This window comes from Klebsiella sp. RHBSTW-00484, from assembly GCF_013705725.1.
Classification (GTDB): Bacteria; Pseudomonadota; Gammaproteobacteria; order Enterobacterales; family Enterobacteriaceae; genus Klebsiella.
Genome location: NZ_CP055481.1, coordinates 2,233,224 through 2,290,894 on the forward strand (window position 1 = coordinate 2,233,224; position 57,671 = coordinate 2,290,894).

A 57,671-nucleotide genomic window follows, 5' to 3' on the forward strand; every position below is an offset into this window, starting at 1 on the left:
GGAAAAATATATTTGGCTGGGCGTTCGGATATTTGCCGCAAATAGTTTCTAACTATCAGGGTACTGAATTTGATACGGAAATACCACTTGTCAGTGTAGCCAACATAAAGAATGTGTTCTTCGTATTCATTTTTTGTTTTTTCCTTCTGGATAAGAATGGGAAACTTAGTACAGAACAAATTGGGTTGTCATATATACTTATTCTTGTATATGCAATTGGTGCTGGTGTACGTATGGTTTTTCACGATTTTTCTATTATAGGTGGGCGCGTAGGGAATCTGTTCCTGCATGTAGAGCCGTTACTTATTTCATTGTTATGTTTTAGGTTGATAAAATATCGATTCTTAATGGTTATATTTATTGTTTCTATAATAATGTATTACTTTTATTACAATACTATTGCAAATCCACAATCTTTGATGGGATACAAGGTATCTGATACATTCAACATTTATTAATATTTGAGGGCACACATGAAGGATAGAATTCCTTTTTTTAGTATTGTTATTCCGGCTTACAATGCATCACAATCAATAGTGTTCACACTGGAATCGATAAAAAATCAGAAGGAAAAGGATTATGAAGTCATCATTATAGATGATTGCTCTGAAGATAAAGATGAATTGGAGAGTGTTGTTGATTCTTTTCAGTTATCAGGTATGAATATTAAGTTATTCCTATCCGAAAAAAAATTAAATGGCTCTGGAGCAAGAAATAAAGGTGTTGAATTAGCCTCCGGTAAATATATAGCCCTGTTGGACGCAGATGATGAATGGTATGATACAAAGCTTAGTGTAATGAGGAGAGAGATAGACAAAAATAAAAACGAGGATCTCATCTATTACTCTAAAGTTGCAATTTTTTCCGAGATAGACCCTGCGTTTAGAAAGATAATGCCATTAAGGGCATATGAAAAAAAAAATGGGTCGATAGCTTCATATCTATTTGGTTGTATTGGTTTTATCCAGACAAGTACTATTGTACTAAAGAAAGAATTGTATTTACAAATAATGTTTGATGAAAAATTCATAAGACATCAAGATTATGAATTTTGTATCAGAGCAGATTATTTGGGGTATAGATTCAAGTTTGTAGATGAAATACTATCTAAGTATAAAATGTCAGTTATGTCACCAGAGAAAAAAGGGGAAACTATACAATACTCTATGAATTGGCTGAATGAATTATCTTTTGTCCTTACTAAAAATGATATATATACGTTCAAAGCATTTAAATTATCAAAAAAATATAATGGAAGAAAATGCTATTTTATTTTTCTTATTAATTTTATTTTTTGCTCACTACAGGTGAAAAAAGAATTTATATACTCGCTGTTATTAAAGTCTAAATTAATATAAATCCTTAAGAGGAGCGGGAATGAAACGACGAGATTTTCTGAAAACTTTTCTTTTACTTTATCCAGCTAGCATAGTATGTGCGACTATAAAAAACATTGGTCTTCATCTGGATAAATTTTATTACTCAGTTTTTTTTGATTATACTCAAAACAACATGTTGTTATTTTCCTACTCGATTGACGGTGAAAACTGGAGCATTCCTGTTACTCTAAATTATAAAGGTAGGCCATTAAATGGGAGAGATCCTTCTCTGGTTTATTATAGAGGAAAATGGTTACTTTTGCTCACCGGGGGCAAAGAAGACCAATATGATGCTTCTTTCTTTGTAAGTGATGATTTAAATTCGTGGCAACTTTTAAGGGTCGTCCTTGGTGGTAATGAAACAATAACTAGTAGTTATCGTCTTTGGGATAATAGCGATGTTCCTTCTAGGTACGTATGGGCACCAGAGTTGATTAAAGATTCGCGTGATAATCTTTATATAGTCGCATCAGTACAAATAGGGATAGACAGTAATAAAAAAAACACAATGAAGTTTTTTGGCTTGTATTTATCTAGATGTGATGATACTAACAAATTTATATTTTCTAAAGCAAAACGAATTAAACTTATTGAATATGATGGCGCTATAAATAAGTATAGCAGGATTGACCCTTTCATCATCTATGACGAACCTCAATCTAGATATATATTAGCAACTAAGAGAGAAAATTTTGGAGTAATTGACTTCTTCGAATCGTCAGTGATCTCCGGCGATTATAAATATATAGGATGTTTAGACTTGCATTCTCTAAACTCTAGTATGGATATAGAAGGCCCATCAATATGTTGGCAAAGAAATAAATGGTATGTATACTTTGATTCATATTATCTGCGTAAGGGCATCATGTATGTGACGACATCTGATTTCAAGTTATTTTCAGAGCCCAAAGGATGTAATATAGACAGGGCGGAATTTATGAGGCATGGTACAATTAGTAAAACATATTAGATAGTATTATATATTATCAGAATAGATTAAAACTGATGTAGGTACAATTAGATGGATAATCTGGATATCAAACCAAAAAAAGTAGACATTATTTGTCCTATTTATAATAAGAAAGATTATATTAGCTCTTTTTTACTTCATACAAGACAGCTTCCTGTAGATAAAGTTAACGTAATTTTTGTCAATGATGGTTCAACCGATGATTCAGTATCTACTATTATAGATGAGATTAATAAATTTTCCCTTACTAATGTATATATATTGAATCAAAAAAACAGAGGTGTATCAGCAGCAAGAAATGCTGGAATAAAATTCTCTGTGTCCAAATATATTTGGTTCTGTGATCCTGATGACGAAATAATTGATGATGTTGCAAGTGGCTTTATTAGAGAGTTTAATCAAGATGTTAACTTACTTGCATTTTCTTTTATAAAAAAGAATATAAAAAAAAATAAAATTGAGGTTTTTAATAAAGGGAATGCTATTGTAAGTAATTATGACTTTTTATTAAAATATAATAACTTTAAAAGTATTCAATACAATGATATAAGCACCGTATGGAATAAGTTATTTAATCGGCTATTTATACTGCAGCATGGTATTTTTTTTGATGAAGAGATGGGGCACTCAGAAGATCGGTGTTTTAATCTAGATGTACTATTACATGTGGACTATATAGTATATAAGGATATTTGTCTTTATCAATATAATGTCTATTCTGAAGGAACATTAAGTTCTTCAAAAAATGAAAAAAGGTTAGAAGATATAATTAAAGCAAATAATAAGACGTTAAACATATTAAAAAAAATAAAGGACACAAGAGAGGAAGTCAAAAAACATATTTTTAATACAACGCGAGAATTCATGTTTTTGAATAAAGAACCCTATATGTATTATATTAATGAACATAAGAATCACCAAATAAAAATATTCCCATTTATCTCTTTTAGGGAATTTCTTCTCTTCCTTATAATTTATATGCGGTGTGGTCGATTGTTTAATTTTATACAAAATTGTTTATGGTGATTTCTGTTTTTCAGCAGTGAATTAAAAATATCTCTTCAGAGAATAACATTGTCAATGTCAAAAAATAAACTAATAGTTAAGAACACTATCTATCTAGCAACTAGAACAGTTGTTTCGATAGCTATCTCTTTATACACGACAAGAGTGGTGCTAAATCAACTTGGCACCAATGATTATGGATTATTTAGTGTTATATATGGTGTTGTCGGGTTTGCCATTTTCTTATCTTCTGCTATGAATGAGTCAGTCCAACGATATATTTCGATTGGGTTAGGACGCGGAGATGAGAAAAATGTCAAGGATACTATGATAAATAGTATCCTTATATATATTATTGCGGCATTACTCTTCCTTATCGTTCTTATTCCGCTTAAAAATTATGTCGTATTATCTTTAATAAATATTCCCGTAACGGCTATTTCAGTTGCTGGTAAGTTGTATTTGGTTGCGGTGCTATCTATTGCCATAACAATTATTCAATCTCCTTTTAATGCTCTAGTGATCGCCAATGAAAAAATGTCATTTTATGCGTATATGTCTATATTTGACGTGTTTTCAAAATTAGTTATTGCTTTTTCTATATCTATTATTGCAAATGATAAGTTATTTATTTATTCATTGTTACTTCTTCTATCTTCTTCTTTAATGCTAATTATCTATGTGATATATTGTATATTTTATTTTAGACGATATTTATTTGGAGGGAAAGTCTCCTTTAGCGTTTTTAAAAATATAGCATCATTTTCTTTTTGGAATATATTTGGTAATTTTGCTTATGTATGTCGTACTCAAGGTGTTAACATAGCAATGAATGTATTTTTTTCGACTGCGATTAACGCCTCTTATGCCATTTCGGCATCTGTTCTGAATGCTATGTCGTCGCTAACACAATCCCTTGCTATAGCTATTCGCCCACAAATTTTTAAATCTTATGTTTCTACGGAAAACAATAATAGATTTTTTCTACTTATTTTATTCGGCTCAAAATATACATTTGCATTGTTATTTTTTCTTGCATGCCCAATAATTATATGTGCCAAAGAAGTCTTGACAATATGGCTTACAAATGTACCTGACAATACAGTTATATTTGTTCGACTTATTTTGGCTGTTGCTTTGGTTGATAGTTTGTCGTCAAGTATAATCGCAGGTATTCAAGCATCAGGAAAGATAAAAACATATCAATTGGTTGTCGGTTTTATGGTTTTTTTATCATTACCATTAACTTATGTTTTTTATAAATTTGGTTACCAACCGTATAGCGCATTTGTTATACTTTTTATTATTTCAATAATCAATCTTAATCTTCGGATTTATTTTTTGAAAAAAAATATAAATTTCTCATTTAAAAAATACTATTTATGCGTTGTATTACCTTGCTTTTTTTCCGCAATATTAATTTTAGCTTCTAACTATATATTGATGAAAGTATTTATTGGTGAGGGATTAGTCTTTTTTATGTTAAAGCTTATCTTTCACTATATACTCACTTTATTATTGCTTGTTTTATTAATAACATCAATGGATGAGAAAAAGTTTGTTTTTAATTATTTAGTAAGGTTCTTCAAATGAGTATTAAAGACATTGTCAAGAATGATTTATGTACAGGCTGTGGAGTCTGCATTTCAGAGGATAAAAGCGGAACATCCTCAATGAAATGGTCAGAAGATGGATTTCTTGTACCTGATGTTGGTTTGACTGCTGATTCAGATGAAATGGTAAAAGTCTGTCCTTTTAACTTATCACCAATATATAATGAAGATGATTTGGCGAGTGAATTTATTTGGGATGCAAATAATGAAGATCCAGAAATTGGATTATATCGTGATTTATTTGTAGGATATTCTAATTCATATCGATTAACTTCTTCTTCAGGTGGTATTGCTACCTATATGTTTAATGTTTTACTTTCTCAAGGGTATGTTGATAACTTATTTATTGTAAAGGAATTTAACGGGCGCTATGCATACCAACTTTTTAATTCTAGCGAGAAAATAAAGGAGATCTCCAAAACTCGATATTATCCAGTAACACTAGAATCTTTATTCTCTGAAATTGATAAGATTGATGGCACAGTTGCAGTATCTGGAGTTGCATGTTTTATCAAAGCAATCAGATTGAAACAAATTAAAGAGCCATTGTATAAGAAGAAAATTACTTTTTTAGTCGGCATTATTTGTGGTGGGCTTAAAAGTAAGTATTATACGGATTTTCTTGCTCAATCGGCTGGATGTGCAAAAGAGAAAGAATATGACTCGGCAGAGTATAGAGTTAAAAACCCTGATAGTTATGCACTTGATTATAAGTTTACATGTAAGGATAAATTTGGGGAAAGGATTCATACTGTAGAAATGAGAAGTTTGGGAGATATGTGGGGTACTGGGCTATTTAAATCTAATGCTTGTGATTTTTGTGATGATGTTACTACGGAGTTAGCTGATATTTCTTTAGGTGACGCTTGGTTCTCTCCATATGATAAAGATGGATTAGGAAATAGCGTTATTATTGCAAGGACAAATATAGCCCTTGAAATTATTCAGTTGGGAATTGTTTCTGGCGAATTGAATGTAAAACAGGCAACATTATCTCAGATAAAATCATCTCAACAGGGTAGCTTTAATCATCGGCATAAAGGTTTATACTACAGGATCTCGCAGGCTAGTTTGGATGGAAGGCTAACTCCTATAAAAAGGCAACGTTTTTTAATAAAACAAAATATCATTTCCAATTTAATACAGAAATCACGGTTACAGACACGCCAACAAAGTTTGGTTATATGGTCTGAAACTCAAAATATCAATAAATTTAATGAACGTTTAGCTCCATTTTTGTTACAGTTGCAAAGAGTAACCTCTTTTTATAAAAAACTTTTAAAATTAAAGAAATTCATACGTCATTTAATGAGTAAATAAAAATGAAAATTGCTATTTTGACTTTACCGCTTCATGTTAATTATGGTGGGAACATCCAAAATTATTCGCTGCAAAGAGCTCTAAAAAATTTAGGACATGAGCCTGTAACAATAAATTGTAAAATCCGTAGTATATCTCCAGTAAGAAAATTTCTCTCCGCAATTAAAAAAACTTTAACCCAATCAAAAGATAAAAGAAATTATTTGTTAACTAAAAATGAATTCAACTCAATTGCATGTAATCACCGGAATTTTATTAATCAATATATTAGTATTACGCAGCCAGTAGAATATTCTTCACTTAGTGCACTATTTGATGCAGAGCATTTTGATGCTATCTTGGTTGGTAGCGATCAAGTGTGGAGACCAAAATACACAGAGAATATTGAACATTATTTTCTTGATTTTTTAGAAAAAAACAAGGAAATAAAAAAAATATCTTATGCAGCTTCATTTGGCTCTGAGTTATGGGAATATTCCCATGAGCAGCAGAGGAGATGCCAAGAATTGCTAAGGCATTTTAATGCCGTGTCTGTACGTGAATCTCTGGCAGTCAATATGTGCCGTGATAATTTTGGCATTAGTGCTTCTCATGTCCTTGACCCAACTATGTTATTGACAAAAGAAGATTACCTCTTCTTAATTAAAGATAGCCCACTTGATTATAATAATGGAAAGATATTTAATTATACATTGGATACAAGTGAAGATAAAAGAGATTTTGTGATAAGCATATCAGAAAAGTTGCAGAGAGATGTGTTTTTTACTTATCCAATTAAAACAAAAAAACAGTCAGTTTTTATCTCAGATATAGATAACTACAAATATCCATCAATAGAGAGTTGGTTGAACTCTTTTCATAATGCTGATTTTGTTGTAACTGACTCTTTTCATGGTACGGTCTTTTCTATTATTTTTAATAAACCTTTTATTGCATTAGCGAACCAGGCAAGAGGAACCGCAAGGTTTTTATCTCTCTTAGAACTATTTGATTTAAAAGAACGATTAGTAACAGACATTCATGGGTTTGATGATAATATTCTTTATAACCATATAGATTATAATAAGGTGAATCAGAAATTAGACCTTTTGAGAAGTGATTCATTAAGATTTCTCATTGATTCTTTAGCATAGATTTTCTTTTTAAAGCTTTTGTGGAGATGTATATTATGTATGATTATCTTATTGTTGGTGCTGGATTCTTTGGTGCTGTATGTGCTCATGAGCTTACAAAAAAAGGAAAACGTGTACTTGTCATCGAAAAAAGAAACCATATCGCGGGTAATGCATTTACTGAAAATTTTAATGGCATCAATGTGCATAAATATGGCGCACATATTTTTCATACTAACGACAAAAAAATTTGGGAATATGTAAATCAATTTTCAGAATTTAACGGTTTCATTAACTCTCCAATTGCTAACCATAAAGGTGAACTATATAATCTACCTTTTAATATGAATACATTTCATCAATTATGGGGGGTGAGAAAACCAAGTGATGCAAAAAATATCATTGATTCACAAAGAACAGAAATGCATGGAAAGGAGCCCAATAATCTTGAAGAAAAAGCTATATCCTTAGTCGGTCGGGATATATATGAAAAACTGATTAAGGGCTATACTGAAAAACAGTGGGGTAGACACTCAACTGAGTTGCCGCCATTTATTATAAATAGGTTACCTGTTCGATTCACCTTTGATAATAACTATTTTAGTGATCGTTATCAGGGAATACCAATTGGTGGATACACTTGTTTGATAGAGAAAATGCTTGATGGGATTGATATTGAATTAAATGTTGATTTTTTTATTCATAAAGATAGATATAAGGCAATTGCAAAGAAAATTATTTATACTGGCCCAATTGATAAGTATTTTAACTATCAATTTGGTTCACTTGAATATAGATCGTTGCGCTTTGAGAGCGAAGTGTTAGAAGAGGATAATTATCAAGGGGTGGCTGTTGTTAACTATACTGAGTATGAAATACCATATACCCGAATAATAGAGCATAAACATTTTGAAACGGTTCGCACTGACCACACTGTTATAACTAAAGAGTATCCAATAGAGTGGGCGTTAGGATCTGAGCCTTATTATCCAATTAATGATGAAGTAAATATGAGCATTTATAAAAAGTATAGAGAGTTGAGCAAAAATGAACCTAATGTTGTATTTGGAGGGCGACTAGCAGAATATAAATATTATGATATGCATCAAGTTATAGCATCCGCACTGAAGACGGTTTCGGAGCTTGATTGATACTTAAATAAGAAGTGGTGAAAAATATTCTATTTGTGTAAGTTTGTAACTAATTTTCAGTGTTGTATATTATTCTGATTCTTAGACGTGAGATAAATTTTAGTGGAGCGACTTCTCATGTCAGCTGATTTTAGTTTTAGGTTTTTTCTTCTAGTTTGAGTTATTATCATAAGAATTATCTAGGCTGCGAACTTGTCGCAGTGACCACACCTGACAGGAGTATGTAATGTCTAAGCAACAGATCGGGGTTGTCGGTATGGCAGTAATGGGGCGTAATCTTGCGCTCAACATCGAGAGCCGTGGTTACACCGTCTCCGTTTTCAACCGCTCCCGTGAAAAGACCGAAGAAGTGATTGCCGAGAACCCCGGCAAGAAACTGGTCCCACATTATACAGTGCAAGAGTTTGTTGAATCGCTCGAAACTCCACGCCGTATCCTGTTAATGGTGAAGGCGGGCGCAGGCACAGATAGTGCCATCGACTCCCTGAAGCCTTTCCTGGACAAGGGTGACATCATCATTGATGGTGGCAATACCTTCTTCCAGGATACCATCCGTCGTAATCGTGAACTTTCAGCGGAAGGCTTTAACTTTATCGGCACCGGTGTGTCCGGCGGGGAAGAGGGGGCGCTTAAAGGTCCTTCTATCATGCCTGGCGGTCAGAAAGAAGCTTATGAGCTGGTTGCGCCAATTCTTAAGCAGATTGCAGCAGTTGCAGAAGATGGTGAGCCGTGCGTAACCTATATCGGTGCGGATGGTGCAGGTCATTATGTCAAAATGGTTCACAACGGTATTGAATATGGCGATATGCAGCTGATTGCTGAAGCCTACGCTTTACTGAAAGGTGGTCTGGCTCTTTCTAACGAAGAGCTGGCTCAGACCTTTACTGAATGGAATGAGGGTGAGCTGAGCAGCTACCTGATCGACATCACCAAAGATATCTTCACCAAAAAAGATGAAGAGGGTAAATACCTGGTTGATGTGATTCTGGATGAAGCAGCCAACAAAGGCACCGGTAAATGGACCAGCCAGAGTTCTCTGGACTTGGGTGAACCATTATCTCTTATTACCGAATCCGTATTTGCTCGCTATATCTCCTCTCTGAAAGAGCAGCGTGTTGCAGCGTCAAAAGTTCTTACTGGACCGCAAGCAAAGACTGCTGGTGATAAAGTAGAGTTTATTGAGAAAGTACGTCGCGCTCTGTATCTGGGTAAGCTAGTTTCTTATGCTCAGGGTTTCTCCCAGCTGCGTGCGGCATCTGATGAATACAACTGGGATCTGAACTACGGTAAGATTGCTAAAATCTTCCGTGCTGGTTGCATCATTCGTGCTCAGTTCCTGCAGAAGATAACTGATGCTTATGAGCAAAATGCTGGCATTGCCAACCTGCTGCTGGCACCTTACTTCAAGCAAATCGCTGATGATTATCAACAAGCGCTTCGTGATGTAGTTGCGTATGCCGTTCAGAACGGTATTCCGGTTCCGACCTTCTCTGCAGCTATCGCTTATTACGATAGTTATCGTTCCGCTGTTCTGCCTGCTAACCTCATTCAGGCGCAGCGTGACTACTTCGGTGCTCATACTTATAAGCGTACCGATAAAGAAGGCGTATTCCATACCGAGTGGCTGGATTAATTTCCATTAGTTAGTTCAGACAAAATCCCGGTTATTTACCCGCTGGGATTTTTATAAATAACCTTCAGACACTGACACTCTCGTAACGGGAGCGAACCTCCTCCTTAAAGCTTTATCTATTACCCTGTCGCGTGTAAGGTCAGTTCTTGACATACCTCCAGCCACGGAGTAAAACCGCCACAAGTGTTGATTACCAGGGTGGCTAACCCGCCGCCGTCCAGTTAACTGATTAAAGTGTGATCGAATGAAAATTACTATTTCCGGTACCGGTTATGTTGGTTTGTCGAATGGCATCCTGATTGCGCAAAACCATGAAGTGGTTGCGTTGGATATCATTCAATCCAAAGTTGATATGATTAACCAAAAGATTTCGCCGATTGTCGATAAGGAGATCCAGGAATATCTGGCGGAAAAACCGTTGAATTTTCGTGCGACAACTGACAAGCATGACGCCTATCGTAATGCTGATTATGTCATTATCGCTACGCCGACTGACTACGATCCGAAAACGAACTACTTCAATACCTCGACCGTTGAAGCTGTTATTCGTGATGTCACGGAAATTACCCCCAATGCGGTAATGATTATTAAGTCAACCATTCCCGTCGGCTTTACTCGTGATATCAAAGAGCGTCTGGGGATTGATAATGTTATTTTCTCTCCTGAGTTTCTGCGTGAAGGCCGTGCACTCTACGACAACCTGCATCCGTCTCGTATCGTCATTGGCGAGCGCTCAGAACGTGCGGAGCGTTTTGCTAACCTCCTTAAAGAAGGGGCGATCAAGCAGGACATTCCGACGCTGTTTACTGATTCTACCGAAGCCGAAGCCATTAAGTTATTTGCCAACACCTACCTTGCGCTGCGCGTAGCTTACTTCAATGAACTGGACAGCTACGCTGAGAGCCAGGGCCTGAACAGCAAGCAGATTATTGAAGGCGTGTGTCTCGATCCACGCATTGGTAATCACTATAACAACCCGTCCTTTGGTTATGGCGGCTACTGCCTACCGAAAGATACCAAACAGCTGCTGGCGAACTATGAATCTGTGCCAAACAACATCATTGGCGCGATTGTTGATGCCAACCGCACACGCAAAGATTTTATCGCCGACTCTATCTTGTCACGCAAACCTAAAGTTGTTGGTGTCTATCGTCTGATAATGAAGAGTGGTTCCGATAACTTCCGCGCCTCTTCTATTCAGGGCATCATGAAGCGCATCAAGGCCAAAGGTATCCCGGTTATTATTTACGAACCGGTCATGCAGGAAGATGAGTTCTTCAATTCCCGCGTGGTTCGCGATTTCGAAGCGTTCAAGCAAGAAGCTGATGTAATTGTCTCAAACCGTATGGCTGAAGAGCTGTCGGACGTTGCAGATAAAGTGTATACCCGCGATTTGTTTGGCAGTGACTAATCTCTCCTCTGACCGGTGGTTTTCGCTGCCGGTCTGAAATTTTCACCTGCTCTTTCTCCCTCCTCAGCTGTTCAGCTATTTGTCTGGCAAATTTTACTGCTTTTCTTCCCAGAGTAAATACCCAAAAAACGTGACCCCGCTTGTATTCTTCAATCGATCATCTTGTCTCAATCATTGAGGTCGGATATGTTAAATCTACCTTGTGAAGAGCTACCGTCACTGAGATGTAGATGCTGGAGATAAGCGCCGGAAGGTAAAACAGAGCCTGCTTGCAGGCTTTTGTTGTTTCTGGCCCCCAGCCCTTTAAGCTCCCTGTCTTGCTATCCTCCTGGCTGATGATTGGAATTTTTACTGATGATAGAATGAAAGGGTGTACTGGAGGATGTGCCGTCAAGTCATAGCAAGCAAAAGATATTAACCATCATAAAAGTATCATATTGTTTTAATTGCCTGAAAAAAATATTGTAGCGTTAAATAGGCAGCATTCAATGCCAGTTGAGAAGACTGTACCGATCCCCACCGCTGGCAGTGTTTTATTCTTATATTATTATTTCCTATGCCTGTATTATAATTATATTAAGTTTTCGTTTCACCATCTGCGTTTGTTAAACGTCAGCTTGGTCTTTTTCTGATCTTTAATATAAGAAATCAGAAAATAAACTGAAACAATCAACAGGATGGCAGCGACTGCTAAGAAAATTATGTTTGCCATAATGCGTACCAGAATGAAAGGAGTGTTATAAATCCATTTGCCTGCGACCTAATAGAGCATATGCAAAGGTATCTTTTGCCTGATTAACATACCCTGAATTTAAGAAAATTCCTATATGGTGTTTATGATTTTTTTCAGGAAAGTGAAAAAATCGTTTCTACTACTCAATGGCAAATCATGCCTCTAAAACGGTTCTTAATGTTAGTTTGATTGACCAGCTTTTGTTGTTTTTATGAGGTAATACCCTTCTTTTATTGTAATGGAAGTGGCTTGAATGATGATTATAAGTGCGTTTGTTTCTATTTTGTTGAGTTAATGCTTTGTTGATGTTTCCAGTTTGAAGACGAGTGATGCATACGTTGGTGCTATCAATAGCGCCTTAAGGGATATGACAGCTGCATAACTTTTTCGGTATAAAAAAGCCGCAATGGAGTCTCACTGCGGCTATAGATAAATCCACTACCTTACGTTGTTACGCCTTGTAATACGCCTTGTACCAGTCAACGAAGTTCTTAACTCCTTGCTTGACCGAGGTTTGCGGCCTGAATCCCACCATATCATACAGCGGCTTAGTATCAGCGCTGGTTTCAAGTACATCGCCTGGCTGAATCGGCATCATATTCTTCTCGGCGACCATTCCCAGAGCATCTTCCAGTGCAGTGATATAATCCATCAGTTCAACTGGTGAGCTATTACCGATGTTGTATACCCGGTAGGGCGCTGAACTATCAGCAGGTGAACCTGTTTCGACGGTCCATTCAGGGTTAGGTTGCGGGATAATATCCTGCATCCGCACAATGGCCTCAACGATATCGTCAATGTAGGTGAAGTCGCGCTTCATCTTCCCGTAGTTGTATACATCAATGCTCTTTCCTTCCAGCATGGCCTTTGTGAACTTGAAGAGCGCCATATCCGGTCGGCCCCATGGACCATAGACGGTAAAGAACCTTAGTCCTGTCGTCGGGATACCGTACAGGTGAGAGTAGGTATGGGCCATCAGTTCATTGGCTTTCTTCGTCGCCGCATAGAGAGAAACCGGATGGTCAACCGAATCGTCGGTTGAGAACGGCATCTTGCGGTTTAAACCATAGACTGAACTGGATGAGGCGTAGAGCAGGTGCTCAACTTTATTATGTCGGCAACCTTCCAGAATGTTCAGATAACCAATCAGGTTCGAATCAGCGTAAGCGAACGGATTTTCCAGGGAATAACGTACACCTGCCTGGGCGGCGAGATGGATCACTCGATTAAACTTCTCACTAGCGAAAAGTTGAGCCATACCTTCACGATCGGCCAGATCAATTTTGTGAAAACTGAACAGGGGAAATTGCAGTAAGTCCAGGCGAGACTGTTTAAGATTGACGTCGTAGTAGTCGTTCATATTGTCGATACCGACAACCTCATGACCCGCCTCCAGAAGGCGCTTACACGCATGAAAACCGATGAATCCTGCGGCTCCAGTCACTAAAAACTTCATATTTATCCTCCGGGTTCACGTTGCCCCGCTACATATAATTGCCGATTTTACACTGGCTTGCTGTGTGGATCACCTGCTTTACCGCTACGGTCGGTAAGTCTTTGAAAGATTGTATAATGTTATACCTACAAAATAAATCTTGAGGACGGCCAGGAATTAGTATAATAGGCGTTTAAGTAACTTCTGGTGTTGACGAAGTCAGGACTAAAACTGAAAGGAGATGTCGGGTGCAGAAAACGGTGAGTAGAGGAATACAGCGCAATGATTTCCTATAGATATTTGTATCTGCCAGGAGGTATTTCTCTGGTTCAGTAAATAGAGTAATGCTTTGTTACGACGAACAGTTTTGTTGTTATATACAATTGTTTGATGGCTTCAATTAAAGTTATACAATTGTCTATGTGTCAACAGGCTATTTTTTCAAGGCTTGCCTATTTTAACTGTTGAAATGATATTGTTAAAAATAAGAACTTATTTTGTTTAAATTATATATGAGTGAGAATTTATTTTTTTAATATTGCTAATTGTTGTTCAATTTTGCTGATGCGTTCATCAAGTGCTAGCAGATCATTAATTTTTTTGCCATTGATGTAAACATCGCCATTAATATAGATTCCGTTATTGTTATCCACAGCTAAAATCTCTTTAGTATTATCATTTGTTACGATACGTGTTCCTCCTTGGCCGTTACGAATGGAAATCCAGTTTTGCTTGTTAGCTGCGTTATCCCAACGTGTACCACCATAAATCTCACCTGACTTACCGCCATTGAGGATAATACCTGGCTTTGTTGAATAAATAAGATTTCTTGCGAACGACCCTGTAGCTGGCTGGATTTTCAGGCAATACGCACGCTTTCTGGCATCCCAGCCTTTGTCATCCTGTTCAACGCACGCACCATGGCCATAGCTTCCGCTACCTGACCATCGTAGTCACGCAGCGTCAGTGAATCTCCCAACAACTGCTTCATTCTGTACATTGCCGTTTCCGCTATCGAGCGACGGTTATATTCCGTTGTCCATTTCCACCGTGCATTGCTTCCGCTCAGCCGCTGATTAGCAACGGCACGGTTGCGGTCTGCGTACTCACCGGGCCAGTAACCTGCTCCTTTTCGGGGAGGAATAAGCGCGCTGATTTTTTTGCGGCGCAGTTCATCGTGACAGAGCCGGGTATCGTAAGCCCCGTCTGCCGCGGCTGCCCTGATTTTTCTGTGAGTCTGCCGGATAAGGCCCGGGAAGGCTTCTGAGTCCGTGACGTTATTCAGCGACAGGTCTGCACAGACAACTTCATGTGTGTTGCTGTCAACAGCAAGATGCAACTTTCGCCAGATACGACGGCGCTCTTTGCCGTGCTTTCTGACTTTCCATTCGCCTTCACCAAAGACCTTCAGCCCGGTGGAATCAATCACCAGGTGTGCGATTTCACCCCGGGTGGACGTTTTGAAACTGACATTAACCGACTTTGCCCGCTTACTGACACTGGTGTAATCCGGGCAGCGCAACGGAACGTTCATCAGGGCAAAAATGGAATCAATAAAACCCTGCGCAGCCCGCAGGGTCAGCCGGAATACGCGTTTAATCACCAGAACGGTGGTGATGGCGAGATCAGAATAGCGCTGGGGCCTTCCTCGTGATGAAGGTGTTGCCGACTCATACCAGGCCTGAATCGCCTCATCATCCAGCCAGAAAGTGAGGGAGCCACGGTTGATGAGAGCTTTGTTGTAGGTGGACCAGTTGGTGATTCTGAACTTTTGCTTTGCCACGGAATGGTCTGTGTTGTCGGGAGGATGCGTGATCTGATCCTTCAACTCAGCAAAAGTTCGATTTATTCAACAAAGCCGTGGTTATTGATAATCATTATCAAATGAATTCATCTTTATTCATAGCTGCAGTAAATGAATTTATCCTTTACATGCTGCGATAATTATATTCTTTTAATCACATATTGCCAGTCTGGTAAAAGCTATGAGATATTTTTTCTGATATGTTACTCAACAGAGTGGTTTAACATTTCCGTTTACAGATTTATGGGATTTATCTTAGGGGGAGATTTGACCACTGCGCGGCTTTCTGGAATCAGACTATCATTTTTGTTATGTATATAATTTTAGTCAATGGCTTTTCAGGCCGTCATGGCCTTCCGCCGTATTGACGTGTGAGGATTATTTGATGTTGTTGATTGTCTAAGAGAATGGTCAACCTGTTGTGATGCATATTTTTTGCAGTGAGGCCCAGCTATCCAGGCCCCAGTTATGTGAAGTCTTTAGTGTCTTGATTTCAAATTATCAATCACATCCGTCAAATTCAGCCCCTGATCCTTCAGCAGCACCAGCAGGTGATACATCAAATCCGACGCCTCATTCTTCAGCTCGAACTTATCATGCACCGTCGCGGCCAGCGCGGTCTCCACGCCTTCTTCTCCCACTTTCTGCGCAATACGCTTGGTGCCGCTGGCGTACAGCTTCGCGGTGTAAGAGCTCTCAGGGTCCGCGTGCTTGCGTTCCGCCAGCAACTGCTCCAGCTGATACAAGAACAGCCACTGGTGGCCGGTATCGCCGAAACAGCTTGAAGTGCCTTTATGGCAGGTTGGGCCAATCGGATTGACCAGCACCAGCAGGGTGTCGTTATCACAGTCCGGGGTGATGCTCACCACGTTGAGGAAATTGCCCGACGTCTCGCCCTTGGTCCACAGACGCTGTTTAGTCCGTGAATAAAAGGTCACTTTGCCGGTTTCTTCGGTTTTCGCCAGCGCGTCCTGGTTCATATAGCCCAGCATCAGCACTTCCCCGGAAACGGCGTGCTGCACGATGACCGGCATCAGACCGTCGGTTTTTTGCCAATCCAGCTGTTCAGTTAACATACCCTAATCTCCACGCCCTGTGCTGCCAGGTACGTTTTCAGTTCACCAATATTGATAATTTGCTTATGGAACACCGAGGCGGCCAGCGCACCGTCGACGTTGGCGTCGCGGAAGGCTTCCAGGAAGTGCTCCATGGCGCCTGCGCCGCCGGAAGCGATCAGCGGAACATGGCATACGGCGCGCACCTTGCTTAACTGTTCCAGATCGTAGCCGTTACGCACGCCGTCCTGGTTCATCATATTAAGGACAATCTCGCCAGCCCCGCGCTTTTGTACTTCCTGCACCCAGTCCAGCGTTTCCCACTGCGTCACCCGCGTGCGGCTCTCATCGCCAGTATACTGGTTGACGTGATACTTGCCGCTCTCGGCGTCAAACCAGGTATCGATTCCTACCACAATACACTGCACGCCGAAACGGTCGGCGAGGCGAGTAATCAGCGTTGGGTCCGCCAGGGCGGGGGAGTTGATGGAGATTTTATCCGCACCGAAGGAGAGGATCTGCGCAGCATCGTCCAGCGACTTAATACCGCCAGCGACGCAGAACGGAATGTCGATCACTTCCGCGACACGCGACACCCAGCTTTTGTCCACCACGCGGCCATCGCTGGAGGCGGTAATATCGTAGAACACCAGCTCATCGGCGCCTTCGTCGGCATAGCGTTTTGCCAGCGGGACGATATCACCGATGATTTCGTGATTACGGAACTGCACGCCTTTCACTACCTGGCCATCGCGAACGTCGAGACAGGGGATTATCCGTTTTGCCAGCATTGAATGGCCTCCGTTACGTTAAATTTACCTTCCAGCAGCGCGCGACCGACAATCACCCCGCGCACTCCGGTACCGCGCAGCGCGGCGATATCATTGAGATCGCCAATGCCGCCGGAGGACTGAAACGCTACCTGCGGATAGCGAGCGCAAACTTCCTCATACAGCGAGACGTTTGACCCGGCCAGGGTGCCGTCGCGGGAAATATCGGTACACAGGACGTGCTGCAGGCCGACGGATTGATAGCTTTCCACCAGCTCTTCCAGCGTGACGCCGGAATTTTCCTGCCAGCCGCTAACCGCCACCTGCTTATTACCTTCTGCGTCGATGCGCACGTCCAGCGCCAGCACCAGGTGCTGTGGGCCAAAACGTTTAAACCAGCCTTTCACCACTTCCGGCGACTTCACCGCTGTCGAACCCACCACCACGCGCGCCACGCCCGCTTCAAGCAGGGCTGCCACGTCTTCTTCCGTGCGCACGCCGCCGCCAACCTGCACCGGTACATTGACTCCGGCAACTAACGTTTTTAGTAAGGGGATCTGGCGCTTCGCCGGGTCTTTTGCGCCGGTCAGGTCGACCAGGTGCAGCACTTCGGCCCCTTGCGCCGCATAGGATTGCAGGCGCGGCAGCGGATCGTTGCCGTAATCGCGCTGCTGGCCGTAATCGCCCTGATGGAGACGGACAACCGTGCCGTCAATTAAATCTAAAGCAGGAATGATCATCACATCTCCAGGAAGTTTTTCAGCAGCTGCGCCCCGGCGCTGCCGGAGCGTTCGGGGTGGAACTGGACGCCAAAAAAGTTATCTTTCTGCACCGCCGCGGTGAAGGCTTCGCCGTAGTTGCACTGGGCAATGGTATTGGCGTTAACCGGCATTGCATAGCTATGGACGAAATAGAAATACGCCCCGTCTTCAATGCCACGGAACAGACGGTCGCCTGCTTTGGCGTACACCCGGTTCCAACCCATATGCGGCAGCGGCAGGCCGTGGTCGGTCATTTTCGGCACATCCTGTTCGATAATGCCCAGCAGGTCGACGCCGCTATTCTCTTCGCTGCGTTTTCCCAGTAGCTGCATGCCGAGGCAGATGCCCAGCACCGGCTGCGTACAGGCTTTGATCAGCTCGATCAAATCGCGCTCGCGCAGTTGGTCCATTGCCGCCTGAGCGGTACCGACGCCCGGGAGAAACAGCTTGTCGGCGCGCAGCACCACGTCCGGGTCGCGGCTGACCACCGGCTCATAGCCGTGGCGGCTTACCGCAGATTTCACCGAATTGAGGTTAGCGCAGCCGGTATCAAGGATCACCACGTTCATCACAGTACCCCTTTTGAAGACGGCAGCGTGTCGCCCTGGACGCGAATTGCCTGGCGCAGCGTGCGGCCAAAGGCTTTAAACAGGCTCTCTACGCGGTGGTGGTCGTTTTTGCCCTTGGTTTTCAGGTGCAAAGTCACCGCCATGGTGTAGGAGAGCGAGCGGAAGAAGTGCTCAACCATCTCGGTGCTCAGGTCGCCAACGCGCTGATAGGTAAAGTCGGCGCGATATTCCAGGTGCGGGCGGCCGGAGATATCCAGCGCGCAGCGGGCCAGACATTCATCCATCGGCAGCACAAAGCCGAAACGGCCGATGCCGCGCTTGTCGCCGAGCGCCAGCTTCAGCGCTTCGCCCAGCGCCAGACCGGTATCTTCCACGGTGTGGTGATCGTCGATATAGAGGTCGCCGCCGACGTTGATTTCCAGACGGAAGCCGCCGTGGGTGGCGATTTGGTCAAGCATATGATCGAAGAAGCCGACCCCGGTGGAGATTTTGCTGCCGCCTTCGCGGTCCAGCCACACTTTGACATCAACCTGCGTCTCTTTGGTGATGCGCTCAACGTGGGCGTAGCGGTCTCGGCGGGTCAGCTGTTCGCAGATCGTCGGCCAGTCGAGCTTTTCGCGGTCATAGCGCAGGCCGATAATGCCCATGTTATCCGCCAACTGAATGTCGGTGGCGCGGTCGCCGATCACGTAGCTGTGGGCGGTATCCATCACGCCTTCTGCCAGCCACGGCAGCACCAGCTTAGTCTTCGGCTTGCGGCAATCGCAGTTCTCGGCCGGAAGATGCGGGCAAATCAGCACTTCCTCAAAGTTAACGCCCTGCGAGGTGAAAATCTGCATCATCAGGTTGTGCGGACCGTCGAACTCGTCCTGCGGCAGGCTGGCGGTCCCCAGACCGTCCTGATTGGTGATCATCACCAGCTTGTAGCCTTCCTGCTGCAGCTTCAGCAGGGCCGGGATCACCTGCGGCTCAAAGGCCAGCTTATCAAAGCGGTCTACCTGAAAATCAACCGGTGGCTCGGAAATCAGCGTACCGTCACGGTCAATAAAGAGAAACTTCTGGGTCATACATTCTCCGCAGTCAAAGCGTCAATGACGCGCTGGCTCTCTGCACGGGTACCGATAGTGATACGCAAACAGCCGCTTAATGAAGGTTGTTTATTCTGGTCACGTAAGATAATGCCCTGATCCCACAAAGATTTAAACACCGCGCTGGAAGCGGTAATCCGCGCCAGAACGTAGTTAGTCTCGGAGTCGAACACTTCTTCAACGCAGGCGATGTTGCGCAACTGGCTGACCAGATAATCGCGCTCGTCGAGGATCTGCGCCACGCGTGCCCGCATTGCGGCAATCCCTTCCGCGCTGAGCGCCTGGGCGGCGATATCGGCAACCGGGGTAGAAAGCGGGTAAGGGGCGATAACCTTCAGCAGCACGTTAATCACTTCGGCGTTGGCGAGGGTAAAGCCGCAGCGCAGCCCGGCCAGCGCGAACGCTTTGGACAGGGTTCGCAGGACCACCAGGTGCGGATACTCACTCAGCCAGGTTGCCAGCGTCGCCTGCGGGCAGAACTCAATATAGGCTTCATCCGCCACCACGATAGCTTTACCGCGCGCCATCTCCAGCAGGGTGCGAAAATCTTTCGGGTTGATAATCTGCCCGGTCGGGTTATTTGGGCTACATACGAAAATGACTTTAACGCCATCGAGATTCGCCGCGATGCCCGGCAGATCCAGCTGCCAATCGGCAAGCGTTGGTACCGTGCGGCAGCTCACGCCGATGGTTTCTGCGCTGACGCTGTACATGCCGTAGGTTGGCGGGCAGTAGAGCACCGCGTCCTGACCCGGTTCGCAGAAGGCGCGTATCAGCAGTTCGATACCTTCATCAGCGCCGCGGCTGACCAGAACCTGCTCTGGCTTGACGCCAGCATACTGCGCGTAGCGTTCAATCACTGCTTTCGGCTGCGGCTCCGGGTAACGGTTCAGCGTCTGCTCGGTTAGCTGAAATTCTACCGCCGTGGGGAATTCGTTGGCGTTCAGCCAGACATCGCCTTTTCCGCCCAGACGGCGAGCAGATTGATACGGCGTCAGCGCGCGAACGTTGGCGCGGGCTAAATCTTCGATGCTCATGCTTGCTCCTTAAGGGCTGCGACGCGCAGCGTAACGGCGTTTTTGTGGGCATCCAGGCGCTCGGCGGCGGCCAGAATCTCAATGGTGGAGGCGAGGGCGGCAAACCCTTCGCGCGACAGCTCCTGCACGGTCATGCGTTTCTGGAAATCCGCAAGGCCAAGGCTGGAGCAGGTCGCGGTGTAGCCGTAGGTCGGCAGCACGTGGTTGGTTCCTGAGGCGTAATCGCCTGCGGATTCCGGCGACCAGTCACCAAGGAACACGGAACCGGCGCTGGTGATGCCGTCGACCAGCTCGCGAGCGTTGCGGGTCTGAATGATCAGGTGCTCCGGACCGTACTGGTTGGAAATCTCAACGCACTGGGCGATATCGCGGGCCACGATAATCCGGCTGGCGGAGAGCGCTTCACGGGCAGTTTCCGCACGCGGTAGCGCAGCCAGCTGGCGCTCGACGGCTTGCGCAACACGGGTGCCCATATCGGCGTCCGGCGTCAGAAGAATCACCTGCGAATCCGGGCCGTGCTCCGCCTGGGAAAGCAGGTCAGAGGCGACAAAATCCGGGGTGGCGCCGCTGTCGGCGATCACCAGCACTTCCGATGGCCCGGCGGGCATATCGATCGCCGCGCCGTCGAGACGCTGGCTCACCTGGCGTTTGGCTTCGGTCACAAAGGCGTTGCCCGGGCCAAAGATTTTATCCACCTTCGCTACCGATTCAGTGCCGAAGGCCAGGGCGGCAATCGCCTGCGCGCCGCCGACGTTAAAGATATTGCGCACGCCGCACAGCTGGGCGGCATAGAGGATTTCATCGGCAATCGGCGGCGGCGAGCACAGTACCACCTGCTGGCAACCGGCGATGCGCGCAGGCGTCGCCAGCATCAGTACCGTTGAAAACAGCGGTGCCGAGCCACCGGGAATATACAAGCCGACGGAGGCGATAGGGCGGGTCACCTGCTGGCAGCGTACGCCTGGCAGAGTTTCCACATCAACGGCCTGTAGTTTCTGCGCGTTGTGAAAGGTTTCGATGTTTTTAACCGCGACGGCCATTGCCTCTTTAAGCTCATCGTTCAGGCGTGCGCTGGCAGCAGCAATCTCTTCTTCACTGACCTTCAGCGCCTTGACGTCGGTTTTATCGAACTTTGCGCTGTACTCGCGCAGGGCCGCATCGCCGTTGTCTTTCACATTATTAAGGATCTCCGACACCGTTTTGCTGATGCTTTCGGAGGCGGAAATTGCCGGGCGCATTAAGAGTTGTTGCTGTTGTTCTGCGCTACAGCCGTTCCAGTCGATGATTGTGTTGAAGCTCATGATTTGTTTCCCCTGTTTATCCCGTTACCGACCCGCCGGATTACTCCATCATTTTCTCAATCGGCAGGACCAGAATGGAGCTGGCGCCCAGCGCTTTCAGTTTTTCCATGGTTTCCCAGAACAGGGTTTCGCTACTGACCATGTGCATCGCCACGCGCTGCTTGTCGCCTGCCAGCGGCAGAATGGTCGGACGCTCGGCACCCGGCAGCAGGGCCACCACTTCTTCCAGACGCTCGGTCGGCGCGTGCATCATGATGTATTTTGATTCGCGGGCCTGAATCACGCCCTGGATACGGGTCAGCAGGCGGTCAATCAACTGCTGTTTAGCGTCGGCCATCTCGCCATCGCGCTGAATCAGGCAGGCTTTGGAGCGGAACATGACTTCTACTTCGCGCAGGCCGTTCGCTTCGAGGGTCGCGCCGGTAGAGACCAGGTCGCAAATCGCATCGGCCAGACCGGCGCGCGGGGCGACTTCAACCGAACCGTTCAGCAGGCAGGATTTAAAGCTGATGCCTTTCTGATCGAGATAACGCTTCAGCAGGTGCGGGTAGGAGGTGGCGATGCGTTTGCCGTCCAGCGCTGCCGGGCCATCCCAGTTTTCATCCGCCGGCGTTGCCAGCGACAGGCGGCAGCCGCCGAAATCGAGACGGCGCAGGGTGAAGTAGCGTGGATCTTCGCCCTGAGCGCGGCGGCTCAGCAGTTCTTCTTCCAGCACGTTTTCGCCGATAATCCCCAAATCGACCACGCCATCCATGATAAGGCCCGGGATATCGTCATCACGCACGCGCAGAATGTCGATCGGCATATTTTCCGCCATCGCGATCAGGCGCTGGGTGTGCAGATTCACTTTGATGCCGCAGCGGCTGAGTAATTCGCGTGAATCTTCACTTAAACGCCCTGATTTCTGAATAGCTATGCGTAAACGGCTGTTGTCTAACATTCTTGTTTTCCTCTGTATACCTGTCTGAATCTGTCCGAATTCGGTCCAAAAAAAAGCCCCCGGAAGTGAATCTTCCGGGGGCTCTCTTTGCGTTCATGCACCACTGGAAGATCCAAACGTCTTCCAGCACACATCGCCTGAAAGACTAGTCAGGATGATGGTGATGATGGTGGTTTTTAAATTGAACGCTGTTCATAAAATTCTCTGTGAATGACTATGCATTTGATGCCTTTTAACCTAAACCACTTCACTCGCATAAAGCAAGGGCTTTTTTCTATCATTTGACCCGTCCTGAATAGCGTTGACACGTTCCTGACTTAAATCCGGAGAACGTGATGATGACTGAGTTCAAACGCACCCAACGTGATTATCCTCTATCCTTTAAAATAGCCGTTGTTGAACAGGTTGAAAAAGGCGAGATGACCTATAAACAGGCTCAGCAGCGGTATGGCATTCAGGGGCGCTCCACCGTTCTTGTCTGGCTGCGTAAATATGGCCGGCTTGACTGGAGCCCCGGACTTCCTGACCTGGTGAAGAGGAAACTGCCTGTGGCTCAGACGACTGTCCCGCTTACACCCGAGCAAAGAATCAGGGAACTTGAAGAACAGCTTGAGCTGGCAAACCAGAAAGCTGAGTTTTTTGAGTCGGTTATCAATGTTCTGAAAAATGATTATGGGGTGAGCATCGTAAAAAAGCGGCCCGGCAAGTCCTCGCGCAAAGTCCGATCCCGAAAATAACCGTTACGCGTGCATGCCAGTTCCTGGGGCACAGCAGACAGGCATGGTACCAGGACAACACAAGGCGCAGAAAACGGCAGGAACATCATGCTCAGGTTCTGGAATTTGTTGCCCGCATCCGGTGTCGTCAGCCGAGAATCGGTACGCGTAAACTGCACTATCTGCTGAATACTCAGGCCGATAAAACGCTGAATATCGGGCGGGACCAGCTGTTTAACTTGCTGGATGAATACCGGCTCCTGGTGCCGGTGAAACGGGCATATCACAAAACCACCAACAGCCATCATCGCTTTCACTGGCATCCTAACCTGCTGAAACCCGGCCCTGAACAGGTTATCGCCCTTGAGCCGGAGCAGGTCTGGGTTGCCGATATTACTTACCTTCCGCTACGTAGCGGCACGGCCTATCTGAGTCTGGTCACCGATGCCTGCTCCAGAAAAATCGTGGGTTACCATGTCGGGGAAAACCTGCAGACAGAAAACGTGGTAAAAGCGTTCAGACAGGCGCTGAGGCGGAGAAAAACGACAGGTCCGCTGGTACATCATTCTGACAGAGGGCTGCAATACTGTTCAGCGCTCTATCAGTCAGTCCATGAAAGAAACGGGATAACCTGTTCAATGACCGATGGTTACGACTGCTACCAGAATGCACTGGCAGAGCGAATAAACGGTATCCTGAAAAATGAGTTTTTACTCTCGCGTCCAGCCGATCTGGCACAAGCCAGAATGATGGTAAAAGAGTCGGTGGGAATTTATAACCATGAGCGGCCACATCTGGCCCTGAAGTACAAAACGCCCGATGATGTTCATCAGGCGTTTTATCGACAGAAAACTGTCAACCTATATCAGGACTAGTCAATTAATTCATTTCATATTGACCGAAGAAATTGTCAGTTGCCCCCGCCTGGCGTAGCCTTAAGTCAGCACAGCGAAAAGTCAGGAGCAAGGGGATGAAAAAGGTCGCAATTGTAGGTTTAGGATGGCTAGGTATGCCGCTTGCGCTGTCGTTGATGTCGCGTGGATGGCAGGTGACCGGCAGTAAGACCACGCAGGATGGCGTGGAAGCGGCGCGGATGTGCGGTATCGACAGCTATCCGCTTCGCCTGGAGCCGCAGCTGGTGTGTGACACCGAAGACCTGGATGCACTAATGAACGTTGATGCGCTGGTGATCACCTTACCGGCGCGCCGCACCGGGCCGGGGGAGGATTTTTACCTGCAGGCGGTACAGGAAATCGTTGATACCGCGCTGGCGCATCACGTGCCGCGGATCATATTTACCAGCTCAACGTCCGTTTACGGTAACGCCAGCGGCACGCTGAGAGAGAACTCACCGCGCGACCCGCAAACCGCCAGCGGGCGCGTGCTGAAAGAGCTGGAGGACTGGCTGCATAACCTTCCTGGTACGTCGGTGGACATTTTGCGCCTTGCCGGGCTGGTAGGACCATCGCGCCATCCGGGGCGTTTCTTTGCCGGGAAGTCCGCGCCGGACGGCCAGCACGGCGTCAATCTGGTGCATCTCCAGGATGTGATTGCCGCCATTGAGCTGTTATTACAGGCCCCGAAAGGCGGGCGCATCTATAATATATGTGCGCCTAAGCATCCTGCGCGCGGCGTGTTTTACCCGCAGATGGCTCGCGAACTTGGGCTTCCTGTGCCGGTATTCAGTGATAATCCGGAGAATGGTACGGGCAAGATCGTTGATGGCAACCGTATTTGCAACGAACTGGGGTTTGAATATCAATACCCCGACCCGCTGGTGATGCCGATGGAGTAATCCGCCAGCGGCGAATCGCCTACCGTAAGGGGATAGCGATGAAACCACTGCTGGATGTGCTGGTGATCCTTGATGCCCTCGACAAAGAGGGCAGTTTTGCCGCCGCCTCGGCGAAGCTCTATAAAACGCCTTCGGCGCTGAGCTATACCATTCATAAGCTGGAAAACAATCTCAATATCCAACTTCTTGACCGCAGCGGCCACCGGGCGCGTTTTACCCGTACCGGACAGATGCTGCTGGAAAAAGGGCGCGATGTGCTGCATACCGTCCGCGAGCTGGAAAAGCAGGCGGTAAAGCTGCATCAGGGCTGGGAAAATACGCTGGTGCTGGCCGTCGATAACACTTTTCCTTTCTCTTTATTAGCTCCGTTGTTGATGGCGTTTTATCAGCAGCACCCCGCTATTCGCCTTGAATTCCGTCGTGACAACACCTCTGCAGGCTGGCAGCCACTCACGGAAGGGCGGGCGGATCTCTTGCTCGGGGCGTTGAGCGACCCTCCGGCATTGAGCGGCTACGGCTTTGCCTCTCTGGGCGCGCTGGCTCAGGCGTTTGTTGTTTCCCCAAAGCACCCGCTTGCTCAGTCTACCAAAACCTTGGGCTGGCAAGCGCTGCGGCGCCATCGTGCAATTATTACCCACCCCCTATGGTCGCAAGGTGAAAGTCAGGATAGCCTGACGGTATTTGATCTCCCCAGCCAACTGATGTTGCTTTGCGCCGGGCTGGGATGGGGCTATTTGCCGTTATTTCAGGTTCAGCCTTTATTAGCGAACGGCGACTTACAAATAATCAAGACGACGGTGCCTGAACCGCTAAATTGCGCGTGGATTGGCTGGAATGAAGATATCTGCGGGCTTACGGGCGAGTGGTGGCGAAATGAGATATTAGCAAATAGTGCTATTCGTCAGGTCTATAATACTAAAATTGTATGAATATTAATCTGTTAGAGAATTGCTGTGATTATTAGGCCTTGCAACATCTTGTCATCGTGCCAGTAGTTGTTGCAAAATACGCGTCCTGAAAATCAGAAACTGGCCGACGCTTTTTTAAAGTGTCGGTTATTTTTTTGGTTGAAAGACACATCATTCAATACCAAGAGGCCGGGCTTCGTACCGGATAGATATTTACTAAAAACCGACAGTGGTTGTCGCTGAGGAATACAAAGAAATGGGGCAATTTTTTGCTTACGCGCTGGCGTTCACCGTAAAAGGGGATAACTATGTCGCATAACGCTACTCCAAAAACCTCTCGCGTGGAATTACGTAAAACGCTTACGTTGATTCCGGTTGTCATGATGGGCCTGGCCTATATGCAGCCAATGACGCTGTTTGATACGTTTGGTATCGTCTCTGGATTGACTGATGGTCACGTCGCGACGGCTTACGCTTTCGCCCTGATCGCCATTCTCTTCACGGCACTGAGCTACGGTAAACTGGTTCGCCGTTTCCCGTCGGCGGGTTCCGCTTATACCTACGCGCAGAAATCCATTAGCCCGGCTGTCGGCTTTATGGTTGGCTGGTCATCGCTGCTGGACTACCTGTTCATGCCGATGATTAACATTCTGTTGGCGAAAATTTACTTTGAAGCGCTGGTGCCTTCCATTCCGTCGTGGATCTTCGTTGTCGCGCTGGTGGCCTTTATGACCATCTCTAACCTGCGCAGCATCAAAACCGTGGCGAACTTCAACACCCTGATCGTTATCCTGCAGATGGGTATCGTGGCGGTGATTGTTGGCCTGATTATCTACGGTGTTGCGCACGGTGAAGGCGCGGGCACGTTGACCAGCACCCGTCCGTTCTGGTCTGAGGGTGCGCACGTGGTGCCGATGATTACCGGCGCGACTATTCTGTGCTTCTCGTTCCTCGGCTTTGACGGTATCTCTTCTCTGTCTGAAGAGACCAAAGACGCAGAGCGCGTGATTCCGAAGGCTATCTTCCTGACCGCGCTGATTGGCGGCCTGATCTTTATCGGCGCTTCCTACTTCCTGCAGCTGTACTTCCCGGATATCTCGCGCTTTAAAGATCCGGACGCGTCGCAGCCTGAAATTATGCTGTACGTTGCGGGCAAAACCTTCCAGTGGGGCGTGCTGATTTTCTCCAGCGTCACCGTTCTGGCATCCGGTATGGCCGCGCATGCTGGCGTTTCCCGTTTGATGTACGTAATGGGCCGCGACGGCGTGTTCCCGACGCGTTTCTTCGGCTACGTGCATCCGAAGTGGCGTACTCCGGCATGGAACGTGCTGCTGGTTGGCGCGATTGCTCTGCTGGCGATTAAATTTGACCTCGTGACGGCGACGGCGCTGATTAACTTCGGCGCGCTGGTGGCATTCACCTTCGTTAACCTGTCGGTGATCTCCCAGTTCTGGATCCGTGAAAAACGCAATAAGACGCTGAAAGACCACTTCAACTATCTGGTTCTGCCGGTGTGCGGCGCGTTGACCGTTGGCGCGCTGTGGATCAACCTGGAAGAGAGCTCCATGGTTCTCGGCCTGATCTGGGGCGGTATTGGTCTGGTTTATCTGGCCTGCGTGACCAAAAGCTTCCGCAACCCGGTACCGCAGTACGAAGACGTTGCTTAATCACGCGTTGTGATAAGAAAAGCCGAGGGGAAACCTTCGGCTTTTTTGTGTCCGGCATTCGCTGATTCCCCGGTGGCGGCTGTCGCCTTACCGGGGCTACGGGTTTCTACGATCTGGTAGCCCGGACAGATGCGCAGCATCGCCTCCGGGAGATACGGCAGAAATGGGGACGGTCTACTTCTCTTGCTGCATCACCTTAAGCAGCGTATCCAGCAATCCAGGAAAGCGCGCGTCTAAATCTTCCCGGCGCAGCGAAATCAAATTCTCCCGCCCCTGTGGCCGCTGCCAAATCACACCGCTGTCGCGCAGGACGCGCCAGTGGTGGGTCATGGTCGACTTGGCCACATCTTCATGGCGCAGAGCATTACAGCTCTGCTCGCTGCCGTCGGCAAGGATGCGGATAATCTCAAGTCGTAGCGGGTTACCGAGGGCAAAAAGGACATTTTCCAGGCGGATTTGTTCACGTTCGGGGTGATTGGCGATCATAATATTCCTGTGTCGGCGGTTGTGCTGCTCCGCGAGCAGCAGCCCGTATCGGCGGCTGGCCGGTAATATACCCAAACTGCTTTTTTAAAGCCACGCGCGTCGTCGCAGCTTCACCAATAGTAACGATAGCAAAAATAGTTCGAATATACTCGTACAGTTGTACTATGATAGATGGCGTTAAATGAATCGCGGCTCATTCCGGCCGCTTACTGACAGTCAAAATGACTAAGGACGCATCATGCCCCGACCCATCCCCCTCGAACGTTATCGCAACATCGGTATCTCCGCGCATATCGATGCCGGCAAAACCACCACCACCGAGCGCATCCTGTTTTATACCGGGATGAGCCACAAGCTGGGGGAAGTACACGATGGTGCGGCAACTACCGACTGGATGGCTCAGGAGCAGGAGCGCGGGATTACCATCACTTCCGCTGCGGTGAGCTGCTTCTGGCCCGGTATGGACCGCAGCTTTGAGCCGCATCGAATCAACATTATCGACACCCCCGGGCACGTGGATTTCACCATTGAAGTAGAACGCTCAATGCGCGTACTTGATGGCGCAGTGATGGTTTACGACTCCGTCGGCGGCGTACAGCCGCAGTCGGAAACCGTCTGGCGGCAGGCGAATAAATACCATGTCCCACGGCTGGCCTTCGTCAACAAGATGGACCGCCCCGGGGCGGATTTCTTCCGCGTGGTGCAGATGATGACCGACCGCCTGAAGGCGAACCCGGTGCCTGTCGTCATTCCTGTTGGCGCGGAAGAGCACTTCACCGGCGTGGTGGATCTTATCAAGATGCGCGCCATTCTGTGGGATGACGCCACCCAGGGCATGACCTTCAGCTATGCGCCGGTGCCTGACGACCTCCTGGAAACCGCCCGCGTGTGGCGGGAGAAAATGGTCTCGGCGGCGGCGGAAGCCAGCGATGAACTGATGGACAAATATCTGGAAACCGGCGATTTGAGCGAGGATGAAATCGTCGCCGGGCTGCGTCAGCGCACCGTGAAAGGCGAAATTCAGGCGGTATTGTGCGGTAGCGCGTTCAAAAACAAAGGCGTCCAGCGGATGCTTGATGCGGTAGTCGAGCTGATGCCGTCGCCGCTGGATATTCCGGCGATTCAGGGCGTTGATGAGAAGGGAGAGCCCGCTGAGCGTCACCCGAGCGACGACGAGCCGTTCTCAGCGCTGGCCTTCAAGCTGATGACCGATCCCTACGTCGGACAGCTGACCTTTATCCGCGTCTATTCCGGGACGTTGAGAAAAGGCGATGCGGTGTGGAACCCGGTAAAAGGTAAAAAAGAGCGCATCGGGCGTATTGTGCTGATGCAGGCCAACGATCGCCATGAGGTGGACGAGCTGCACGCCGGGGATATTGCCGCCTGCGTCGGCCTGAAGGATGTCACTACCGGCGACACGCTGTGCGACCCGAACGCGGTGATTACTCTGGAACGAATGGAGTTTCCGGAGCCCGTGATTTCGCTGGCGATTGAACCGAAAACCAAAGCCGATCAGGAGAAAATGGGCATCGCCCTGCAGCGGCTGGCGGCGGAGGATCCGTCGTTCCGTCTGCATACTGACGAAGAGTCCGGGCAGACAATCATTTCCGGGATGGGCGAACTGCATCTGGAGATCATCGTCGACCGCATGAAACGTGAGTTTGGCGTTGAGGCGAATATCGGTCGTCCACAGGTAACGTATCGCGAAACGATCCGCAAAACGGTGAAAGAGGTGGAGGGTAAGTTCGTCCGCCAGTCCGGTGGTAAAGGGCAGTACGGTCATGTGGTACTAACCCTTGAACCGCTGGAGCCGGGTAGCGGTTTCGTGTTTGAAGATGCCACCAAAGGCGGCGTGGTGCCGCGTGAGTACATTCCTTCAGTGGAAAAAGGGCTGCGCGAAGCGCTGGGCTCCGGCGTGCTGGCGGGCTATCCGGTGGTGGATATCAAAGCGACCCTGACCTTTGGTTCGTATCACGATGTCGACTCTTCGGAAATGGCCTTCCGCATGGCGGCGATTTTCGGCTTCAAGGAAGGGGCGCGCAGAGCGGATCCGGTGATTCTCGAACCGGTGATGCATGTGGAAGTGGAAACGCCGGAAGATTACGCCGGTAACATTATGGGCGATCTCTCTTCCCGTCGCGGGATGGTGCAGGGGATGGAAGAGCGGTTCGGCAGCCAGATTATCCGCGCCGACGTGCCGCTGGCCGAAATGTTTGGCTATTCCACCACGCTGCGTTCGATGTCTCAGGGCCGGGCGACTTACAGCATGGAGTTCCACCACTACGCACAAGCCCCGCACAACGTAGCAGAGGCGATTATCGCTAGCCGCGCTAAAGGCTAAGTAACCTTCCCGGAGGCGATGCTGCGCATCTGTCCGGGCTACAAAATCCGCAAAACCTGCGGGCTCGTAGCCCGGACAGGCGCGTCAAGCGCCGCCTCCGGGAATTTCGCCCAATCAAACAATCTCCTGCGCGTACTGCCACAGCGCCTTCAGCTGCGCCAGCTTCTCTTTATCATCCGCATGCTGTTGATACAGCATCTGCAGCTCATCGGCATAGGCCTGTAAAAACTCTGGCGTAAACACCTCACGACGATGCTCCAGCCAGCGCTGCTGCTCGGTTTCATCCAGCGTGCCGGGGAAATTGCGCGCACGATAGTTGAATAACAGACGCTCAATACGTTTATCAGCGAAGGTAATATCCAGCGCCGGCAGGTTATGCGGCTCGGTCTCAAGCACGATTTTCATTGCCGCGCGATCGGCATCGCTGAAAAAGCCGTTATATAGCTGGGCATCGACGTTATCGGACGGCACAAAAGGCTCCGCTTCGGCAAAAATCGCCACCACTTTTTCGCGTACCTGCGGATTAGCCCGTAGCTGCTGGGCGTTATCCAGACAGCGCTGGATATTGATCCCCAACCGGTCGGCATCCTGCGGGCGCAAAGTGTTTTGCTGCGCCAGCACCGGGCACTTATTGAGATGCACCAGCTTAATCGGTACTGCGGCCAGGTCGCCCAGCTCGCTTTTCGGCGTATACAGCCGCTCGCGCAGGGTATCGGCATCCAGCTCCAGCAGCGGAGAGATATCCCCGGCCAGGTCGACCATAATTACTGCATTACGATTATCCGGATGCCAAGCCAGCGGAGCCACCAGGCTGGTATTGCCCCGCGCCGCGCCAAACATGCCGGAAACATGCACCAGCGGTTTGATCTGCGGAACGTCAATCAACGTCGCCAGCTTGCGTTTGTTGCGATAGGTATATAGATAGTCAAACAGGCGCGGCTGCTGGGTTTTCACCAGTTTTGCCATCGCAATGGTGGCGTAAACGTCGGCCATCGCGTCGTGGGCGTTGCTGTGCTCGATTCCGTTGGCGACGGTCAGATGCTCCAGACGAAAGCTTGGCAGGCCATCTTCATTTTCCGGCCAGTTGATCCCTTCAGGGCGCAGTGCATAGCAGGCGCGCATCACGTCCAGCAGATCCCAACGAGAGTTGTCATGCTGCCAGCTCCAGGCGTAAGGATCGTAAAAATTGCGATAAAAGATATTGCGCGTCACTTCGTCATCGAAGCGCACGTTGTTGTAGCCGACGATACAGGTTTTCGGCACCGTGAACAGATCGTGAATGCGGCGGGCAAAGGCGGCTTCGTTGTCGCCTTTGGCGATAGCTTCCTGCGGCGTTATTCCGGTTATCATTACCGCTTGCGGCTGAGGCAGATAGTCATCGGCGAGCTTGCAGTAGAAGACCTCTGGTTCACCGACAACGTTCAGATCTTCATCGGTGCGAATGGCGGCAAACTGCGACGGTCGGTCGAGCGAAGGGCTGGTGCCGAAAGTCTCGTAATCGTGAAACAAAAATCCGGGCTGGTTGGCGCTATCTTGCATAATCTGTTCATTATCCCTGGTGGCGAGCAGCCATCATGGTAAACGATTTACCGGGCCATCAGAAGGGCATCGACTTTGCCCATCGTCTGAGATGTCATATTTTCTTGCAATTAAACCCTGATATGAAACGAGAAGTTCCGTAAAAAGGACGGCGAATCTGTCAATTTAGAGGATATGCCGTTGAAAGGCCGTTTGTTTATTGCTGTAACTTTGCTCGCTGCGAGCGTTTCCTGCGCATTTTCCGCTAATGATTTTCCCGTCAACGTGACGCCGCCTTCCATTCAGGCCGGTTCCTGGGTGCTGATGGATTACACCACCGGTCAGATCCTGACTGCGGGTAACGAGCATCAGCAGCGCAATCCCGCAAGTTTGACCAAACTTATGACCGGCTATGTGGTTGACCGCGCCATCGACAGCCACCGTATCACCTTTGACGATATCGTCACCGTTGGCAAAGATGCCTGGGCCAAGGGTAATCCGGTATTCGACGGTTCTTCCCTGATGTTCCTCAAGCCTGGCGACCGCCTTAGCGTGCGTGATTTGAGCCGCGGGCTAATTGTTGACTCTGGTAACGACGCCTGTGTGGCGTTGGCGGACTACGTTGCGGGCGGTCAGCCGCAGTTTGTCGCGCTGATGAATAGCTATGTGGAAAAACTGCACTTAAAGGATACCCACTTCGAAACCGTTCACGGCCTGGACGCACCGGGGCAACACAGTTCGGCCTACGATTTGGCCGTGCTCTCGCGGGCGATAATTCATGGCTCGCCGGACGTGTATCATATGTACAGTCAGAAAAGCCTGACCTGGAACGGCATTACCCAGCAGAACCGTAATGGCCTGCTATGGGATAAAACCATGAACGTCGATGGCCTGAAAACCGGCCATACTTCCGGGGCGGGATTTAACCTGATTGCTTCGGCGGTGGATGGTCAGCGCCGTCTGATTGCGGTGGTGATGGGGGCTGAAAGCCCGAAAGGGCGCGAACAACAGGCGGCGAAGCTACTGCACTGGGGTCAGCAAAATTTCGACACCGTACAGGTTTTGCAGGACGGCAAACAGGTCGGGGTTGAGCGTATTTGGTATGGTGATAAAGAGCAGATTACGCTGGGCACCGATCAGGACTTCTGGCTGGCATTGCCGAAGTCGGAAGTGTCACGCATTAAAGCCAAATATGTGTTGGATAAAAAAGTACTGGAAGCGCCGATTGCCGCCCATCAGCGGGTCGGTGAAATTTCGCTTTATGACGGCGATAAAGTGGTGGCCCACTGGCCGTTGGTGACGCTGGAAAGCGTCGGCAAGGGCGGTGTTTTCTCGCGCTTTAGCGATTATTTGCATCAGAAGCTGTAACTCTCCGGCCGCTCCGTTCTGGAGCGGCACCTCGTAGCTGTTTGATTATTATGCCACTTTGGTTGGCGCTTCGTTTAGTTTCTGTCAACTACCCCTTGCATTTTTGCCGTTGACCTCTCTTGACCTTGGGATCAGTATCGGTCTCGAACTGCCGTTCAGCTTCTAATCGCATGGCGGCTTTTTTTTAGGCTTTTTCACACGCGATTTTTGTGAATTACCGCACATACTATGGGTGATAGTACTGTTAGATATACATGTATATTCATGGGTCTTCCCTTGTTGTGGTGGCTGAAGGCATGATAATGGCGTATTAAATCGCCAGAGGTCACCACCATGGACGAAAAGTCCCTCTATGCACATATCCTCAACTTGTCAGCTCCGTGGCAGGTAAAGTCTCTTTCTCTCGATGAAAATGCCGCTTCTGTTACCGTTACAGTCGGAATCGCTGAAAATACTCAGTTAACCTGTCCAGCCTGCGGGAAATCCTGCCCCGTTCACGATCACCGGCATCGTAAATGGCGCCACCTCGATACCTGCCAGTTCGCCACAATAGTTGAAGCCAGTGTGCCCCGAGTTATGTGTCCGAAGCATGGATGCCAGACTTTGCCTGTTCCGTGGGCGGGGCCCGGCAGCCGGTATACGCTGCTGTTCGAATCATTCGTGCTTTCATGGCTGAAAATCAGCACTGTTGATGCAGTCAGGAAACAACTCAAACTGAGCTGGAATGCCGTTGACGGCATTATGACCCGCGCGGTTAAACGAGGTCTTGCACGGATAAAAAAGCCGTTAGCAGCCCGGCATATGAATGTGGACGAGGTCGCTTTTAAAAAAGGACATCGTTATATAACGGTGATCTCCGATCGTGACGGGCGGGCGCTGGCTTTAACGGATGATCGAGGTAAGGAAAGTCTTGCCGGTTATCTCAGAACCCTGACTGACGGACAGCTACAGGCCATTAAGACGCTCTCAATGGACATGAATGCGGGCTATATAAGAGCCGCGCGCATCCACTTACCGTGTGCAGTTGATAAAATCGCCTTTGACCGCTTCCACGTAGCGAAACAGCTGGGTGAGGTGGTGGATAAAACCCGCCAGAATGAACATCCCCGTCTTCCGGTTGAAAGCCGCCGTCAGGCCAAAGGTACCCGCTTCCTGTGGCAGTACAGCGACAAATGGATGACTGAGTCCCGGCAGGAAAAGCTGATGTGGCTGCGGGAACAGATGCAGCAGACAAGCCAGTGCTGGACACTGAAAGAGCTGGCCAAAAATATCTGGGATCGCCCATGGAGCACAGAACGCAGGTATGACTGGTTGCAGTGGATATCGCTGGCGTCTGAATGTGATGTGCCGATGATGAAAAACGCAGCGAAAACCATCAAAAAACGGTTATACGGAATACTGAATGCGATGCGTCATCGGGTCTCGAATGGTAATGCAGAGGCGCTGAACAGCAAGATCAGACTGCTGAGGATAAAGGCCAGGGGATACCGAAACCGGGAGCGCTTTAAGCTGGGAGTGATGTTCCACTATGGAAAACTGAATATGGCGTTCTGAGTCTTCCCACCATGATCGGGGAAGACCCATATTCATACAGTATTTTATCAACAATGGAGGTAGCATGGACTATAACGTTAAATCCGTGGGCAAAAGAAAAATCGCTGGTTTTCATCTGGTCGGTCCCTGGGAGCAGACGGTAAAACAGGGCTTTGAACAGCTGATGATGTGGGTTGATAACAGCCAGGTTCCGGCACAGGAGTGGGTTGCTGTCTATTACGACAACCCTGATGAAGTCCCGGCGGAAAAACTGCGCTGCGATACTGCCGTCACGGTAGCGGAAGACTACGAGCTCCCCGCTAACAGCGAAGGTGCGATGATGACCGAAATCGCCGCCGGAGATTATGCTGTCGCCCGCGCCAGAGTCGAAAATTTTGATTTCAAAACGCCGTGGTGTCAGTTCTTCGACAGCCTGATGCAAAGCAAAGAGTATCAGATGACGATGGATCCCTGCTTTGAAGTCTATCTTAACGACGGTGATAAGGATGGCTACTGGGATATCGAGATGTACATTGCGGTCGAGCCCTCGGTGAAATAAGGCTTTGTCCCCTCAGTGGACAAGGTTTCTTACATTCGCGTGATGCTTGCGGCGAAAAAGCAGTTACAATTGGCGTTTTCGTTGTGTCGGAGTCGGTTGTGCGCGCGGATAAATCACTTAAGCCATTTGAAATTCGGCTGTATCGCCATTACCGCATAGTTCATGGTGTGCGAATAGCATTGGCCTTTGTGCTCACCTTTCTGCTGGTGCGCTTGCTTAAGGTTCCGGAAGGGACCTGGCCACTCATCACCCTTGTGGTGGTGATGGGGCCCATCTCCTTTTGGGGAAACGTGGTGCCGCGTGCGTTTCAGCGCATCGGCGGCACCATTCTTGGTTCGGCCCTCGGGCTGGTGGCGCTCAAGCTGGAGCTTATCTCGCTGCCCATTATGCTGCTGTGGTGCGCGGCGGCAATGTTCCTCTGTGGCTGGTTGGCATTGGGTAAAAAGCCCTATCAGGCGCTGCTGATTGGCATTACGCTGGCGGTGGTTGTCGGTGCGCCGCCGGGAGACATGAATACTGCGTTGTGGCGAAGCGGCGACGTTATCTTTGGTTCCCTGCTGGCGATGCTGTTTACCGGTATCTGGCCGCAGCGGGCGTTTCTGCACTGGCGTATCCAGATGGCCAGCTACGTCACCACTTTTAACCGGCTGTATCAGGCGGGCTTTTCGCCGAATCTCGTTGAACGTCCGCGTCTGGAAAAACATCTGCAAAAAGTGCTCAACGACGTGGTGAAAATGCGTGGTTTGATCACCCCGGCCAGCAAAGAGACGCACATCCAGAAATCCATCTTCGAGGCGATCCAGACCGTCAGCCGCAATCTGGTCTGTATGCTGGAGCTGCAAATCAATGCTTACTGGGCCTCAAGGCCCGGTCACTTCGTGATGCTTAATGCCCATACGCTGCGTGAAACCCAGCAAATGACTCAGCAAACGCTGCTGACCATCGCTCATGCACTCTACGAAGGTAACCCGCAGCCAATTCTCGCCAATAATGAAAAGCTGAATGAAATCGTTGCCGAGCTGCGTCTGCTTATTAAAGAGCAGCAGGATGAGAATTTCTCCGAAACGCCGATCCATGGTTATGTCTGGTTAACCATAGAGCTGGCGCGCCAGCTTGAACTGCTGTCGCATTTAATCTGCCGGGCGTTGCGTAAATAAAGACCAGATACGCGCGGTTTGCCCATCGCTTGCTTCGATTCAGCAGCGTTTAGGGTTATGATTAGGGCAAAGGAAAAAACATTGTCATCAGCGGCTGCTAACAGTTATGTTAGCCCTATGTAGCAGTCGCTTTAGCGAATCCGAATCTCAAATATTAGGGGTGTAAAAATGGAAACAATTAAGCCTTCTTTCCAGGACGTACTGGAGTTTGTTCGCCTGTACCGTCGTAAGAACAAGCTGCAGCGTGAAATTCAGGACGTTGAGAAAAAGATCCGTGATAACCAGAAGCGCGTACTGCTGCTGGACAACCTCAGCGACTACATCAAGCCGGGCATGAGCGTTGAAGCTATTCAGGGCATCATTGCCAGCATGAAAAGCGATTACGAAGATCGCGTTGACGATTACATCATCAAAAATGCTGAGATCTCCAAAGAACGTCGCGATATCTCTAAAAAGCTGAAAGTGATGGGCGAAGCGAAAGTCGAAGACAAATCTGCCGAGTAATCCATGTTTTAGTGCCCCGGTGGCGGTTCTCGCCGCCGGGGTTATCCCTCTTTAAATCTGCGTTATCTCTCAAATCCTCAGCAAAACAGCCCGCATAACGCTGACCCAATCCCCTGTAATTTGGTATACTCCCGCCGTAAACATATTGATATCGGAAGGGTTTATCTCATGCTGTCCCTGCAACAGGTGCCGCCGCGATGATACTGATTGCCGGTGGCGCGCATAGCGACCAATGCCGTGATGCCGAATCTATACTCAACACCTTCGTTTCGGCTGCCTACATCGTCACCTCCTGGATTTCCGACAATCAAGTAACCGCTCGCATCCAACACCACCGTGATACCCGGTTGGCTCACTGGCGTCTGGAAGATGGATGCCAGGGATTTTTTGCAAAATTGCTACGCGGATAAATCGGGTAGCGGTCGGCGATAAATCACCGCTGACCGTGGGTTTTATCGACAGGAGTCTCACTTCAATGATTAAGTCTTTTTTTGCCGCATTATCGTTTATCAGCCGCCTGCCGGTCCCGGCGCGTTTGTCCCAGGGACTGGAGATAGAACAATATCAACGCAGTATCGTCACTTTTCCATTCGTCGGGCTTTTGCTGGGGGCTATCGGCGGCGCGGTGGTGATGCTGCTCCAGCCGTGGTGCGGTGGCCCGCTTGCCGCGCTGCTCGGCGTGCTGGCGCTGGCGCTGTTGACTGGCGGTTTTCATCTTGATGGTCTGGCGGATACCTGCGATGGCATCTTCTCCGCCCGTCGCCGTGAGCGGATGCTGGAAATCATGCGTGACAGTCGGCTAGGAACCCATGGGGGTTTGGCGCTGATCTTCGTGCTGGTCGCTAAGGTGCTGGTGGTGAGCGAAGTCGCGCTACGTGGGACGTCGGCAATTGCTGCGCTGGCGGCCGCCTGCGCCGTGGGTCGCGGGATGGCGGTGCTGCTGATGTATCGCCAGCGCTACGCCCGGGAGGAGGGGTTGGGTAATCTGTTTATCGGCAAGATTACGCTGCGTCAGACGCTGATTACCATGGGGATAGCTCTGGTGCTGGCGACGCTGCTGCTCGGAGTCAACGGTTTGCGAGCGGCACTCATCACGGTGGTGCTGGTCTGGGCGTTGGGTCAGGCGCTGAAGCGTACCCTGGGTGGGCAAACAGGCGATACATTAGGCGCAGCGATTGAGCTGGGGGAAGTGATATTTCTGCTGGCGCTGCTGTAGGAATTGCTTTCTTCCCGGTGGCGCTGCGGTATGAACCGGAAACATGGGTAACACTTTAGACCGGATACATGGGTAACAGTTATAACTGGCATAGAAGAGGAGACTCACTATGCCCTGGACTGAGACCCGACCTATGCAACGTCTTGATTTTATCCGTGCCTGCCATGCAGGTACGGGCTCCTTCTCTGCTCTTTGCCGTCTTTTCGGCATCAGCCGAAAAACTGGCTATAAATGGCTTGAACGTTTTGACCCTTCTGACCTCTCATCTCTCTCTGACCGCTCACGCGCTCCCCACTCCCACTCCCGGACTGTTCCTGATGATATCGTCGGGCATCTGACTGCCCTGCGTCAAAAACACCCTGACTGGGGGCCTAAAAAACTGCGGATGTGGTTGCTCAATCACCATGTCGATTTTACCGTACCTGCTGCCAGCACTATCGGCGATATCCTCAAGCGTGAAGGCCTGGTCCCGGATAAAAAGAGAAAACGCAGAACACCGGGTAATCGCCAGCCCCTGACCCTCATCACTGAGAACAATCAGGTCTGGAGCGCTGATTTTAAAGGCAAGTTCAGGTTGCTGAGCAGAGAGTACTGCCATCCCTTCACTCTGACCGACAATCACAGCCGATATCTGCTGAGCTGCCGTGGAACATTCCGGGAGAGTGAATCCTTTGTCAGAGAGTGCCTGACTGATGCGTTCCTGGAATATGGCCTGCCGGAAGTCCTCAGAACTGATAACGGTCAACCCTTTGCGGGAACAGGTATAGCCGGATTAAGCCGTCTTGCCGTCTGGCTAATCAAGCTGGGCATCAGACCGGAACGTATCAGAAAGGGTCATCCGGAAGAAAATGGCCGCCATGAGCGAATGCATCGCTCCCTGAAAAGTGCGGTGAAATATGGCAACACCTTCATGACGATGGCAGAACAACAGCGGTGGTTCAGTGACTACCGGGAAGAGTTTAACCACGAGAGGCCGCATGAAGCCCTGGCAGGCGCAACGCCCGGAACGGTGTGGCAACCGTCGGGCCGACAATGGGATGGCAGTGTTCCGGAATATGTGTATCCGGCAGGAGGCACGGTCTACAGGGTGAAATCGAGGGGAACACTTTATATGGGTAAAAAGGGGGCGGTGTTCCTGAGTGAAGCGCTGACTGACGAGTACATTATGCTGAAAGAACAAGATGATGGCCTGGAAGCCATCATCTTTAATGGAATAACGCTTGCGTACTATGACCAAAAAAACCAGAGTGTGCTCCGGATAGACTAAAAAGTGTTACCTATCTTCCCGGTCTGATCTGTCACCTATGTATCCGGTCATACACTGCGCTGACCGGGCTACGGGTTGGCACTGTCTACAAGCTGGGTAGCCCGGACAGGCGCATCGCGCCGCCTCCGGGAAATTATTCAGCGCCTACGCCTACAGCGCTTTTTGCCACACGCTCTGCGGCAGCAGATAAACGTCCGCTGGCGCGTTCATTCCGTCGGTCACGATATGCTGAATGCCGCTGGTCATCACCGCCAGGGTGACGTCGAAGGCGTTCAGGCTATCGCCAAAACCGGCGGTCAGGTTGAGCATTGAGCCATTAGCCATCAGATACACGGTTTTATCGCCCATCCGATAGGCGTTGATATACGGCATCACCTCTTCATGGCTGAACTGGCGCAGGTACTCGCAGTCAATTTCTTCCGCCACGTGGCCGACGTTAAGGATAAACACGCCATCTTTGGCCTTATCCAGCGCCTGTCTATTGACCACTTTTTTACCACCGGTCGCCGTGGCAACGACGTCTGCTGAGGCAATCGCTTCCTGTAATTCAACCACGTGCCAGCCGTCGTAGGCCGCCTGGAGTCGACGGGCCGGATCGATTTCCGCCACCATCACCTGGCCGCCGAAGGCTTTTGCTGCCGCCGCTACGCCCTGACCAACCAGACCATAACCGATCACCAGTACTTTTTTCTCATGCAGGGTGAGATGGGTGGTCTGGAAGAAGGTGTGCCAGGCGGTCAAACCGACCATATGGCGGTTGTGCAGCCCCTCTTTAACCGGTAAATCATCCCAGTTAAAAATCGGATAGCCGGGACGGATATCGCCCAGGCGACTGACGCCGGAACCCGTCGCTTCAAGCCCAGCCACGATGTTGCCGAACTCGCCGCGCTGATGCAGCAGCGTGGTAATATCCGCGCCCATTTCACACAGATGCGTCGGCTGCCAGGCTATCGCTTTTTCCCAGGATTGCTGCCAGTCGGCATCGCTCATATCGCGCCATGCACAGGCTTCTGCGCCGCGTTCCACCAGCCAGGCGACAACCTCGTCCTGTACCGTCGTTGGATTACAGGTGGTGAGGAAAACTTTCGCGCCTTTCTCGAGGATCCCCTGTACCAGCGGGATCATTTTCATATCAAGATGCATGCAGCAGGCCAGGCGGACCTGGCTGAGGTCGGGCAGGGCGGCAACCTGGCGCAGGGTGCGCGGCATATTCTGACTGGCCCATGCCACTTCTTTCTCTAAATTTGTTTTGTTATTCAATGTGGTTGACCTTCAATCCATAGAGTGGGTATACCCGTCATACTTTAAGTTGCATGTGCGTTGGCTTCCTCGCTCACCCCAGTCACTTACTAGAGTAAGCTCTTGGGGACTCACTGCGTTGCCGCCTTCCTGCAACTTGAATTATTTAGGGTATATATCCCGACGGGGAGAGTGATTTTAACGTAGCGTGTAAATTTTTTATATTCACAAAATGAATACTGTAAAGCCACGATAAAGACATGGTTGTTAAATTATGGTTAAAAAAAGAAAATGAAACATAAGTTCTTATTATGACGTAAGCGAGTTGTACGATGTTAAGCGTTTTACCCGGATCGTTCTTTTCACGGATCCGTATCTTCCTTGGCCGTTTGAAACCACATGCTTTGCCGGTCGCCAGAAAGCACATTGTTTTGGCGTCGATCGGTGCCGGGACGGGGCTGGCGGTAACCAGCATGTTCAGCCACTGGTTGCTGGGCGAAGTCAATCTCTGGTTTATCGCGCCAATGGGCGCATCGGCGGTGTTGCTGTTTGGCGTGCCGAGCAGTCCGCTAGCCCAACCGTGGTCGATTGTCGGCGGCAACGTATTATCGGCGCTCATCGGAGTGACGGTGGGGATACTGGTCCCCGATCTCGCGCTGGCCTGCGGCGTGGCGGCAGGGCTGGCGATCGCCGGAATGTATTTCCTGCGTTGCCTGCATCCGCCGGGCGGGGCGGTGGCGTTAACCGCGATCCTCGGCGGCGCTGGCGTGCAGAGTGAAGGCTATCACTTTGTTTTAACTCCGGTATTACTCAACTCCTTAATGCTGGCGCTGCTGGCCATTGTCTTTAATAATCTGGTTGGACGCCGCTATCCGCACCCGCTGGCGGCGGAAGAAGTGAAGGCGAAATCGGTGCCGCTGGGCATCGCAGTGACGCGCGACGATATCCACGCGGCGCTGCTCGACGGTCAGTTTCTCGATATTGATGAAGATGACGTGCAGGAACTGCTGGAAAATATCGAGCAGAAAGCCAGGCTGCGGATCGCCGGCACGCAACGATCCTGATTTTCTTTCCTACCACCGGGGGAACGTGAATTTACTTCGCGTTCCCTTTTTTATTGTACTTCCTCCCGACCAATAGCCGAGTCCGGCAATTCTTCACGCCCCGTACGCACAAAACTCTGCGGATCGTGATTGCGATCGAGAAAATCGTCCATTTGATGAGCAAAAAGTTGACGCCCTTAACGAAATGAAAATTCCAAAATAAATTGATATGGATTTTTTAATTCGTAAGCGTATAACAAGTTGTTAAATTATGCACCCGGGTGCAAAAAGGTGTGCAACTGATTTCCGATGCCAGAACTCGCTGTCTCTGCATTGGAAATGTGATCTTTTTATTCATAAAAACAAAACGATAGAACGCTCATCCCTGACAGGACAACAAAATGACCGATCATGTGATAACTGAAAGTCGTAAAACAGATAATGATAAGAAAATCAGATTAATAACCCTCGTCTCCACCATCGGCGGTTTGTGCTTTGGCTATGACACCGGGGTCATTTCCGGCGCACTGATTTTTATGAAAAACGACCTTGGCCTCAGCCCGTTGCAGGAAGGGCTGGTGACATCGTTCTTATTATTCGGCGCTGCAATCGGCTCCGTTGGTGGCGGCTGGCTGTCGGACCGGCAGGGCAGGCGGAAAAATATCCTTTGGGTGGCGATTATCTTTATCTTCGGCGCGCTCGGTACCGCCGTAGCGTGGGATATGTCGTCGATGATTATCGCCCGCTTTATCCTTGGCCTGGCGGTGGGCTGCGCGTCGGTGACGGTACCGATTTATATCTCCGAACTGGCGAGGCCCTCGCAGCGCGAACGGCTGGTCACGGTCAACGAGCTGATGATCGTCACCGGGCAGTTTCTCGCCTATTCGGTCAACGCCGCCATCGTCAATTTCTATCCCGATATGTCACACAACTGGCGCTTGATGCTGGCAATCCCGGCGCTGCCCGGCGCGCTGCTGTGGATCGGCATGCTGGTGATGCCGGAGTCTCCACGTTTCTTTGTGCGTAAGGGGCAAATCGACAAAGCGGTTGCGGTGTTGAAAACGATTCGCCGCCCGGAAGAAGTGGAGCAGGAGATCCGCGATATTCAGCAGGTGAGCCACGCTGGCGCTATCCATGGTCGGTTTATCGACGAGCTGAAAAAGAAATGGGTGCTACAGCTGATTTTAATTGGCCTGATGATTGTGCTGGCGACGCGGGTCACCGGGGTTAATACCATTATGTACTACGCCCCGACGGTGCTGAAATCCACCGGTCTCGGCGATGCGGCGGCGGTGACCGGCGCGGTGGCCAACGGCGTGGTTTCTATCCTCGCGACTCTATTAGGGATGCTGCTGATTGGCAGACACTCGCGGCGGAAAATGTTCTTCACCGGGCAGATAGGCGTCACGTTAAGCCTGGTGCTGATCGGCCTCTCTTTCAAACTCTTCTTCCATATGGAAACCGTTGATGGTGTAAGCGGCCTGCAGGCCAACTTTGCCGGCGCCAGCTACATCATTCTTGCCCTGATGCTGGTGTTCCTGACCTTTATGCAGGGGTGGATTGCCCCGGTGTTCTGGCTAATGCTCGCGGAAATTTACCCGCTGCGGATGCGCGGCCTGGGAATGGGCTTTGCGGTATTCGGGCTATGGATTTTTGACTTCATCATCCAGTCCGTGTTCCCGATTTTACTTAACAACTATGGCGGTGGAATGACCTTCGGTTTCTTCGCCGGTACCAACGTCATTATGTTGATTCTGCTGGTGAAATATCTTCCGGAAACCCGCGGATTAACCCTTGAGCAAATTGAACAAAAATTCAGATTCTGATTCAGAAATGTGGAGGAACATATGACAGTCAATATCGGTTTAATTGGTTTGGGCATGATTGGGCGCGACCATTTACAGCGTTTCCAGTCAGTTATTCAGAACGCCAGAGTCAGCGCTGTTTGCGATATTAATCACAACGTGACCGACTCCATTGCTCGTGAATATGGCGCGCAGGCTTATTACGATGCGGTGGAGATGATTCAATCAGACGACGTAGATGCCGTCTTTATTTGCTCAATCGGCCCGGTTCACAAAGAGCAAATATTGGCAGCGATTAAAGCGGGCAAGCCGGTATTTTGCGAAAAACCGCTGACCCCAACCGCTGATGAAGCGAGGGCGATTATTGATGCTGAAGTAGCGTGCGGCAAACGCATGTTGCAATTGGGGTTTATGCGTCGCTTCGACCCCGGGTACAACCAGCTTAAAGCCACTTTGGACGGTGGCGAACTAGGCGAAATTTTGTTGATTCATTGCGCCCACCGCAACGCCTCGGTCCCGGAAAACTACACCCTGGAAATGGCGATTAACGATTCCGCGACCCACGAAATAGACATTATTCGCTATCTGCTCGACGAAAATATCGTGTCGGTGCGCGTCGACAAACCCCGTAAGAAGACCCGCAGAGCCTGTGCGCACCTGCAGGATCCGCTGATCGTGATTTTTGAAACCGAATCCGGCGTGCGCATCGATGATGAACTGTTTGTGAACTGTGATTACGGCTACGACATCCGTTGTGAAGTGATCGGTGAAAACGCCATCAGCGCGCTGACCGAGCAGGCGCTCACCACCACTCGTTCAACGAAAGGCTACAGCCGGGCGATCCCGCAGACCTGCATGGAACGTTTCGCCACCGCCTACGATCGTGAAGTGCAGAACTTTGTTGATCGCGTTAATGAAGGCAGTGAAATGACCGGGCCATCTTCGTGGGATGGGTTTGTCGTGGCGATGGTGTGCGATGCCGGGCTGGCTTCGCTGAAGGATGGCGAGAAGCATGCTGTCTCTCTGCCGGAATGCCCGGCGCTGTATCGCTAACCCTTTAACGCACGGGAGAGGCGCATGTTAACCCTCAAACAAGAAGATATTTTTATTGGCTGCCGGGCGAATTCAAAGAAGAAGGCGCTGCACATTGCTGCGGATTCCCTGCAGGCTAGCGGCTACGTCAGCGACGGTTTTTTTGAATCGATGGTAGATCGCGAAAAGGCGCTCTCGACCTGGCTCGGGGCGGGCGTGGCGATGCCTCATTGCAGCAAAGAGGGCATTGATTTGGTGCGGCAAACTGGCTTCCAGCTGTTTCAGTTTCCGGATGGCGTGGGCTGGGGGGAAGGCAGAGTGGCTTTCCTGGTGGTCGCCGTGGCGGCAAAAAATAATGAACACATTGATGTTATCGCGGATCTGGCAGACCTGCTTGATGACGAAGTGAAAACGACGCTGCTCGCCAGCGCCGACAGCAAAGACGCGTTTATGCAGATCCTCGAAGGTCACTCATTTAAGAAGGATAGAATATGAAACTGGCACTCTGTACTGATGTTCTCGCCGACCTGGCTTTCCCTGAAATGCTCGACCGCGTGAAGCAGTATGGCATTAACGGCGTGGAGATGACCGCAGGCGGCTGGTCGCCTTGCCCGCATGTGAAAACCGAAGAGCTGCTGGCTTCCCCAGCGAAGCTCGCTGCGTTTTGCGGGGAACTGGAAAAACGCGGCATGGAAATCGTTGCCCTGAACTGTTCGGGTAATCCGCTGGCACCCGGCGCGCTGGGCGAAAAGCATACCGCCAGCAGCTACCGCACAGTTGAGCTGGCGGCGAAGCTCGGCGTGAAAAAAATCGTCATGATGAGCGGTCTGCCCGGCGGCGGCCCGGACGACAAAATCCCTAACTGGATAACCTCAACGGTTTCCTGGCCCGACTATATGCCAGGGGTGATTGATTACCAGTGGAACGAGGTGGCGATACCGTGGTGGCAGGCTTTTGCCCGCCATGCGGCTGAACACGGGATCGAACAGATTGCCCTCGAAGAGTTCCCCAGCCAGCTGGTGTACAACCCGAGCACGTTGCTGCGCCTGCGCGATGCGGTGGGTGACATCATCGGCATGAACCTCGACCCGTCGCACCTGATTGCCATGGGGGCTGAGCCCATTGCCGCTGCCCGGAAGCTGGAAGGAGTGATTTATCACGTTCACGGTAAAGATGCGCGTATTGAGCGCGGGCTGGCGGACGTTGACGGTCTACTGGAGTATCAACCGGTGACTGAAACCAAAACCCGGACCTGGAACTACGTGGCGGTTGGCTGCGGACAGGATTTGAAGTGGTGGAAAGAGTTCTTCTCAGTGCTGCGCATGACCGGTTACAACGGTTATGTATCACTGGAGATGGAGGACCTGACGATGAGCGTTGAAGCGGGGCTACGGACGTCGATTGATGCTCTTAACGCAACCTTAAGTCAGTGATAACGGGCCGCGTTCTTCCACCGGGGGGCGGGAGAACGCGGTACGTTTTTTGTTGAGCGGATTCTATCTTGCTGTATTTTACGTTCTATTGGATGTTAATCATCAGGAACGTTAAAACCGAGAATGAGCGCCTCTAAACGACAAAAAGCGACCGCCAGCGATGTTGCGTTACTGGCGGGCGTCTCAAAGTGGACCGTTTCCCGGGCGTTTACCCCCGGGGCATCTATCCAGGCGAAAACACGAGAAGATGTCATGAAGGCCGCCAATACCCTGGGGTATCGGCCTAATTTGCTGGCGCGCAGCCTGACGCAAAAGCAAACCCACATCATCGGCGTGGCGGTAGACGAACTGCGCAATCCCAATATGGTGCTGTTGCTCAATGAAGTGACTCGCCAGCTACAAAATCGCGGCTATATGGCATTGGTAATTAACGTCGCCGATCAGGAAAGCAACCGCACGGCGATGGCGCTGGCTTACCAGCTCCAGGTCGACGGCATTCTGTTTATGGCAACGGTACTGACGCCGGAGCTTATTGCGATCGCCACTGAAATTCACCGGGTACCGCTGGTGCAGATTGGTCGTAATACCGAGAATCCGGAAATCCAGGTGGTGAATATCGACGGCTGGCTTGCTGGCAAGCAGATCGCTGAACTGCTGCTGGGGCAGGGGTATCGTACATTTGGTTATATGAAAGGGCCTGACACCCCGTCGCATCATTTACTGCGAATGGAAGGGTATCAGGTGGCGCTGGAGAAGGGCGGTTGTCAGCTTGATACGTTGCTGGTTGCCGGGCAGTATCTGCGCACCCGGGGATATGCTGCGATGAGCGACTATCTTGACGCTACGCCTGAAGCCGAGCGAGTCGATGCTCTGTTCTGCGAAAACGATATTCTGGCCATTGGCGCGCTGCAGGCGCTGCGCGAGCGCGATTTAACCATGAGTATTGTCGGTTTCGATAATATCGACGAAGCGGCAGCGCCGGAGTGGCAGCTGACCACTTACGATCAACGGCGCGAGCGGCTGGTTGAAGAGGCACTGAATCGACTGATCGACGCAACTGAAGGCTTGCCAGCGGCGTGGCGCACCGGGGAACTGATCGTGCGCCAGTCTCATCGCCACCAGGGCTAAAGCTCGCCGGTCATATACTGTGCGACGCCGCGGCCAAAACTCCAGTCGCCTTTGTGGTTGCTTATCACCGAGATCATCAGGTCATCGCCGCTCAGCCCGCAGTGCTCCTGCAATTGAGCTTGCAGAGTGGCATAGAAAAGCTGCTTCTGCTGTTCGCTGCGCGGGCTGGTATAAACTCTCACCACGACCACCTCTTTGCTGCGCGTTAGTTCCAGTCCGGTATCTTCAATCACCATATGGTGAGCTTTGTTTTCGTGAACAATCTGGTAACGGTCGCGCTCAGGCACGTTGAATGCCTGCACCACGGCGCGGTGAGCCGCATCCAGCAGGGTTTTGATCTCGCTTTCACTACGGCCTTCAATAATATCAAACGTCAGTAACGGCATGGCAGGTGGTCCTTATTGTTGGATTAACGAGCGATGAATGTGATGCTAACCCATGCTGATGCGGGCAAAAACCGCTATATTTGAACTCATTGTTTTCCTACATGAACAATCGGCATGAACGAGATCCGCCCGGAAATTTACTGGACTCACCTGTACTGGCTAACGGTACTGGAGGAGCAAAAAAGCTACACCCGCGCGGCTGAAAAGCTGGCGGTGAGTAAGTCTGCCATCAGCCAGAAGATCAGCGAACTGGAGCGGGTGACCGGCAAGGCGCTGGTGCACCGAACCACTCGCAGCGTCACGTTAAGCGAAGATGGGTTGCGGCTGGTGGCGGAGCTTAACGAGCCTTTTGGGCAGATCCGCGAGATCTTCACCGGCACCTGCGATGATGAAGGCGGGCCACTGCGCGGAACGCTGCGGCTAACCGCACCGGTGGCCTTTTCGCGCCAGCAGCTGGTCCCGGCTATCACGCCCTTTTTGCACCAGCATCCACAGCTTCATCTTCAACTGGAAGTCACCGACCGGCTGGTGTCGCTGGCTAGCGAAGGATTCGATCTTGCCATTCGCCACTGCCGTCGCGAACTGTTGCCACAGACCCATGTGGCCTGGCCACTCTGTCGGACGGCAACCCTGGTTGTTGCCTCGGCGGATTATATTCGCCGCTTTGGTCGCCCCGACTCGCCAGACGCGCTGCGTCAGCATCACTGCCTGACCTATCCGCGTGGGCCGCAAAGTCCGCACTGGACCTTCGAATGCGGCAATGAACGAGTCAGCGTGAAAGTGCAGGGGCCGTTTTCGACCAACAACAGTGAATCCCTACGCGATGCGGTGCTGGCTGGGCTGGGAATTGCATTACTGCCGGATTTTAGCGCCAGAGAGGCGATTGGCCGTGGGTTGGTACAGGAACTGTTGCCGGGCTGGCAGCCGGTGGATGTGTTTGCGGAAAATCTTTACGTCATTCGCCCCTACACGCCGCGGGTATCGCGGGCGGTAGAGACCTTTAGCCGCTATCTGAAGACCACTTTTAGCTGATGTTTTGCAGCACTTGCACCAGCGCCTCGCGAAAGCGGGGGAGTAAATCAGCTTCTTCAGGGATAAGCTCCGCCAGGGCCACGGTTTTATCGGTGCGGTAGATTCGACCGCTGCCCAGATGCGCTTCAAAGGCATTCGCCGCCTGATGCGCTGCATGGAGATCGGCGTCCAGCAATATCACCGCGTGGGCGAGGACCACATGGCCTTTGCCCCCAGCCATTGGTCGCCAATACTGAGCCGTACCGGCGATTTTACGCACCTGCTCGCCTTCACCGCAGGCCAGATTGTAGCGACCATCGCAAAACGAACCGCTCACCGCCTGGAAATGGCTGGCGATGTTAAAAGTTGCCAGCGTGCGCTGAAGCAGGCCGCAGAGGAATAGATAAATCGGCTCTGCCGCGTCGCCCAGCGGTTGGTAAACCGGCCAGGCGAGGCTGAGATTGATAATCCCCGGCCCCTGCGGCACCAGCCCGCCGCCGGAGCGGCGTAGCCAGACTGGCCAACCCTGGCGGGCAAACTGCTCACTTACCGCCGCCAGTTCCGTGAACTTTCGGTAGCTTCCGGGGACCACAAACCCCTGCGGAGCCTGCCATAGCTGGGCGACGGCTTCACCGTTAATAGCCCGATCAAACAGCGGCTGCTCCGCCAGCGTCGGGTCGGAGCAATATTGAATCGGCAGAAACTGGTGATTAAAACGCGTCGGCCAGCATGCCTCGCCGCGAGAGTCTTGAGTCATTTTGTCTCCTTAAAGACTATTCTGCGTGGCGACTGGGCTTCATCAACATCGCCGTCAGGGCGGAGAGCAGGCAGCCTGCGGTCAAATAGATAGCGACGCTGTGCCATGAACCACCTGAGAAGGTAACCAGCGCGGCGGCGATAAACGGTGTAAAGCCGCCGCCAACCACGCTGGCGACCTGATATCCCACCCCGGCCCCGCTATAGCGGTAGCTGGCGCCAAACATCTCGGTAAACATCGGCTGCTGGACGCAAACCACCATATCGTGGGCGATGTTCGCCAGCATCAGCGCGAAGAACAGGACCCAGAAATAGGACTGGCTTTCGAGCGCCATAAAAAATGGGAAACCGCTAAGCGTACCGATCAGCGCCCCGGTGATGTACACCCGACGTCGCCCGAAGCGATCCGCCAGCCATGCGAAGCAGGGAATGGTCAGGCAGCTGATGGCACCGACTAACAGGCCGATATTAAGGAACAGTTCGCGAGGCAGGCCGAGATTCTGCGTGGAGTAGTTCAGTGCGAAGGCGGTGACGATGTACATCGTCAGCAGTTCGCACAGGCGCAGACCGATGATCATTAAAAAAGCGCCCGGATGGCGGAGCAGAGCTTCTACCACCGGCAGACGCTTTTTCTTCGGTTGGCTCTGCTGATCACGCTGCTGCTGTTCGAATTCAGCCGATTCTGCCATGCCGTTACGGATCCACAGTGCCGCCAGCACCAGCACCACGCTAAACAAGAACGGCAGACGCCAGCCCCAGCTCAGGAACTGTTCATCAGTAGTGCAAGAGCTTATCAGCGAGACCAGGCCGGTAGAGAGCAGCAGGCCGACGCCGTAGCCCACCTGCACGCCGCTGCTGTAGAACGCTTTTTTATTTTTTGGCGCACTTTCTACCGCCAGCAGCGCCGCGCCGCCCCATTCACCGCCTACCGCAAAACCCTGCACGGCACGCAGTAGAACCAGCAGAGCTGGTGCCCACCAGCCAATCTGATTGAACGAAGGCAGCAGGCCGATGCAGGCGGTCGCGATCCCCATCATCCAGACGGTCATCATCAGCATACGCTTGCGCCCAAGGCGATCGCCGAAGTGGCCGAAGATAATTCCGCCGAGCGGGCGGAAGAGGAAGCCTACGCCGAAAGTGGCGAAGGCGGCCAGGGTGCCCATCGCCGGGCTTACCTGCGGAAAGAACTCCCGGTTAAAAACCAGCGCGGCGGTAATGCCATAGAGGAGAAAATCGTACCAGTCGACCACGGCCCCGGCGAAGCTGCCCCAGGCCGCCCTGCGGGCGCGATTGAGTGAGGTTGCCTCCTTGCCGGGGCGATTAGAAATGAGCGTTGAGTCCATACCTGTCCTGTCTGTTGCTGAATTTATAATTTTTGGAATGAGACGCTTTCCTGATTAGCGTTCTATTGAGACTACCGCGCTGATGGAAAAGAGAAAAGATTTTTACCTGGGCTTTGTCCTGAAAGGCATATAGCGTCTGGACAGAGGAAAGGACAACGGTCTTCCTGGCCGCTCAGAATGTGAGCTTCAGAGTTGGCTTATTGTCTTTAATTTATTTTTTAGTCTCGATGGGGACATCTTTTAAGAATTCACGCAAATGGTTTACAATTAACATGTCTCCAATTTCGGAATGGTGAGTTAAATGCGTTTATTTTTTGCAGCTTTATTTTGTGTCATGGTTTTGCCTTCCGCTTTTGCAGAAAAACTGCCGATGCCTGTGGGGAAACCCGTTTTAACTATTTCCGGACTGATTGGGAATACGAATGAAGGCGATACGGCCGTTTTTGATGTCGCAGCATTAGAAAAACTGGGCATGGAAACGACAGTGACCACGACACCATGGTATTCCGGGAAAGTCCGCTTTGACGGGGTTTCCCTTAGTAAACTCATGGATTTAGTCGGTGCTAAAGGAAAGTCCGCCAGGGTGCTGGCGCTAAATGATTATACCACCATCGTTCCGCTTGATGATTTTCAAAAATTCCCTGTTATTTTGGCTTTAAAAATGAATGGCGAATATATGCGCATTCGCGATAAAGGGCCTTTATTTATTGTTTACCCCTATGACAGCAGCCCGGAATTGCAGAATCAAATCTATTATTCCCGTTCAGCATGGCAGGTTTCGAAGATTATAATTGAGTAAGGGTTTGATCTTGAATCGAATACTCACTGCCATTATTTTGTCGCTTTTCATTGTTACCGGATACATTACCTATCTGGTACATGAGCGACAAAGTGAGCTGCAAAAATTAACGCGTTACACCGATTCGTGGTCAGTCTCACAAATAGTCTCCGAGTACATGCGCCTTGAAGCGCGGCTGAGTGCTATGGGGATGGGCGTTGAGGGGAGCGATCACGATGAGGTGCGCCTGCGTCTGGAAATTATGATGAGCCAGATTGCGCTGCTACAGCAGGGCGATCTGGGAAAGTTTATTGGTAAAGATGCGCAGCGTAAGGCGACGGTTGCCCGCCTGGTACGTATCCTGAATCAGTTGGATAAGCAACTGGATACCATGACGACTGCGCAGTTAAAACCGCTACTGCGCGAAATGAGCACGCTGGACGGACCTATGACTTCAATAGCGTCAACCTCGCTTGCTCAGGACATCAATATTGTTAATCTGACCCACGATAAAATACAGAACCTGTATTATATCTATTCGGCCATTTCTATCCTGTTGATTACCCTCTGTATCACGTTGGGTCTGCTGATGCTGCGGCAAAATAATACGCTGCGCCGTGCTCATGTGCGGATGAAATTACTGGCCAACGATCTGCAGACATCAAAAGAGAAACTGCAGGTGCAGAACCGTCGGCTGCAGTACGACGCCTATCATGATTCGCTGACCGGTATGCCCAACCGACTCTCTTTCTGGCAACGGCTGCAGGAGATAGTTAACCAGGTCCGCCCCTATAACGGCTCGGCGGTGGTGATGCTGTTCGATCTCGACAATTTTAAGGATGTGAATGATACCCAGGGCCACGATGCCGGGGATAAGCTACTGCAGGATTTAGCCAGCCGTCTCTCCTTTTTTCGCAAAACGTCAGAGACGCTGTATCGGTTGGGGGGCGATGAGTTTGCGCTTGTTTCGCACGATTTAAGCGAGGAGATGGCGCTGGAGCGGGCGAATGTCATTCGCGAAAAAATCAGTCAGCCGTATCAGATTTATGATTCGTTGATCCATATCGGCGCTTGCATCGGGATTGTTATTTCTGATGGCGAGAGCCGTACCGATTATTTATACAAGTGTGCCGATCTGGCGCTGTACGAAGCGAAAAAAGAGGGGGCCGGCAAAGTACAGATATTCCGTCCCGATATGCTTGAGCGTTTGCAGGAGAATAAATCCTTTGAAGACGATCTGCTGCAGGCGCTGGATAAAGGTGAGTTCAGGGTTTACTACCAGCCTATTGCCGATACTATTAACGGTGAAATCTACGGTTATGAAGCGCTGGTCCGTTGGTTTCATCCGCTGCGCGGTAGCGTACCTCCGAGCGAATTTATCCCGGTTGCCGAGAAAATCGGCCTGATTAACCCGCTGGGCGAGTGGGTCCTCAGAACCGCCTGCCGGGAGGCCGCCAGCTGGTCATCGCCGCTCAAGGTGTCGGTTAACGTTTCGCCCATTCAGCTTATTAACAGTCCGCTGACCGATACCGTCATTTCGATACTGAAAAGTACCGGGCTCGATCCGCACCGCCTCGATCTGGAGATTACCGAGTCGGATGTATTTAACGAAAACACCCGTTCCTTAGAGATCCTCAGCCAACTGCGCGAACTGGGCGTTCAAATTTCTATTGATGATTTTGGTACCGGGTATTCATCGCTATCGCGCTTGAGTTATTTCCCTTTTGATAAGATAAAAATCGATCGTTCATTTGTGATTAATATTCCGGGTCAGAAAGATGATCTCGATATCGTCCGCTTGATCATCAGCATGGGTAAAAGCTTGCATATGCGCATCGTTGCCGAAGGTGTTGAAACAGAAGAGCAGCTGAAGTCGTTGCAGAAATTAGGATGCGATCTGGTGCAGGGGTATTTGATCGGTAAGCCTGGGCCGCTTAATCTCGCAGATAATAAATAACACGTTTTCTTTTATACGGACGATTTTAGTCTATCTGAAATCTTCCGTATTTATATTTTGGTTTACGTAATCCCTAATGGGTATAAATAGAGGTAGGAAAAACTATCGGCAAAAAATAATACCCTCAGTGATTAAAAGGGGTATATGATATGCAACATATTTTCCCATTTCCGACCGTATTTATGGTGCGTAAAGAGAGGCAGAATCATGCAGCGAATCATTATCCCGACCCACTATGTCCAGACCCGCAGTACGCCGCTGTGGACCAAAGAGACAGCTCCGGCATCAATCTGGAAACGACATCTTGATGCCGGGACCCGGCAGGGCGTCTATCCGCGTCTGTCGGTCATGAGAGGGGCGATACGCTATCTGGGATTTGCTGATGAGACCAGCCCTGATCCTGTTGAAACGTTAACTATTGCCGAAGGTGAATTTGGCGTTTTTCCTCCGGAGAAATGGCACTGCATTGAAGCATTAACTGAAGATACCGTTTTTAATGTCGATTTTTATGTCGATCCTAAAATTCTGATTGAGGGCTAAGGAAGATGATGAACAGTGAAAATCTGGGTTACTCGTTAGCGGTGATTAACGGCAACAATAAAGATAAAAAAGAGAAAGTCTATCTTAAGCCGATGGCCCTTTATGTCCCTGATATCGCCGTACAGGCCGTATCTGAGCTTATTTCTACTCTGTCCGCGGATAATGCCGGAGGAAAAGGGTTTATATTGACGGTCACCAACAATAATAATGGTGTATCGGTAGACAATGAATTCGCTACCCTGTCTGAGTTGCAGGATCCGACCATCGCCGCAGATGCGGTTAAAGACCTGATCAACATCGTGCGCGGCTACGAGTCTGATGAAGAGACCAACGTCTGCGGCTGGTAGTGGGTTTGTTAAAGCAGAACCGTCAGCTGCCGTCGATGGTCAGCTGACGATGAACTGCCTGTGGCGTACGACGGCGAATCCAACTGATGATCAGGCAAGTCCAAAGTTTTTTCTGACAGCACCACTGCTATTGGAAAGATAACTAGTCCGCCAGTATAAACTGGATTTCGATTTGATTATCTTTGGCTGAAGGTCCATTCCAGAAGTGATAAACCTCCCGACTTTCATTGGTCAGCATAATTTTTCCCGCAACAATATCTTTCAGCAGCGGCGCATATCCTTGGGTGAACAGCGAACGTAAAGGGCCAGTGTAACAAGAGGAGACACAAGAAACTTTATTCAGTTTTTTAACCGACACCGCGCCGGCAGCCTGAGCTCGCTCATCAACGATTAAGCAAAAATCAATTTTATATTTTGTTTTACCATTTTTAGGCAAGTTGTAAGAGATGAAAATCCATTTATTATCTACTTTAATATTCTGTTTTTTTAATTCTGATTCTATTGTTTTTTGTGCATCGATAGAACATTTGGCGATTTCGGGAATACACAACATATTGCTGACGTAAGCAACATACAGTTCATCTTGAACCTTAATTTGCATTTTTAACTCCTGAAAAAGATATGAGTGCTTTCTCATGGTTCTGGCTTCAGGAGTACTTTATCAAAAGCGAAGGGTAGTTCAATTAAATTTTTAAAATATATTTTAATTAACTGAAGTTGTATTTTTATTGGAAATGCTAAGAATGAATAGCATGCTTTACCTGAACGTTAGGTGCATCGTCGAACCGACCTTCCATACCATGCGAAAGCTGCAAAATCAGCTCAGCCACGTTATCTTTTTCCACCGGCGGCGAGAGGTAATATCCCTGAAAGCGATCGATTCCCAGCGCTTGCAATCGGTTGAATTTTTCCTGGCTGTCTACGCCTTCGGCAATGCAGCGGCTACCGGTGAGCTGGCAATAATAGACCAGGCTTTGAATCAGGGCGAGGGCGTGCAGGTCGCACTGCATATCGTTCACAATACTCATATCCAGCTTATATGCGTCGAATATGACCGTGCGCACCGGAAACATCACGCTGGTTTGTGAAAAGCAGTCATCTAGTACGATGCGAAAACCGCGTTTGCGCAGCCGGGCGATATTTTCAGCTATTTTTCCATGATGATTCGGATCTATGGTTTCGGCAAATTCCAGCACCAGTCGGTCAGACATTCGGGGATGACGTAGCTGCTGGCGCGCCGTTTCCATCATTCGGATCAGGTTTTCATTGTTGGCGATAGCGGCGGGAATATTCACCGAGAAATAACACTCGCCAGGATGCTGATTAATATTCTGTACCGCCTCCTGGAGCACAAATGCGGTCAGTACCAGCCAGGCGTACTCAGAATGTACCTGCGGCAAAAAATCGCCAGCCAGCAGTACGTCGCCATTTCGACGCCAGCGGGAAAGGATCTCTATTCCCCGAACCTGCAGATGCTCATCGGTGATGGGCTGGAAAACCGGGAAAATTTGCCGACTGTAAATAGCATGCACAAACTCGCGCTCAAAAGTGGACAGCGCGTTGAGGGCCTTATTTGTCGTTCCTTTGAGCTGACCGCCGGGAAAACAAGCGGCCAGCTGAGGGTGGTGTTCCACCATCTTTTTCAGTCCTGCAGTTCTTTGGTTGTAGAGGGTTTTGTGGCTGATGCCGCGGCGTTTTGCCTGGACGATAGCGCTATATCCGCTGAATAAACCGAGAATGGCGTTGAGCTCCGGCCTGGTTAGCCCGCCGGGGCGTTTTCCGCGAACTTGTGCCTCTTCGTCTGATAATTGCTCAAGTAAAGGATAGCTTTCCAGAACGTGATCCTGAAGCAGTGCTGACAGGCAGGAAACGGGGAGATCGGAGGCGGCGGCGCGCACTTCAGAAAGCAGACGCCGGTCTGCAACCTGATGCAACAGCGTGTGCCACAGCCAGTTCGCCGGGCTGCGGCTGAGAAGCAGCATCGGCAGCGGCACGTTGGAGTGCTCCAGCAGGTCTGCGGCTTGTCGTAGTGTGCTAAGGAGCTTGCCTGGCGCGTCGGGCAAAAATACTACGATACGGTGAACGTGGGTGTTGACGGGTATCACCGGGGTATCCGAGGGCAGCACCACGGGCGACATCCCGCCTTCAATCATCATAGCGACTAGCCCCGCGGCGGCCAGCGAGCAGGGAGACAAGATATAATCCACCCCCGACTCGCTGCTCGGTATGCGCGAATTATTCGTAAACAAAAGTCACCCCGATAATTGACTGCACGTTGCCCGCCGTCACTTGTCCGCTGGTGCGCGCGTAGTTAGCGGTTAAGCCCAGGCTCACCGCCGAAGCACTCACGTTGCCTAAGGACACCGTACTGTTGGCAGGAACTGCGCTACCGTTACGCGTTAGCTGAACGCCAATCCCGAGGGCCGGAGAGGCCGATGCGGTATTCGTGAATATTGAGTTGCCAGCATCTTCCGTGGTCCCGGAGAGGTAATAGCCCAGATTCTGGCTTTGCGCGCAGTAAACCGTCAGCGGTATTGCCGCTGAAGCTGGATATTCCGGCAGCGTCACCGTCACGTCGCGAGCAGAAACGTCGCAGCCGCCAGTTGGAACCACCACATCGTTGTTAGCGTAAATGTTCCATACGAACTGAAAGTCATCGCTGTCCTTGTTGTTGGTCTGGCGCAGGATCAGCACGGCGATTAATGACCCGGCGGAAATCGCTACCCCGCCAGCAGTGCTGATGGGCGTCAG

General features: G+C 49.7%; 57 protein-coding genes and 1 other annotated feature (2 of these 58 cut by a window edge). Of the genes, 35 read left to right on the plus strand and 22 right to left on the minus strand.

The features are described 5' to 3' along the window. The 10 genes from HV213_RS10580 to ugd all read left to right on the plus strand — a co-directional run. Nucleotides 1-458: the final stretch of an EpsG family protein gene (locus HV213_RS10580; protein WP_181485668.1), read on the plus strand. 682 nt of this gene lie to the left of the window's left edge; only the last 458 of its 1,140 coding nucleotides appear in the window; its start codon lies off the left edge, out of view; its stop codon occupies nt 456-458. A 15-nt stretch (nt 459-473) separates the two neighbouring features. Then, nucleotides 474-1,358, plus strand: a complete 885-nt coding sequence (locus HV213_RS10585; protein ID WP_181485669.1) for a glycosyltransferase family 2 protein — start codon at nt 474-476, stop codon at nt 1,356-1,358. Nucleotides 1,359-1,377: 19 nt separating this feature from the next. Beyond that, nucleotides 1,378-2,349, plus strand: coding sequence for a glycoside hydrolase family protein (locus tag HV213_RS10590; protein ID WP_181485670.1), 972 nt, complete (start codon nt 1,378-1,380; stop codon nt 2,347-2,349). Nucleotides 2,350-2,400: 51 nt separating this feature from the next. Continuing rightward, entirely contained in the window at nt 2,401-3,375 is a 975-nt protein-coding gene (locus tag HV213_RS10595) for a glycosyltransferase family 2 protein (protein ID WP_181485671.1), read from the plus strand. A gap of 54 nt (nt 3,376-3,429) precedes the next feature. Beyond that, entirely contained in the window at nt 3,430-4,947 is a 1,518-nt protein-coding gene (locus tag HV213_RS10600; RefSeq protein WP_181485672.1) for an oligosaccharide flippase family protein, read from the plus strand. After that, entirely contained in the window at nt 4,944-6,287 is a 1,344-nt protein-coding gene (locus HV213_RS10605; RefSeq protein ID WP_181485673.1) for a Coenzyme F420 hydrogenase/dehydrogenase, beta subunit C-terminal domain, read from the plus strand. Before HV213_RS10600 ends, HV213_RS10605 begins: the two co-directional genes overlap by 4 nt. 2 nt (nt 6,288-6,289) lie before the next feature. Beyond that, nucleotides 6,290-7,420, plus strand: a complete 1,131-nt coding sequence (locus HV213_RS10610) for a polysaccharide pyruvyl transferase family protein (protein WP_181485674.1) — start codon at nt 6,290-6,292, stop codon at nt 7,418-7,420. Between the two features lie 35 nt (nt 7,421-7,455). Further along, nucleotides 7,456-8,550, plus strand: a complete 1,095-nt coding sequence (gene glf / locus HV213_RS10615; RefSeq protein WP_181485675.1) for a UDP-galactopyranose mutase — start codon at nt 7,456-7,458, stop codon at nt 8,548-8,550. Nucleotides 8,551-8,776: 226 nt separating this feature from the next. After that, the gene (gene gndA, locus HV213_RS10620) at nt 8,777-10,183 is read left to right on the plus strand and encodes an NADP-dependent phosphogluconate dehydrogenase (protein WP_181485676.1); all 1,407 of its coding nucleotides are present in this window, start codon (nt 8,777-8,779) and stop codon (nt 10,181-10,183) included. A gap of 244 nt (nt 10,184-10,427) precedes the next feature. Next, on the plus strand, nt 10,428-11,594 hold the full coding sequence (gene ugd / locus HV213_RS10625) for a UDP-glucose 6-dehydrogenase (RefSeq protein WP_181485677.1): 1,167 nt from the start codon (nt 10,428-10,430) through the stop codon (nt 11,592-11,594). A gap of 589 nt (nt 11,595-12,183) precedes the next feature. Here ugd and HV213_RS10630 read toward each other — a convergent pair. The 13 genes from HV213_RS10630 to hisL form a co-directional block, all read right to left on the minus strand. Further along, nucleotides 12,184-12,306, minus strand: a complete 123-nt coding sequence (locus tag HV213_RS10630; protein WP_065809845.1) for a small membrane protein — start codon at nt 12,304-12,306, stop codon at nt 12,184-12,186. 472 nt (nt 12,307-12,778) lie between these two features. Continuing rightward, a complete protein-coding gene (locus HV213_RS10635; protein WP_181485678.1) occupies nt 12,779-13,783 on the minus strand; it encodes an NAD-dependent epimerase in 1,005 nt (334 codons plus the stop codon). A gap of 503 nt (nt 13,784-14,286) precedes the next feature. Further along, nucleotides 14,287-14,415, minus strand: a complete 129-nt coding sequence (locus HV213_RS33560) for a hypothetical protein (protein WP_327021792.1) — start codon at nt 14,413-14,415, stop codon at nt 14,287-14,289. A 206-nt stretch (nt 14,416-14,621) separates the two neighbouring features. Then, the gene (locus HV213_RS10640) at nt 14,622-15,590 is read right to left on the minus strand and encodes an IS5 family transposase (protein ID WP_000654811.1); all 969 of its coding nucleotides are present in this window, start codon (nt 15,588-15,590) and stop codon (nt 14,622-14,624) included. A gap of 455 nt (nt 15,591-16,045) precedes the next feature. Then, nucleotides 16,046-16,642 carry a bifunctional phosphoribosyl-AMP cyclohydrolase/phosphoribosyl-ATP diphosphatase HisIE gene (hisIE, locus tag HV213_RS10645; protein WP_181485679.1) on the minus strand — a complete coding sequence of 199 codons (597 nt, stop codon included), beginning with the start codon at nt 16,640-16,642 and terminating at the stop codon, nt 16,046-16,048. Then, entirely contained in the window at nt 16,636-17,412 is a 777-nt protein-coding gene (gene hisF, locus HV213_RS10650; protein WP_181485680.1) for an imidazole glycerol phosphate synthase subunit HisF, read from the minus strand. Before hisF ends, hisIE begins: the two co-directional genes overlap by 7 nt. After that, nucleotides 17,394-18,131, minus strand: coding sequence for a 1-(5-phosphoribosyl)-5-[(5-phosphoribosylamino)methylideneamino]imidazole-4-carboxamide isomerase (gene hisA, locus HV213_RS10655; protein ID WP_112216607.1), 738 nt, complete (start codon nt 18,129-18,131; stop codon nt 17,394-17,396). Before hisA ends, hisF begins: the two co-directional genes overlap by 19 nt. Continuing rightward, nucleotides 18,131-18,721, minus strand: coding sequence for an imidazole glycerol phosphate synthase subunit HisH (hisH, locus tag HV213_RS10660; RefSeq protein ID WP_181485681.1), 591 nt, complete (start codon nt 18,719-18,721; stop codon nt 18,131-18,133). Before hisH ends, hisA begins: the two co-directional genes overlap by 1 nt. Next, complete coding sequence (hisB, locus tag HV213_RS10665; protein WP_139536466.1) at nt 18,721-19,788, minus strand: bifunctional histidinol-phosphatase/imidazoleglycerol-phosphate dehydratase HisB; 1,068 nt, start codon at nt 19,786-19,788, stop codon at nt 18,721-18,723. Before hisB ends, hisH begins: the two co-directional genes overlap by 1 nt. Then, nucleotides 19,785-20,846, minus strand: a complete 1,062-nt coding sequence (hisC, locus tag HV213_RS10670) for a histidinol-phosphate transaminase (protein ID WP_139536465.1) — start codon at nt 20,844-20,846, stop codon at nt 19,785-19,787. Before hisC ends, hisB begins: the two co-directional genes overlap by 4 nt. Then, nucleotides 20,843-22,147, minus strand: a complete 1,305-nt coding sequence (gene hisD / locus HV213_RS10675; protein ID WP_181485682.1) for a histidinol dehydrogenase — start codon at nt 22,145-22,147, stop codon at nt 20,843-20,845. The genes hisC and hisD overlap by 4 nt, the downstream gene beginning before the upstream one ends. 40 nt (nt 22,148-22,187) lie before the next feature. Then, nucleotides 22,188-23,087 carry an ATP phosphoribosyltransferase gene (hisG, locus tag HV213_RS10680; RefSeq protein WP_142462761.1) on the minus strand — a complete coding sequence of 300 codons (900 nt, stop codon included), beginning with the start codon at nt 23,085-23,087 and terminating at the stop codon, nt 22,188-22,190. A gap of 47 nt (nt 23,088-23,134) precedes the next feature. Further along, nucleotides 23,135-23,257: a sequence feature (His leader region), on the minus strand. Next, nucleotides 23,233-23,283 carry a his operon leader peptide gene (gene hisL, locus HV213_RS10685; protein WP_009654477.1) on the minus strand — a complete coding sequence of 17 codons (51 nt, stop codon included), beginning with the start codon at nt 23,281-23,283 and terminating at the stop codon, nt 23,233-23,235. It overlaps the preceding feature by 25 nt. Nucleotides 23,284-23,422: 139 nt before the next feature. On the opposite strand from hisL, the gene HV213_RS10690 reads away from it, so the two are divergent. The 5 genes from HV213_RS10690 (at nt 23,423) to HV213_RS10710 (ending at nt 28,173) form a co-directional block, all read left to right on the plus strand. Beyond that, a protein-coding gene (locus tag HV213_RS10690; RefSeq protein ID WP_181482878.1) for an IS3 family transposase occupies nt 23,423-24,678 on the plus strand; the annotation gives its coding sequence in 2 pieces (ribosomal slippage) (nt 23,423-23,774 and nt 23,774-24,678; 1,257 coding nt in all). A 95-nt stretch (nt 24,679-24,773) separates the two neighbouring features. Further along, nucleotides 24,774-25,598, plus strand: a complete 825-nt coding sequence (locus HV213_RS10695; protein ID WP_139536462.1) for an SDR family oxidoreductase — start codon at nt 24,774-24,776, stop codon at nt 25,596-25,598. A 38-nt stretch (nt 25,599-25,636) separates the two neighbouring features. Further along, the gene (locus HV213_RS10700) at nt 25,637-26,527 is read left to right on the plus strand and encodes a LysR family transcriptional regulator (RefSeq protein WP_181485683.1); all 891 of its coding nucleotides are present in this window, start codon (nt 25,637-25,639) and stop codon (nt 26,525-26,527) included. 235 nt (nt 26,528-26,762) lie between these two features. Beyond that, nucleotides 26,763-26,825 (plus strand): membrane protein YoeI, encoded by a 63-nt coding sequence (yoeI, locus tag HV213_RS33715; protein WP_096335043.1) that lies wholly within the window; start codon nt 26,763-26,765, stop codon nt 26,823-26,825. Further along, nucleotides 26,815-28,173 (plus strand): APC family permease, encoded by a 1,359-nt coding sequence (locus HV213_RS10710; protein ID WP_180349487.1) that lies wholly within the window; start codon nt 26,815-26,817, stop codon nt 28,171-28,173. Before yoeI ends, HV213_RS10710 begins: the two co-directional genes overlap by 11 nt. A 174-nt stretch (nt 28,174-28,347) precedes the next feature. On the opposite strand, the gene HV213_RS10715 is transcribed toward HV213_RS10710, so the two are convergent. Beyond that, a complete protein-coding gene (locus HV213_RS10715; protein WP_004103633.1) occupies nt 28,348-28,659 on the minus strand; it encodes an ArsR/SmtB family transcription factor in 312 nt (103 codons plus the stop codon). 238 nt (nt 28,660-28,897) lie between these two features. Between HV213_RS10715 and fusA the strand changes: the two genes are divergently transcribed. Continuing rightward, the gene (gene fusA, locus HV213_RS10720; RefSeq protein ID WP_181485684.1) at nt 28,898-31,000 is read left to right on the plus strand and encodes an elongation factor G; all 2,103 of its coding nucleotides are present in this window, start codon (nt 28,898-28,900) and stop codon (nt 30,998-31,000) included. A 114-nt stretch (nt 31,001-31,114) separates the two neighbouring features. On the opposite strand, the gene sbcB is transcribed toward fusA, so the two are convergent. Next, nucleotides 31,115-32,539, minus strand: coding sequence for an exodeoxyribonuclease I (sbcB, locus tag HV213_RS10725; RefSeq protein WP_181485685.1), 1,425 nt, complete (start codon nt 32,537-32,539; stop codon nt 31,115-31,117). A gap of 180 nt (nt 32,540-32,719) precedes the next feature. On the opposite strand from sbcB, the gene dacD reads away from it, so the two are divergent. The 8 genes from dacD to HV213_RS10765 all read left to right on the plus strand — a co-directional run bounded on the left by dacD (nt 32,720) and on the right by HV213_RS10765 (nt 40,122). Then, nucleotides 32,720-33,886, plus strand: a complete 1,167-nt coding sequence (gene dacD, locus HV213_RS10730; protein ID WP_181485686.1) for a serine-type D-Ala-D-Ala carboxypeptidase DacD — start codon at nt 32,720-32,722, stop codon at nt 33,884-33,886. A 333-nt stretch (nt 33,887-34,219) separates the two neighbouring features. Next, complete coding sequence (locus HV213_RS10735; RefSeq protein WP_097758571.1) at nt 34,220-35,440, plus strand: ISL3-like element ISCfr12 family transposase; 1,221 nt, start codon at nt 34,220-34,222, stop codon at nt 35,438-35,440. A 64-nt stretch (nt 35,441-35,504) separates the two neighbouring features. After that, the gene (gene sbmC, locus HV213_RS10740; RefSeq protein WP_181485687.1) at nt 35,505-35,978 is read left to right on the plus strand and encodes a DNA gyrase inhibitor SbmC; all 474 of its coding nucleotides are present in this window, start codon (nt 35,505-35,507) and stop codon (nt 35,976-35,978) included. Between the two features lie 98 nt (nt 35,979-36,076). Beyond that, nucleotides 36,077-37,135, plus strand: a complete 1,059-nt coding sequence (locus HV213_RS10745) for an FUSC family protein (protein WP_142514892.1) — start codon at nt 36,077-36,079, stop codon at nt 37,133-37,135. A 168-nt stretch (nt 37,136-37,303) separates the two neighbouring features. Continuing rightward, a complete protein-coding gene (locus HV213_RS10750) occupies nt 37,304-37,639 on the plus strand; it encodes a DUF496 family protein (RefSeq protein ID WP_181485688.1) in 336 nt (111 codons plus the stop codon). A 197-nt stretch (nt 37,640-37,836) separates the two neighbouring features. Next, nucleotides 37,837-38,049: a bifunctional adenosylcobinamide kinase/adenosylcobinamide-phosphate guanylyltransferase gene (locus HV213_RS10755; RefSeq protein ID WP_181485689.1), complete on the plus strand. Its 213-nt coding sequence runs from the start codon at nt 37,837-37,839 to the stop codon at nt 38,047-38,049. Nucleotides 38,050-38,114: 65 nt separating this feature from the next. After that, complete coding sequence (cobS, locus tag HV213_RS10760; RefSeq protein ID WP_181485690.1) at nt 38,115-38,855, plus strand: adenosylcobinamide-GDP ribazoletransferase; 741 nt, start codon at nt 38,115-38,117, stop codon at nt 38,853-38,855. Between the two features lie 109 nt (nt 38,856-38,964). Beyond that, nucleotides 38,965-40,122, plus strand: a complete 1,158-nt coding sequence (locus tag HV213_RS10765; RefSeq protein ID WP_181482744.1) for an integrase core domain-containing protein — start codon at nt 38,965-38,967, stop codon at nt 40,120-40,122. 150 nt (nt 40,123-40,272) lie between these two features. Here the strand turns inward: HV213_RS10765 and HV213_RS10770 are convergent, their stop codons facing one another. Then, a complete protein-coding gene (locus HV213_RS10770) occupies nt 40,273-41,382 on the minus strand; it encodes an adenosylhomocysteinase (RefSeq protein WP_181485691.1) in 1,110 nt (369 codons plus the stop codon). A 311-nt stretch (nt 41,383-41,693) separates the two neighbouring features. Between HV213_RS10770 and HV213_RS10775 the strand changes: the two genes are divergently transcribed. The 6 genes from HV213_RS10775 to HV213_RS10800 all read left to right on the plus strand — a co-directional run bounded on the left by HV213_RS10775 (nt 41,694) and on the right by HV213_RS10800 (nt 47,802). After that, the gene (locus HV213_RS10775; protein WP_181485692.1) at nt 41,694-42,425 is read left to right on the plus strand and encodes an HPP family protein; all 732 of its coding nucleotides are present in this window, start codon (nt 41,694-41,696) and stop codon (nt 42,423-42,425) included. A 380-nt stretch (nt 42,426-42,805) separates the two neighbouring features. Continuing rightward, nucleotides 42,806-44,230, plus strand: a complete 1,425-nt coding sequence (locus HV213_RS10780) for a sugar porter family MFS transporter (RefSeq protein ID WP_181485693.1) — start codon at nt 42,806-42,808, stop codon at nt 44,228-44,230. 21 nt (nt 44,231-44,251) lie between these two features. Next, on the plus strand, nt 44,252-45,262 hold the full coding sequence (locus HV213_RS10785) for a Gfo/Idh/MocA family protein (protein ID WP_181485694.1): 1,011 nt from the start codon (nt 44,252-44,254) through the stop codon (nt 45,260-45,262). A gap of 24 nt (nt 45,263-45,286) precedes the next feature. Then, on the plus strand, nt 45,287-45,736 hold the full coding sequence (locus HV213_RS10790; RefSeq protein ID WP_181485695.1) for a PTS sugar transporter subunit IIA: 450 nt from the start codon (nt 45,287-45,289) through the stop codon (nt 45,734-45,736). Further along, nucleotides 45,733-46,674, plus strand: coding sequence for a sugar phosphate isomerase/epimerase family protein (locus tag HV213_RS10795; RefSeq protein ID WP_181485696.1), 942 nt, complete (start codon nt 45,733-45,735; stop codon nt 46,672-46,674). The genes HV213_RS10790 and HV213_RS10795 overlap by 4 nt, the downstream gene beginning before the upstream one ends. 123 nt (nt 46,675-46,797) lie before the next feature. Then, nucleotides 46,798-47,802: a LacI family DNA-binding transcriptional regulator gene (locus HV213_RS10800; protein WP_181485697.1), complete on the plus strand. Its 1,005-nt coding sequence runs from the start codon at nt 46,798-46,800 to the stop codon at nt 47,800-47,802. On the opposite strand, the gene HV213_RS10805 is transcribed toward HV213_RS10800, so the two are convergent. Beyond that, nucleotides 47,799-48,188 (minus strand): tautomerase family protein, encoded by a 390-nt coding sequence (locus tag HV213_RS10805; RefSeq protein ID WP_181485698.1) that lies wholly within the window; start codon nt 48,186-48,188, stop codon nt 47,799-47,801. The genes HV213_RS10800 and HV213_RS10805 overlap by 4 nt on opposite strands. A 114-nt stretch (nt 48,189-48,302) precedes the next feature. Between HV213_RS10805 and HV213_RS10810 the strand changes: the two genes are divergently transcribed. Next, on the plus strand, nt 48,303-49,220 hold the full coding sequence (locus HV213_RS10810) for a LysR family transcriptional regulator (protein ID WP_181485699.1): 918 nt from the start codon (nt 48,303-48,305) through the stop codon (nt 49,218-49,220). Here HV213_RS10810 and HV213_RS10815 read toward each other — a convergent pair. Next, the gene (locus HV213_RS10815) at nt 49,213-49,956 is read right to left on the minus strand and encodes a lipoyl protein ligase domain-containing protein (protein ID WP_181485700.1); all 744 of its coding nucleotides are present in this window, start codon (nt 49,954-49,956) and stop codon (nt 49,213-49,215) included. The two genes, HV213_RS10810 and HV213_RS10815, sit on opposite strands and share 8 nt — an antisense overlap. A 16-nt stretch (nt 49,957-49,972) precedes the next feature. Further along, on the minus strand, nt 49,973-51,298 hold the full coding sequence (gene shiA, locus HV213_RS10820) for a shikimate transporter (protein ID WP_181485701.1): 1,326 nt from the start codon (nt 51,296-51,298) through the stop codon (nt 49,973-49,975). A gap of 301 nt (nt 51,299-51,599) precedes the next feature. Here shiA and HV213_RS10825 point away from each other — a divergent pair, with 301 nt between their 5' ends. The 4 genes from HV213_RS10825 (at nt 51,600) to HV213_RS10840 (ending at nt 54,920) form a co-directional block, all read left to right on the plus strand. Continuing rightward, a complete protein-coding gene (locus tag HV213_RS10825) occupies nt 51,600-52,097 on the plus strand; it encodes a putative pterin-binding protein (protein WP_110275423.1) in 498 nt (165 codons plus the stop codon). Between the two features lie 10 nt (nt 52,098-52,107). After that, nucleotides 52,108-54,033 (plus strand): putative bifunctional diguanylate cyclase/phosphodiesterase, encoded by a 1,926-nt coding sequence (locus HV213_RS10830; RefSeq protein ID WP_181485702.1) that lies wholly within the window; start codon nt 52,108-52,110, stop codon nt 54,031-54,033. A 207-nt stretch (nt 54,034-54,240) separates the two neighbouring features. Then, nucleotides 54,241-54,573: a TehB family protein gene (locus HV213_RS10835; protein ID WP_181485703.1), complete on the plus strand. Its 333-nt coding sequence runs from the start codon at nt 54,241-54,243 to the stop codon at nt 54,571-54,573. Between the two features lie 8 nt (nt 54,574-54,581). After that, nucleotides 54,582-54,920: a DUF1869 domain-containing protein gene (locus tag HV213_RS10840; RefSeq protein WP_181486382.1), complete on the plus strand. Its 339-nt coding sequence runs from the start codon at nt 54,582-54,584 to the stop codon at nt 54,918-54,920. A gap of 142 nt (nt 54,921-55,062) precedes the next feature. Here HV213_RS10840 and HV213_RS10845 read toward each other — a convergent pair whose 3' ends face one another. The 3 genes from HV213_RS10845 to HV213_RS10855 all read right to left on the minus strand — a co-directional run. Further along, nucleotides 55,063-55,521, minus strand: a complete 459-nt coding sequence (locus HV213_RS10845; protein WP_181485704.1) for a hypothetical protein — start codon at nt 55,519-55,521, stop codon at nt 55,063-55,065. Between the two features lie 136 nt (nt 55,522-55,657). Next, entirely contained in the window at nt 55,658-57,127 is a 1,470-nt protein-coding gene (locus tag HV213_RS10850; protein ID WP_181485705.1) for an EAL domain-containing protein, read from the minus strand. Nucleotides 57,128-57,155: 28 nt separating this feature from the next. Beyond that, nucleotides 57,156-57,671, minus strand: the 3' portion of a protein-coding gene (locus HV213_RS10855) for a fimbrial protein (RefSeq protein WP_181485706.1). Its footprint extends 390 nt past the window's final position; 516 of the gene's 906 nt are visible here — the last part of the coding sequence; its start codon lies beyond the right edge, outside the window — the gene reads right to left on this strand; it ends in the stop codon at nt 57,156-57,158.

Bases quoted from the DNA above. Each gene is read 5' to 3' on its own strand.
- hisD (WP_181485682.1), bottom strand. From the start codon at position 22,147: ATGAGCTTCAACACAATCATCGACTGGAACGGCTGTAGCGCAGAACAA.
- HV213_RS10790 (WP_181485695.1), top strand. From the start codon at position 45,287: ATGTTAACCCTCAAACAAGAAGATATTTTTATTGGCTGCCGGGCGAAT.
- HV213_RS10845 (WP_181485704.1), bottom strand. From the start codon at position 55,521: ATGCAAATTAAGGTTCAAGATGAACTGTATGTTGCTTACGTCAGCAAT.
- fusA (WP_181485684.1), top strand. From the start codon at position 28,898: ATGCCCCGACCCATCCCCCTCGAACGTTATCGCAACATCGGTATCTCC.
- shiA (WP_181485701.1), bottom strand. From the start codon at position 51,298: ATGGACTCAACGCTCATTTCTAATCGCCCCGGCAAGGAGGCAACCTCA.
- HV213_RS10715 (WP_004103633.1), bottom strand. From the start codon at position 28,659: ATGATCGCCAATCACCCCGAACGTGAACAAATCCGCCTGGAAAATGTC.
- HV213_RS10785 (WP_181485694.1), top strand. From the start codon at position 44,252: ATGACAGTCAATATCGGTTTAATTGGTTTGGGCATGATTGGGCGCGAC.
- hisIE (WP_181485679.1), bottom strand. From the start codon at position 16,642: ATGTTAACTGAACAGCTGGATTGGCAAAAAACCGACGGTCTGATGCCG.
- ugd (WP_181485677.1), top strand. From the start codon at position 10,428: ATGAAAATTACTATTTCCGGTACCGGTTATGTTGGTTTGTCGAATGGC.
- HV213_RS10750 (WP_181485688.1), top strand. From the start codon at position 37,304: ATGGAAACAATTAAGCCTTCTTTCCAGGACGTACTGGAGTTTGTTCGC.
- HV213_RS10585 (WP_181485669.1), top strand. From the start codon at position 474: ATGAAGGATAGAATTCCTTTTTTTAGTATTGTTATTCCGGCTTACAAT.
- HV213_RS10735 (WP_097758571.1), top strand. From the start codon at position 34,220: ATGGACGAAAAGTCCCTCTATGCACATATCCTCAACTTGTCAGCTCCG.
- HV213_RS10800 (WP_181485697.1), top strand. From the start codon at position 46,798: ATGAGCGCCTCTAAACGACAAAAAGCGACCGCCAGCGATGTTGCGTTA.
- hisB (WP_139536466.1), bottom strand. From the start codon at position 19,788: ATGACCCAGAAGTTTCTCTTTATTGACCGTGACGGTACGCTGATTTCC.
- hisA (WP_112216607.1), bottom strand. From the start codon at position 18,131: ATGATCATTCCTGCTTTAGATTTAATTGACGGCACGGTTGTCCGTCTC.
- cobS (WP_181485690.1), top strand. From the start codon at position 38,115: ATGATTAAGTCTTTTTTTGCCGCATTATCGTTTATCAGCCGCCTGCCG.
- hisH (WP_181485681.1), bottom strand. From the start codon at position 18,721: ATGAACGTGGTGATCCTTGATACCGGCTGCGCTAACCTCAATTCGGTG.
- HV213_RS10755 (WP_181485689.1), top strand. From the start codon at position 37,837: ATGATACTGATTGCCGGTGGCGCGCATAGCGACCAATGCCGTGATGCC.
- HV213_RS10825 (WP_110275423.1), top strand. From the start codon at position 51,600: ATGCGTTTATTTTTTGCAGCTTTATTTTGTGTCATGGTTTTGCCTTCC.
- sbmC (WP_181485687.1), top strand. From the start codon at position 35,505: ATGGACTATAACGTTAAATCCGTGGGCAAAAGAAAAATCGCTGGTTTT.
- glf (WP_181485675.1), top strand. From the start codon at position 7,456: ATGTATGATTATCTTATTGTTGGTGCTGGATTCTTTGGTGCTGTATGT.
- HV213_RS10805 (WP_181485698.1), bottom strand. From the start codon at position 48,188: ATGCCGTTACTGACGTTTGATATTATTGAAGGCCGTAGTGAAAGCGAG.
- HV213_RS10795 (WP_181485696.1), top strand. From the start codon at position 45,733: ATGAAACTGGCACTCTGTACTGATGTTCTCGCCGACCTGGCTTTCCCT.
- gndA (WP_181485676.1), top strand. From the start codon at position 8,777: ATGTCTAAGCAACAGATCGGGGTTGTCGGTATGGCAGTAATGGGGCGT.
- HV213_RS10835 (WP_181485703.1), top strand. From the start codon at position 54,241: ATGCAGCGAATCATTATCCCGACCCACTATGTCCAGACCCGCAGTACG.
- hisF (WP_181485680.1), bottom strand. From the start codon at position 17,412: ATGCTGGCAAAACGGATAATCCCCTGTCTCGACGTTCGCGATGGCCAG.
- HV213_RS10635 (WP_181485678.1), bottom strand. From the start codon at position 13,783: ATGAAGTTTTTAGTGACTGGAGCCGCAGGATTCATCGGTTTTCATGCG.
- HV213_RS10630 (WP_065809845.1), bottom strand. From the start codon at position 12,306: ATGGCAAACATAATTTTCTTAGCAGTCGCTGCCATCCTGTTGATTGTT.
- HV213_RS10810 (WP_181485699.1), top strand. From the start codon at position 48,303: ATGAACGAGATCCGCCCGGAAATTTACTGGACTCACCTGTACTGGCTA.
- HV213_RS10605 (WP_181485673.1), top strand. From the start codon at position 4,944: ATGAGTATTAAAGACATTGTCAAGAATGATTTATGTACAGGCTGTGGA.
- hisG (WP_142462761.1), bottom strand. From the start codon at position 23,087: ATGTTAGACAACAGCCGTTTACGCATAGCTATTCAGAAATCAGGGCGT.
- HV213_RS10775 (WP_181485692.1), top strand. From the start codon at position 41,694: ATGTTAAGCGTTTTACCCGGATCGTTCTTTTCACGGATCCGTATCTTC.
- HV213_RS10700 (WP_181485683.1), top strand. From the start codon at position 25,637: ATGAAACCACTGCTGGATGTGCTGGTGATCCTTGATGCCCTCGACAAA.
- HV213_RS10840 (WP_181486382.1), top strand. From the start codon at position 54,582: ATGAACAGTGAAAATCTGGGTTACTCGTTAGCGGTGATTAACGGCAAC.
- HV213_RS10600 (WP_181485672.1), top strand. From the start codon at position 3,430: ATGTCAAAAAATAAACTAATAGTTAAGAACACTATCTATCTAGCAACT.
- HV213_RS10695 (WP_139536462.1), top strand. From the start codon at position 24,774: ATGAAAAAGGTCGCAATTGTAGGTTTAGGATGGCTAGGTATGCCGCTT.
- hisC (WP_139536465.1), bottom strand. From the start codon at position 20,846: ATGAGCATCGAAGATTTAGCCCGCGCCAACGTTCGCGCGCTGACGCCG.
- HV213_RS10815 (WP_181485700.1), bottom strand. From the start codon at position 49,956: ATGACTCAAGACTCTCGCGGCGAGGCATGCTGGCCGACGCGTTTTAAT.
- HV213_RS10595 (WP_181485671.1), top strand. From the start codon at position 2,401: ATGGATAATCTGGATATCAAACCAAAAAAAGTAGACATTATTTGTCCT.
- HV213_RS10590 (WP_181485670.1), top strand. From the start codon at position 1,378: ATGAAACGACGAGATTTTCTGAAAACTTTTCTTTTACTTTATCCAGCT.
- HV213_RS10780 (WP_181485693.1), top strand. From the start codon at position 42,806: ATGACCGATCATGTGATAACTGAAAGTCGTAAAACAGATAATGATAAG.
- HV213_RS10610 (WP_181485674.1), top strand. From the start codon at position 6,290: ATGAAAATTGCTATTTTGACTTTACCGCTTCATGTTAATTATGGTGGG.
- HV213_RS10765 (WP_181482744.1), top strand. From the start codon at position 38,965: ATGCCCTGGACTGAGACCCGACCTATGCAACGTCTTGATTTTATCCGT.
- HV213_RS10710 (WP_180349487.1), top strand. From the start codon at position 26,815: ATGTCGCATAACGCTACTCCAAAAACCTCTCGCGTGGAATTACGTAAA.
- sbcB (WP_181485685.1), bottom strand. From the start codon at position 32,539: ATGCAAGATAGCGCCAACCAGCCCGGATTTTTGTTTCACGATTACGAG.